The following is a 56,895-nucleotide window of genomic DNA, read 5'->3' as shown; positions in this document are numbered from 1 at the left end:
ATATAACAACAACTGCTAAAATCGATCCCAATTGGATAACAACTTCAAAAACTTTCGCTCTCTCATCGTCAAATCCAATTAAATGTCCTGTTAAAATCATATGTCCTGTTGATGATACTGGTAGAAACTCTGTTAACCCTTCAACAGCACCCATGATTAAACCAATTAACCAATCAGCCACAAGTAGTGCCTCCTTAATAACAAATAATATGTAATTTTTTCACACCTTATCATAATACCTTATCCCTTTTCAAAGTGCATCCTTTTTTTTATTGGTTTCATATGTTGTAGGCGCGTATTTCTTTTCTAATCTTTGATTAAATTGTATGATAGTAAGAGTTTGTTTTTTTATACGGAAAGGGGATTTTATGAAAGAAACTACTTCATTCTCACAAAAGTTAAAGCAATTTGTATTACTATTTTTTCCGATTTTCGTAACGCAAATGTCATTATTTGCGATGAGCTTTTTCGATACAACAATGTCAGGACATGCAAGCCCAACTGATTTAGCAGGTGTCGCAATTGGAACAAGTATATGGATTCCAGTTAGTACTGGGTTAACAGGGATTTTAATGGCCACGACTCCCATTGTTGCCCAGCTCGTTGGGTCCAAGAAAAAAGAGGACGTTCCTCACGTTGTCATACAAGCAGTTTATTTAGCAATTTGTGCTAGCTTCGTTGTTATCCTCATCGGTTTCTTCGTCGTTTCACCTATTTTAAACGGCATGCGCTTAGAAGAACCTGTGGAACGTATTGCAGCTCAATTTTTAAGTATTATCGCAATAGGAATTATACCTTTATTCACTTACACGGTTTTACGTGGATTTATTGATGCATTAGGAAAAACTCGAACAACGATGATTATTACATTACTATCATTACCAATTAACGTAATATTAAATTACTTATTAATCTTTGGTAACTTCGGTTTCCCAAAGCTTGGTGGTGTCGGAGCGGCAATTGCTTCCACTGCAACATATTGGTGCATTTTAATTATTACAGTCATTATTATTCAGACGAAAGAGCCTTTTGCCTCTTTCAACATTTTCAAACAATTATACCGCCCTTCTCTTTCGAGTTGGACAGCATTCTTAAAGCTTGGCGTCCCTATCGGATTTGCTATCTTTTTTGAAACGAGTATTTTCGCTGCGGTAACGCTTATGATGAGTAATTTTAGTACGACAACTATTGCAGCTCACCAAGCAGCTATGAACTTTGCTTCCTTGTTATATATGACTCCGCTAAGTTTAGCAATGGCAATGACTATTGCGGTCGGATTCGAAGTTGGTGCAAAACGTTTCGATAATGCAAAACAATACGGACTGATTGGAATTGGATTAGCCCTTGCCTTTGCTTTATTATATTCGATTCTTCTCTACTTCTTTGATGATCAAATTGCTTCTATTTATACGACAGATGCAAAAGTTCATCATTTAGCAAAAGAATTTCTTATCTTTGCGATTTTATTTCAAATTTCAGATGCAATTGCAACTCCTGTACAAGGAGCTCTGCGTGGTTATAAAGATGTAAATGTCGCTCTAATTATGACTTTAATTGCTTATTGGATAATAGGTCTACCACTAGGTTATATATTAGCAACGTATACAGAATGGGCCGCAAAAGGCTATTGGATCGGTCTTATTATCGGTCTAGCATTTGGCGCTGCCTTCCTACTTATCCGTCTCTTTCAAGTACAACGAAAATATACAACACAAAACAGCCGCTAATAATAAAGCGGCTGTTTTCTTTATGCATATTTTTTCTTGTAACGTATAATATAATGAAAAAGAAAGGTGGGTACATATGGACGACAAAGAAAAAAAGCAATCATTCGATGAAGAATTTGCCCCTGAAATTTCACCTGGATATCGGCAAGATGTACATAAGCCACCTAAATATAAAAACACTTCGTTTTTAATGGGCATTACCATTTTCGCTGCTGTATTACTCATACTTATCATTTTCGTTTATTTTTGATGAAAGGTGGCCTATTATATGAAGAAACAAGATTCCAATCGTTCAAAAAGAACTGTTAAAACACAAAAAGGATATGCAGGAGATTCTGTTCATACCCTTAAACAAGTGGAGCAAGGAAATTTATATATTGCTCAAAAAGAACTTGGTCAACAAAATGAAAATCTTTAAAGGCCCTTTATTCCTTGAGGGCCTTTTTATTCCGCATTAAGTAGTACACCCCCAAAATGTTCTATTGAGCAATGAATTTCCTTTATTGTACGCGCTGCTTTTGTTCTAGCACCATAAATATATTATTAACCTTTACAATTTTCACTTCATAATTCAATTTCATTTCACTTCTCTTACCATTTTCAGTACCCGCAACGTACGCTACAGCTTGATAAAGAAAACTCTCATCGGTCTCTTCACGTACCTCCTCGTTTGTAAATTTATACTCTAAATCTCGAAAACGATTTGGATAATAATTTCCCATTAATTGTTCATACCCTCTATTTAAAAATAGTTCTTCACCTTTTCGTTTCACATCTTCTTTATTAGTAGACCCAAACACTGATAGTTGCTCGGTCACAAAATGCTCTCCTACCTTTCTCATTTCATTATGAGTTAAATTTTCTATACTTTTGTTCTTTAACTCCTTATTTAACTCGTACTGATCAATCGGTTTAAAGGTAGCAAAAACCTCCTCTTTATATGACCAAAACAATACAAAAGCGATACATAGAGAACTGATTAACAGTCTTTTTTTCGTAATACTCCCGTCCTTCTTCATAATGATAGCTATATTTTAACATACAGAAAGAAAATTCTGATATCATAAAGTGGAATAACTTAACTTAGAAACGAGGAACAATTATGGACTCTTACAAACATTATATAAAAGAAGCTTTGCCTAATCTTTCTATACATTCATATAAACAAAATGAAGAAGGATGGGATAATGTAGCAGTTATAGTAAATGATGAGCTATTGCTTCGTTTCCCACGAAAACAGGAATATGCGATGCGAATTCCGTTAGAAAAAGAACTATTCGCAATTCTCACTCAATCACTACAAGAAATCGAAGTTCCACAATATCACCTAATTTATAAAAATGAATCTGATGAGGTTCCTCTTTGTAGTTACTATACTCTCATTCATGGTGAACCATTAAAAACAGACACAGTTGCCACGCTGGAGGATCCAGAGCTGAAAGCAATTATTACACAATTAGCTACTTTCCTTGCGGTACTACATAGCATTCCTTTACACCAAGTTACAACGCTATGTTTCCCTATTGAAAAAACATGTACCTACTGGAAAGAGCTACAAACAAAATTAAACCAATATCTCACTACTAGCCTTACTTCATTACAGAAACTAGCCTTAAATCGCTTATTTGAAAATTTCTTTGCATGTTTAGCTACATCCACTTTTCAAAATACAATCATTCACGCTGATTTTACTCATCATCACATTTTATTTAACAAGCATAACAAAAGCATTTCAGGTGTTATCGATTTTGGTGATGCGCAAATTGGCGATCCTGCTTTTGATTTTGCAGGACTATATTATGATTTCGGACATGAGTTTACTACATCTGTATATGAACAGTACAGTACACTTATTTCTCATCATGATCCATTACTCATTCATCGCATTACTATCTTTTATCAATACAGTCTTTTACTACATAATATTATTTATAACTTTGAGTCAGAGAATAAACTCGAATTCATTACAGGCACAGAACAGCTAAAAACGATATTACAGGGATGAGATTACATTCTCTCCCTATATACTCTCTCCTCATACAACATTAACTTTTTATCCATTTCAACAATGACTTTATACAATTGAAATGCCTGTAAAATTTGCAGTTGAATTTCAAAAGGAGCATTCTGTTCTTTTAACCATTGAAATACTTTCGTTTCATCTTTCATTGATTATTCCTCCCTTTATTAAAATCTGCTACAAATATACGGTAAATGATGAAAAGCTTTTCATGTCAATAACAAAAAAGGATGCAAAATTGCATCCTTTAATGAACTATATTTTTCTTCTGCTCCGCTTCTTTCTTTACTTCTTCCCCTTGGCATTCACTACGAAACGCACAACTTATACACTCAGAACGAAAATGACGCTCTGTATAATGCTCAGGTTGTTGCAACATTTCTTTCATTCTAGATAAATCAGCCATTCCAGTTATAATATCTTCCTGTTTCGGAATGTACTCATACTTAGTTCCTTCTATTAAATTAATAACTTCAATCTTTCCTGGAAGAACGCCGAAAGCTTTATAACTGAATACTGTCATTAGCTTCTGACAAAGAGCAAGCATTTCCTCATCTGCATCGACAACATACTTTTTAATTACAAACGACTCAGCACTCCACTCACCAACTTCAAATGTCAATGACATGTGGACACCTAACTCTTCCATATATGTTTGAAACTTCTCGTATAAAAACAATGGTGGTGTCTGACTATCATCCTTTTCAACAAACTGTAATAAGTGATCCGTTAGCTTCGCTAATACAATATAGTACTCCGTCTTCGAAGCAAACATATTAATCCTTACTTTTTTCCAATACTTTTCTATTAATATTAAAAGTACAATTTTCGTTTGTTGACCCGCAGGTAGCATGTAATACTCGTTAATAATTTGATTGACAATCATTTGTGCTATTTGTTGCCATTCAAATGAAGAAGGTTCTCTTCTTTTTATATGACGAAAATAAAATTTATGCGGACAACGCATAAAATCATACAAATGATAATCTGTCATCGTTTTGATTGAGATTTTCTCATGCACTTGCTCTTCATCTCCCTTCTGCCATTAAGAAAGGTATTTTACAAATTCAGCTCCAAACTGTATACATTTTTCTACATCTTCATCTTCTGGCGTTAATTCTACTTTTAGTCCTTCTAACACAATTGCTGCCCCGCGCTCTTGTAGCTTTTCTATTAAAATGTCAACTGCCACTCCGTATTTCGGATAAGCCGAATCACATGATCCGAATACTGCCGCTTTTTTCCCAGTTAAATCAATAGAATCCATTGCATCATAAAAATCTAAGAAATCATCAGGAAGATCACCATCTCCCCAAGTGTATGCACCTAAAATAATTCCATCATACTGTTCTAATATAGAAGCTTCTGGTGAATCCATAATATCAATAACTTCAATTTCATTTTCTGTTTCACGAATTACGCCGGCAATGTGGTCAGCCATTTCCTCGGTATTTCCACTCATACTTGCAAAAATCATTACTAACTTACTCAACTGAACCTCTCCCTTTACTTTGTATCTCTTTTTCTGTTTGAATGCTCTTCTTCTCATCTACATATTCAGACCGAATTACATTTCTTTGCCATTCCATATGCTGATCAACATCTTTATCTTTATTTTTATCTTTTAATCCCCTCCGCAGAAGGTGAAAATTTTTTCTCATTAACATGTCGCATCCATCCTATTGATAATAATTATCAATTTCAACTACATTTAGATTAATTGACATTGATTATCAATGTCAACAACTATTTTTAAAAAAATGATTAAAATGTACAAGCTTGTCCGTTAGCTATTCATATACTATGAATGAGCATAGTTCTTTCTCAGCCCTCTCTGACGGAAAGAAATAAAAGCAACTGCAATAGAGTGCAGTTGCCTTTTTTTGTTTTTCTATGATTTTAGTAATCTTATAGTCGTCTCTAAAAATAACTCCACTCCACAAATTAATGCTGATTCATCCACGTCAAATTTCGGATGATGATGTGGATAACAAGTATATATATTTTCATTACCTGTTCCTAATTTAATGAAACAACCGGGTGCTTTTCTTAAATATGCTGAAAAATCTTCCCCACCCATAGAAGGTTCAAGCTTCACAACACGCTCATTCCCAAACAAATGTAGTGCACTTTCTTCTACTATTTTCGTAATATATTCATCATTAATAACCGGATCATATCCATATCGATACGTATATGTATACGATCCTCCATGTGCTTCTGTAATTCCTTTCACAATTTTCTCGATTTTCCCTTCTGCTTCCACCCTCAATGCTTGATTAAATGAACGAACGGTTCCCATTAAAGTTGCTGTACTAGGAATAATATTGTCAGCCGTTCCCCCATGAAATTGTGTAACTGAAATAACCCTTTGCATAAAAGCACTCGTATTTCTTGATACGATATGTTGTAAATTTGTAATAATCTGTGCTCCGATAGCAATAGGGTCTATCGTTTCTTCTGGCCGCGCCGCATGTCCTCCTTTGCCTTGAATTTCAACTGTAAATACGTCTGGTGCCGCCATCATCGGCCCATACGCAATTCCTATCTTTCCGCTTTCTAATCCAGACATAACATGTAAACCTATTACATAATCAACACCGTCCATTACACCTGCCTCAACCATTTCTTGTCCCCCGCCAGGATACACCTCTTCTGCGTGCTGAAAGAATAGACGAATCTCACCTGCAAAATCTTCCTTTATATTTGATAGCACCTCTGCTGTGCTTAATAAAATAGCTGCGTGAGCATCGTGCCCACATGCATGCATCATTCCTTTATTCACAGATGTATAAGATTTACTTGTCTCCTCTTGAATTGGCAAAGCATCTATATCAGCTCGAATCGCAATTACTTTCCCTTGCTTCACACCTCTTTTAATTGCTAGTACACTATACTTCGTCGGTCTCGTTACTTCAAAAGAAGAAAATGAGCATAATGTATCATATATAAATTGCGAAGTTTCTTTTTCATGAAATGATAATTCCGGATACTTATGGAAGTGCCTTCTCCATTTCACGATATTTTCTTCCGAAATTAGATTCTTCCACACTCTATTCATGATAATTTCCTCCTTTTCAAAAGAACTAGAAATTTAAAAGTTTACTCCGTCTTGAATGATTAATAAAAACAAATACTGTATTTTTACGTATTCTTATAGTCCACTTTTATGTATTCACACAATCCACTTTCTATTTACATGTCAAACCCATTACAAATTCATGCTGAATGTAATATAATTGCTAAGTTAGGGATTTTCTTTTTTAGTATTTAGTGCTAATATCAAAAAAGAGCCTTTTGACTTATTTTTACCTAAAATGTGGGATTTTGTTTTTTTCACAATAATGTAGGACATGATACCTACAAAGAGCTATTATTTCATTAAGAGAGGGAAAGACATGGAAAGATTAAAAGAGATATGGTCTCGACCACTCACACAATGGGTTGCAAAGACGGTTTATTATCTTGCAATTTTATTTGCATTACTTTGGTTGTATGGATTCCATGATACAAACACAAGTACATTTATTTACAATGAATTCTAGGGTGGGAACGTTATGAAGTTATTAGAACAAATTGAAAAGTGGGCTGCAGAAACGCCTGATCAAACCGCTTTTGTTTGGCGAGATGCGAAAATTACGTACAAACAATTAAAGGAAGATTCTGATGCGTTAGCACATTGGATTTCTTCTGAGTATCCAGACGATCGTTCACCAATTATGGTGTATGGCCATATGCAACCTGAAATGATTATTAACTTTTTAGGATGTGTAAAAGCTGGACATGCTTACATTCCTGTAGATTTATCTATCCCAGCTGATCGTGTACAACGTATTGCTGAAAATTCTGGTGCGAAATTACTTTTATCGGCAACAGCAGTAACTGTAACTGATTTACCAGTTCGCATCGTAAGTGAAGACAACTTAAAAGATATTTTCTTTACTCATAAAGGGAACACTCCAAATCCTGAACATGCGGTAAAAGGTGATGAGAACTTCTACATTATTTACACATCAGGAAGCACAGGTAATCCGAAAGGGGTTCAGATTACTTATAACTGCCTTGTTAGCTTTACAAAATGGGCTGTAGAAGATTTCAACTTACAAACAGGGCAAGTATTCTTAAATCAAGCACCTTTCTCATTCGATTTATCTGTAATGGATATTTACCCATCATTAGTAACAGGTGGTACACTTTGGGCAATCGATAAAGATATGATTGCGCGTCCAAAAGACTTGTTTGCTTCTTTAAAGCAATCGGATATTCAAGTATGGACTTCCACACCTTCTTTCGCTGAAATGTGTTTAATGGAAGCATCTTTCTCTGAGAGTATGCTACCGAACATGAAAACATTCTTATTCTGCGGTGAAGTGTTACCAAATGAAGTGGCTAGAAAATTAATTGAGCGTTTCCCAAAAGCAACAATTATGAATACTTACGGTCCAACAGAAGCTACTGTCGCTGTAACAGGTATTCACGTTACAGAAGAAGTGCTTGATCAATACAAATCACTTCCAGTTGGCTATTGTAAATCAGACTGTCGCCTTCTTATTATGAAAGAAGATGGTACGATTGCACCTGATGGTGAAAAAGGCGAAATCGTAATTGTCGGTCCAAGCGTAAGCGTTGGATATTTAGGAAGCCCTGAATTAACAGAAAAAGCATTTACTATGATTGACGGTGAGCGCGCCTATAAAACAGGCGATGCTGGCTATGTTGAAAATGGTCTTCTATTCTATAATGGTCGTCTTGATTTCCAAATTAAGCTGCATGGTTATCGAATGGAATTAGAAGAAATTGAGCATCACCTTCGTGCGTGTTCTTACGTAGAAGGTGCAGTTATCGTTCCAATTAAAAAAGGTGAAAAATACGATTATTTATTAGCGGTTGTTGTTCCTGGAGAACATTCATTTGAAAAAGAATTCAAATTAACATCTGCAATCAAAAAAGAACTCAATGAGCGATTACCAAACTACATGATTCCACGTAAATTCATGTATCAATCTTCTATTCCAATGACACCAAATGGAAAGGTAGATCGCAAAAAATTATTGAGTGAGGTTACAGCATGACCGCATATGGATCATTTTATTTTTTCGCTATAGTGGGCATTTTATTAATACCTACTATCATAGCTGGATTAAAAGGTAAAATGTTGCGTAAATATAATGCCGTTTTAACATTAGTCATGCTTGCTATTATCTTCTCAGATAAACCAAAGCAAGCAATGATGTTAGCCGCATTTATTATTTGGCAATATGCCCTAATTAAAGGCTATTTAATTTTAAGAAAACAAAATAATAGTACATTCACATTTTGCATAGCTGTTATTTTATCGATTTTGCCTCTTATTTTGGCAAAAATCGCACCATTTGCATCGTTACTACCTGAGTTAAAACTTGTTGTTTTTCTAGGTATATCTTACGTAACATTCAGAGCAGTTCAAATGGTATTTGAAGTTCGTGATGGTTTAATTAAAGAGCTTTCTTTCTTTAACTTCTGGGAATTCGTTTTATTTTTCCCTGCGATTTCAACAGGACCTATCGATCGTTACCGTAGATTCCAAAAAGATATTCAAAAGCCACCTAGCGCTGAAGAATATCAAAATTTACTATATACAGGACTAAATCGTATTTTCCAAGGTTTCTTGTATAAATTTATTATTGCTTACTTAATAAAGCAATATTGTATGGATCCAGCATTCGCTCAACACGGTACAATCTTTTCAAATATGATTTACATGTATAGCTATAGCTTATATCTATTCTTTGATTTTGCTGGTTATAGCTCTTTTGTAATTGGTGTAAGTTATATGATGGGAATTAAAACGCCAGAAAACTTTAATAAGCCATTCCTTAGTCGTAATATTAAAGACTTCTGGAACCGCTGGCACATGAGTTTATCATTCTGGTTCCGTGATTTCATCTACATGCGTTTCGTATTTTTTGCAACGAAGAAAAAGTTAATTAAGAACCGTTACACAATTTCGTATATCGGTGCATTTTTAAACTTCTTCATTATGGGAATTTGGCATATCCAAGGAAGCGCTGTTGCGCAGTATATTATTTATGGTCTCTATCATGCCGCACTGTTCATTTTATTCGATATTTTCGAACGAAAAAACAAAAAGCATAAATTTTGGCCAAACAATAAATTCACACGCATCCTTGCGATTGTAATTACGTTCCACATTGTATGTTTCGGTTTCCTAATCTTCTCTGGACACCTTAACAGATACTTTTAATGCACCCTTCTTATTCCATTAAGAAGTTGCACATATAATATATTTCGGATATAAAGGAGATTTTAAAAATGGCAGAATTCAAAGAGCAAGTATTAGATATTTTAGAAGAAGTATGTGAAAACGACATTGTGAAAGAAAACTTAGATGTTCAATTATTTGAGGAAGGTATCCTTGATTCTTTCGCTGTAGTATCTTTATTAGTTGAATTCCAAGAGCGTTTAGATATTGAAGTTTCTATTTCTGATTTTGACCGTGACGAGTGGGCTACACCAAACATGGTTATTAAAAAGTTGGAAGAAATCCGATGAACAAAGCAAAATTTGGTCCGATGCTTTTAGCATTGGCCCTTTTTGCTGTATTCTTACTTATTCCAACGCGCTTCCTACTTCCACTTTTAAGTGATGAAAAAGTAGAACAAGCTGCTACTTCTTTAAAAGAAGAAAAAATTCAAAGTATGATTTTACAGCAAAAGATGTTAGCAGATCCAAAATATCTTCCGATGTACGGTTCATCGGAATTCGCACGTATGGATGCTTTCCATCCATCTAATTATTTTAAAGTAAAGCCTGAAGGATTTACGCCATTCCTTCTTGGACGCGGCGGAACACAAGACCTTGTACATGTGTTAAACTTCGCATCTACAATGGATCAATTGAAAGATAAGAAAATGGTATTCGTTCTTTCTCCGCAATGGTTTGTACCACAAGGTATTGACGAGACGCACTTTGCACCTAACTTTTCAAAACAACAAGGTTACCACTTCATTTTCAACAATGATTTAAAACCTGAAATGAAAAAACAAATTGCAAAGCGTTTATTAAACTTTGAGATTGTAAAAAAAGAAACTTTATTAAAAATCTCGCTTGAAGGTATCGCTTATGATGATACGAAGTATAAAGTAAAAGCACTTGCTGCTAAACCTTTCGCTTATATTTACCGTAACATTTTAGATCGTAAAGATTTATTTACAGCTATGTTTAATATTAAACCGCACAAAGAGAAGCTTGACCCTTCATTAAAACAAATGAACTGGGAAGAGGCTCGTAAACATGCGGATCAAACAGGTGCAGCAGAATCTGGATCTAATGAATATGGTATCGAAGATGGTTACTTCAATAGCAAAATTAAGAAAAAATTAAAGCAACGTGAAGGTTACTTAAAAAATGATGCTTATGACCAATCGCCAGAATATGAAGATTTACAAATTGTACTTGATTTATTAAAACAATCTGGTGCAAAACCACTCTTCATTTCTGTTCCTGTCAAAGGTCCTTGGTACGACTACGCTGGCTTCCCAAAAGAACGCCGCGAAGCATACTATAAGAAAGTTCATGAGCAAATTGAAAAAGCTGGTTATCCAATTGCCGACTTCTCAAATCATGAATACGATAAATACTTCTTAAAAGATCATATGCACTTAGGTTGGAAAGGCTGGGTTTACATCGACGAAGCCATCCAACAATTTTATAAAGCAAACTAATGAAAAGACCGCTTGAATTACTCAAGTGGTCTTTTTGTATATATTTTGTAATTGTTCGATTGCATTCTCTGCTTCTTTCATAACTCGCTCCACTACATGCTGAGCTGATTCGATTCGAGCTAATGATGCTGCCCAAAGTGACATATATTCTTCCTTATTCTGCTTCGCTGCCTCTTGGCGTATTTTAGAAGTTAATACGTTTTGCACTGGATACATCGGCAGCCCTTCTTCTTTTCCTTCATGTCTCTCTATAAATTCATTCCGAATACCCCGCGCATATTTCCCAGAAAACGCACGAGTTACAGTTGTGCTGGTATCTGTACTATGTAAAACCGCTTCTTTATACACATCGTGCGTAATACTCTCTTCACTTGTTAAAAAGGCCGATCCCATTTGAACACCTTCTGCTCCTAGTGCCAATGCCGCAACAAGCCCTTGTCCGTTCATTACACCACCTGCTGCGACAATTGGGATATGCGGAATAACCCCTACTAACTGAGGTATTAACGCAAAAGTACCAATCATAGCATCTCGTTCTTTCCCAATAAACGTTCCTCTATGCCCTCCTGCTTCGCTACCTTGCCCAATAATAATATCTACTCCTAGCTCAGCAAGTACTTTCGCTTCCTTCACATGGGTAGCTGTTCCGATAACTTTTATTCCACTTCTTTTTAAATCATTTATTTCTTCTTTTTCTAACGTTTGAAATGCAAAGCTAACGACCGGTACTTTTTCATCTAATAGCACTTGTAATTGTTCCTTATAGCTTTTTGGAAGCTTTAACGTTCCTTCTACTTCTATACCTAATGCTCTATTCACTCCGCTTAGTAATACTTTCGCCTCATTTACCTTCTCTGCTTCTATTTGTATCTCTTTCGTTACAAGTAAATTAACACCGAAAGGCTTACCTGTTAGTTCTCTTATTCTATAAATCGCTTCACGAATTTGTTCTGGGCTCATATAGCCCGCTCCAAGCGTCCCTAATCCTCCGCTATTACTTACTGCTGCAACAAGTTCTGGCGTCGTAATCGCGCCTGCCATACCGGCTTGAACAACGGGATACTCAATTTTTAATATGTCTGTTACTCGACTTGTAAACATCATTTCCCCTCCTATTTCCTTTATATCTTCTTTATTTGATAAGCTTTCCCCTGCTTTTGCAAGGGTTGAACTTCATATGAAGCGAATATATTGAAAGAGAAGGAGGCTGAGCTTAATGATTTATCCAAATGCATTAAAACAAGGTGATACAGTAATGATCATTGCACCATCTGGTCCACCTACAATCGAAAATGTATTAAAAGGTGTGAATATATTACAAGAGATGGGGTTATCCGTAATAATCGGGAAGAGTGTTTACGAGAAATATGGATTTTTAGCCGGAAGTGATCAAGTTCGGCTTGACGATATACATGAAGCATTTATAAATAATGAAGTGAAGGCCGTTTTCTGTGCACGAGGTGGTTACGGAAGTGCTCGTCTCCTCCCTCACATTCAATATGAAATCATTCGGCAAAACCCTAAAATCTTTTGGGGATATAGCGATATTACAGCTTTACATACTGCTGTTTCACGTTATGCAAAGCTTGTGACATTTCATGGCCCAATGGTTGAAGAATTAGGGAAAGGTGTAGATTCTCTTTCTTTATCTTCTTTCAATCAGCTATTCCATCCGTATTCAACCATTTTATCTGCATCAGAATGTATCGTACCTAGCTCTCACAGTACAGTTACAGGTACGTTAGTTGGAGGAAATTTAGCTGTGTTAACAAGTATAATTGGCTCGCCCTACGAGATAAATACGGACAATACACTTTTATTACTTGAAGACATTGGTGAAGAACCGTACCGCATTGACCGTATGTTAAATCAGCTACTTTTATCTGGAAAGTTTAATGAATGTAGGGGCGTTATTTTCACAAGTTGTCACGACTGCACTCCTTCAAAGCCATCTCAATCATTGCAAACAATATTATATGAATATTTCGCACCATATCATATACCGGTCCTATTCGGTTTACCAATTGGACATATAAATCCAAACATCGGTATTCCACTTGGAGCTACAGCGACAATAAACACGAATAATAAAACAGTCTCTATTTCTTCCGGTATAGCCACTCCATATTCAAATTAAAAAGGAAAAGCGATTACGCTTTTCCTTTTACTTATAATAATTAAAAATTCGTCCAGATGCGATATCTGCAATTTCTTCTGGAATAAATGTTTTACTTATATCAGTACCAACATTTAATACAGCTGTAGCATCTTTCTCAATGCTACCAAATAACTCTTTCCCACGTATCGTAATAAGGGGCGTTCCTTCTGGCAACACATCTTTTACAAATTCCATTTGTGTAAAGAACGGAACGATCCATCTACCTTCTCCTTGGAAATGACGCAAACGAAGTATTCCCTCTGTTGCCCCGTCCTCTGCTTCTAGTGAACCAGCAACATAAAACTCAGTAGATAAGAGCAATTCATAAAATTCCTTTTGCTTCTGTTTATCATCCCCTGCTACAACAAGTACCTCTTCTAATTTCTTTACTGAAATTTGCTCCATATGATGCCACCCCTATTTTCAAAATGATTGTACTTAGATTATACGAAATATTCTTATTTTTTTCTACATAATTTGTAATTATTTTCTTAAAATAATTTTAATACTTCTTTTGTCGTCACAATCGTAGCAAACTCTTCATGTAAATTTACAAGTGTCATACTGTGAATATCTTCTGCACTATACTCCTTACCATCTAAACCTTTACGGTTAAAAGTAGCCGTTGCATCACTCACTAAATATGTTGTAAATCCTAAATTCCCTGCCATTCGTGTCGTAGTTTCCACACAGTGATTTGTCGTTAATCCTACAACCACTACTGCATTACATTTGTTCTCTCTTAATTGCTCTTCTAAATTTGTCCCAATGAACGCGCTATTAACGAATTTATGAATAACCACTTCCCCAGGTAGTGGTTGCACTTCTTCTTTAAAGTTTACCGTTTCCGCTCTCTCATAAAACATTGACTGCGCATTTTCTTTATTTACATGTTGAATATGAAAAACTGGTCGTTTCCTTTTTCTCCATTCTGCTAACAAAATTCTCATGTTTTCTTCAGCAAAAATATTATTTCTCTCGCTCCAATCTGGTAATTGAAATGCCTTTTGTACATCGATTATGATAAGTGCTATTTGATTTGTCATCATTTCCCCCTTAATTTGGCTGTAATTGAAATAGAAAACCAAGTTGTTGTGACGCAGTAATAAAGCAAACATAGGCGCAAAGCTCTACAATTTCTTTTTCTGTCCAATATTGTTTTAATACGTGAAACATAGTATCATCTATTGCTTTTCGGTCATGAACAAATGTATGCGCAAAAATAACAGCTACACCAATCTCCTCTGCCTTTTGCACATCATCAGGTCTTCCTTTTGCCATACAGTACGGACATTCATTCCCATACGCTAATGTTCTTCTCACTTGCTCCTTCAACTCTGCTGAAAGAGTTCCTTTATTGTACAGTGTATCTTCTAACGTAATCCACGAATGTAATATATCCGAATTATGCCCTAATAACTTTTGAAACTTTGTATCTCCTACATTTGATAATGAAATTCTCTCCATTATTTCCCCTCCTATTTCCTTCTGTTTTATTGTAAAATAAATAACGTTCACTTTACATTTCATATGAATCTTAATTTATATTTTTCCTTTACAAAAATCATTATTTTACTGGAGGTATATTTACAAATGCAACTAGACCGTGTTGATCGAAAAATTTTAAATGAATTATATAATGATAGTCGCCTTTCTATGCGTGAATTGGCGAAACGAGTAAACTTATCTGCTCCGTCTACTTCAGAACGTGTTCGTAAGCTCGAAAGCGAAGGTGTTATTCAAAAATACACAATCGATATTGATTATAAAAAAGCAGGACTCGTTTTAGATTGTATTTTAGAAATCACTTTAAAAAATGGTGATACAACACGTATGCAACAGTTTATTCAGTCTTATCCATCTGCAAGTTTTTGTTACCGAGTAACAGGAAGCTTATGCTACATTGTAAAAATTTCTGTTCCTTCACTTGTTGAACTTGAAGAATTTATCAATGATGTTTCTTCATATGCAACGACAGTTTCTCATATCGTATTATCAGAAGTATCTCTTACTCCTGATATTGAACATATCTTCCCAGAAGATTAATTTATTTTTATTCATAAAATATCGAAAAACCCCTTACAATAAGAATAAAAATAATATATTATGTATTAAAATACATAAGGTTCGAGAAAGGGGCTTTACATTGAAAATCTGGTTTTATGAAAAAACGGCACAATTAGATGACTTGCTTGGTATTTGGGACAATGTTCCAACCATCCCACGAATTGGTGAAAAAGTTGAGATTTTAAAAACATTCCGCACTGTTACAGATATTAAATATGTAAAGAACGGTAATAATTTTCGTGTGGAAATTATTACAAATTAAAAAGTAGCTCTTAAGGAGCTACTTTTTAATTATCTATTATGTGCTTTCTTTATAACAATTTTATCTTCTTCTACAGATACTGTTACATAATCATTTTCTTCTAACCGAAGCTTATTTACAGCCACATCTGGTAACTCTATGGCCATCAATCTATCGGTTACGATCACTTGACTATACACTTCATTTTCTTGTGATGAACTCACTACTTTTTGCTCATTTATAAAACGTACTGGTGGCACGCCAACTTCTTTTACTGTACGCCATTGTTTCCAAACATAAGGAATTAACCAAAGTAATCCAACAACTGTAAGACCGATACCAATCCATAAATTACTTTGCGCTTGTAATTCAGTAATTGAGATTGTACCACTTTCTTCTCCACCAAAAAATTGCATACTTGTTGCAATCAAATTATTTAGAGCGTGCACAGCTATATTCGTCCATATATTTTTTGTCTTTATATATAAAAGACACATAACGACACCAAACATGAACGCACCAATAACATCAAAATGTCCTAAGCCAAAAATAATTGAAGATATAATTACAGCTTTTTTAATTCCCCATTTATAAGCCATTCGCTGTAAGAAAAATCCCCTAAAAATAACCTCTTCCATAATAGGTGCTAACACACATGCTGAAATGAAAGTAAATATCGTCATATATACGTTACTCGTATTAATAACATTTCCGTCTTCTAGCATAGTAACTAAGAAATTCGGTAACGTATGTGCTAATATGTAAAATTGAATCTGAGATATGCCAACTGAAAAAATCATTCCCATTATCGTTGCTAATACAATTAATCCCCAAGGTAAATGTCCTGGCTTATAAAAAAAACTGTTAAATACAATATTATTTTTATTTGTTTTTACGTATAGCCAAAGTAACGGAAATACAAAAAATACAGTTATTTGTGAAATAACCTCCATCGTATTCTCAGAAACATTTGCTAGACCTAATGGGATGATTATAAGGAGCACCCCTATAATCATCCATCCAAAAAAGCTACGTAGCCTTATACGTGAAAATGCATAGTGCATATAGAACACCCCCAAAGATAGTAAAAATACAATAAAACTTTAATCAATACTTTATAGGCAATCCTTTCCCTATAAATAGCAGGATAACTAAATTATAATATGAATATAGTTGAAATTCTTCCTATTTTTCTCAAATCATTTCAAACAGCATATCTCTTAAAATAACATATCGCTGTTCTTCAGGTTGCAATCTAAGAGAAATTTATGTAATAAAAATCCCCGTTTTTACAAGCGGGGATTTCTTTTATTATAATACGTCACGTTTTTGGAATAATGCACTTGATGCTACAAGTAACACAACAAAGTATGCAGCTACAAGTAATAATGAAGTTGTAAACGTAAATTCTGTAAATGTTGGTTCCATTCCACCATTGATTAATTTATTACTATCGTAAGCTCTTAAATCCAAATGGTTGAATACTACAAACTTCGCTACACCTTTTGCAAACATTATTAATACCATATTAATTGCACCTTGTAAGAAGAATAGGAACATCGTAATAATTAATGGTAATACAGATTTTCTAAAGACATTTGCTAGGAAAAATGCAAGTGTTGCAAAAAAGAACGGTGAAAGTAGTTGATATAAAGTGGACTTCATTACGATTCCTAATGTTAATTCTGTTTTACTACCATCCATTACAATACCGCCAATAATCATTGCAATTAGCATACCAGCTAATACGATAAATAACATTGCTAATAACACTGTAATATATTTAGAAAATAAAACTGCAAGTCTTTTTCTTGGACGGATTAACAATTGTTTAATTGTACCTTTTTGGAACTCATCAGTAAGAGTACGGGCAGCAAGTGTAATCCCAAAAATCGTTGTAAATAAAACAATTAAGCCAATCTCTGAGTTTGCATAATCTAAATATGACCCCTTAAACTCATCACCTTTTCCCCACTTCAACATTGCTAAAGTACCTAAAATTTCGAGTGCCGCAATGACACCAATTAAAATATACATACCTTTTTTCGCATGCAACTTTAAAAATTCATTTTGAATTAATTTAAACATTACGCTTTCACTCCCCCAGTAATCGCTAAGAACTCATCCTCTAACGTTTTATTTTGAACAGTAACGCCATATACAAGCACATCAGCATGAACAAGTTTTTTTACAAGTTGTGGAATGTTGTCTTTTGTTACAGATGCTACAATTACATTCCCTTTTGCTTTGCCTTTAATGATTTCATTTGCTTTCTGAACTTCATCTACTTCAAACGCTACAACGACTGCCTCATCATGTTTCACTTTTTCATGTAAGTTGTACTCTTGTACAAACTCACCTTGTTTAATAATAACAACGCGATCACACATTAATTCAATTTCACTCAATAAGTGACTTGATACGATTACAGCAATATTCTCTTCTTTCGCTAAACGTTGTAAATAATCACGAATTTGGCGAATACCAGCTGGATCTAATCCATTTGTCGGCTCATCTAAAATTAAGATTTTCGGCTGATGAAGTAATGCCTGTGCAATTCCTAAACGTTGTTTCATGCCAAGTGAATATGTTTTCACCTTTTTATGAATCGCATGCTCTAACTCAACAAGCTTTATAATCTCAGCAATGCGCTCTTTACTAATTGGTGTAATGGCCATATTCGCAAAATGCTTTAAGTTTTGCATTCCTGTCATATAATCATATAGTTCAGGATTTTCTACAATCGCTCCAATTTGCTCTAGTGCCTTTTCACGCTCCGAGCGAATACTATGTCCACAAATTGTAATATCGCCCTCTGTCATTGAAATAAGACCTGTCATCATACGGATCGTCGTCGTCTTACCGCTACCGTTCGGCCCAAGGAATCCGTATACTTCTCCTTCACGAACCTCAAATGATAAACCACGAATAATTTCCGTTCCACCAATCTTTTTTCGAACATTCTCTAACTTTACTACTACGTTTCCCAATGCTGATTCCTCCTTTAGACTTCTAGTTTTTTATCGATAATATAAGCAATTACATATATTATTAGAGCACTAACCATTACCATGAAACTTATATTAAAAATGTTAAATCCATTTTCTTGAAACATATTAATAAATAGACTCTTGCTTTCACTATGATATTCTACTCTTCGCAATACTTGGAAAGCTGGAGCTAATTTTCCTAGCAAGGTTGTCGCTAAAGTAATCGCTATATTTATTACTAGAAAAATAATAACAATTAGTATATTTTGCGCCTTTTTCTTTTTCGTAAGTAACTTAACTAGAGTAATTACTAATATGATTTGTAACACACTAAACAAAAACTCAAATAAATCACTTATCATATATATTAAATTATTAATTATGCCTACTTGCATAATCTCTTTTGCCTCTACATATACAGAAGTCTTAGGAAAAGCTAATACATAACTTACGTAGAAAAGAATTCCACATATCCCATACCATATAGCCATTGCAATAAATGAGAAAATAAGCATAGAAATTACATATTGTTTCCCAGATATTGCTGTAAGTCGTAACATTGGATTAGTCAGTAAGCGTGAATATGATTTCATTGTTTGTATAAACATATAAACAATATAAAAGAAAAATATAATCATAATGATTCCAAATATACCCTCTTGTCTACTGATAGCCGCATCACTTTTTCTTACAATCATTTGTGAAAATAACACAGCTTCAATTAGCACAAAGAGTAAAAAAGTAACAATATATCTTTTCTTATTTACATTCCATAAATAGGAAAGTACTGACTTCACTTACTAAACACCTCCTTAAACAATTCATGAACTGCTTTTCCTCTCTGAAAACGAATTTCTTCTACATTTTCATATAGAACCATTTCTCCATCTTTTAAAAAGATCACTTCATCAAAAATATTTTCAATTTCATTTATTAAGTGAGTGGAAATTAATATCGTACAATCTTCCCTATAGAACTGTAGAATTAGATCCAATACATGTTCTCTAGAAAGAGGATCTATCCCGCCCAACGGCTCATCCAGTACGTATAGCTTCACTTTTCGAGAAAACGTTAAAATAATCTGCAGCTTCTCAACCATACCTTTTGACAATGCTGTAATTTTTTCTTCTAACGGTATTTTAAATTCTGCAATCGTATCTACCGCTTTTTGAATATCGAAGTCTTTATAAAAATCTCGGTAAAAAAATAAAGCATCTTTTACAGTCATCCAATCATCAAAGACTGGCTTATCGGACATAAATGAAACGATTTCTTTCGTCTGTAATCCTACCTTTTTGCCGTCTATTGTAATACTACCTTCAGAAGGGTGTTGCAAGCCTGCAATCATTTTCAATAACGTCGTTTTCCCGCTCCCGTTATCTCCAACAAGCCCAACGATTTTCCCTTCCGTAATCTCTATGTTTAATTCACGGATCACTGCTTTTAATCCGTATCTCTTCCATAAGTTTTCTATTTTCAATAGCTCTGTCATTGGCTCTCCTCCCTCTTATCATGTAATGAAGAACGAAGAATTGTAAGAATTTCTTCTTCTGAAAAACCTAAATTGTCCATTCCATCTATAAAAGAATGAAGTAATTCTTTCGCCATCTCTTTTCGCAGCTCCATAATTTTCTCCCCTTCATTCGTTACATACCGTCCCATTCCTCTACGTGTGACAACAACTCCATCCCGTTCTAGCTCTTGAAATGTACGCTGAATCGTATTTGGATTCACTTGTAATTCACTCGCTAATTCACGGACAGAGGGAATTTTATCACCAGGCAATAAATGTCCTGTTACGATCTCTTTTTTTATGTATTCCATTACCTGAATGTAAATTGGTGTATTTGGAGAAAACTCTATTTTCATTTCTTCCCTCCTTTTGTATCGGTGTACTAGTTAAATAATACACTGATACAAAAGGTTTGTAAATACCCATTTAATTACAAAAAAGTTCTATCCGTTAAACGAATAGAACTTCCCAAATATAAATCGCTATACAAAAATAATAGTGTTATGTAAACAAAATTATAAAGAAAAGCTGTCTTATTAATCAATAAGACAGCTTTTCCTTATAATCCTATATTAAAAGTTAAACACGAAGTCATCGTCAGCTAACTTTTCAACGTTCGTTGCTTTTACGTAACCATTTCCTTTTACAGAGAAGAAATCATGGTTTTTCGTATCTGTACGTAAACCATTTAAAACGATTGGGTTAATTTCTTCTTCTTCAAACTTCGGCTCAAGTCCTAAGTTCATAAGCCCTTTATTTGCATTGTAACGAACGAAACGATTTACATCTTCTACAAGACCGATAGAAGTGTAAATTTCTTCTGTATAGGCCATTTCAATTTCATATAGTTCCATTAATAACTCTTGTGTTTCTTTTTGCACTTCTTGTTGCTCTTCTACAGAAAGTTCTGCGAAGATTTGTTGTGCTAAAATACCGACGAATACGCCGTGAATTGACTCATCCTTTACCTTCACATAAGTTCGCTACTCCTATGCCGTTTATACAGCTTACAGTTTCCTGTAAGAAGAGACTATATCATCTACCTTCTCAGGTAGCCCTCCATTTCGATTTAAGGGATTCTCACCCACCGCTTGGCCCTACTCCTCTTGCGGAATTTCACCGCCATTGGGATAGTCGTTGAACGTTCCTTTATCTACGTATCGCACCCACCACTGTTTATACAGTTTTCGATGTCTGATACGGCTTCCTGTGCCGCTCGATAACCCATGTTTTCTTTCAATGGATGCATTAGATTCACCGGCTTGTAGCATCTGAACGATATCCAAAAACATTTCAAGAGTCACACGTCCCCTTGTTTTCAGTTGGTGTTCAGATTTAACCGGCATATAATTTTGCACTTTTCCCCAAAGATATTTATAACGTTTCTTATGTCGAATTAAAGATACATAATTAGGATGAAGATTATACATATCAGCAATTTCTGGATTTGTCTTTCCGCACTTTAGTAGTTCTACAATCTCAAAAAATTGTGCATCTGTAATTTTTGATTGTGGATTTTTTTCACCTATAACACGTTGCCTTTTCTTCTCTAATTGTTCTTCAGTGAATTTAATTCCACCCAATCCTTCTCCGCCTAACGTCAAGTTATAGCCATTATTATAAGAATCATACAGCCAAATATACTGTTGCTCAATCTCACTCAATTCTTCCAATGAACATTCTACTTCCTCTAGAATTCCATATTCTAAAGTGGATTCATATTTACAGTATACTGCTTGTAAATACCTATTATAATGTGTACCACTCTTTAACATCCACATATGTTCCCTAATTCGTTTTAAATTTGAAACGTTCACATCTTTACCAATATAATACTTCCCATTGATTTTTAAATAGTAAATTCCGTACATGTTATCGCTAGATAAAGGCTTCGCTGCTGATTGCCCTATCAGCTATTCTCCTTTCCATCTATTGATAGTTAGAGAATAACCTGAATGCATATATTCATCAATAATAATACAGATAAATTTACAATAGGGGGTCCCAGCAATTAAAAGGGTTTTTCAATTGGTATCTCTACCAAAAGCCGCCATAAGTTAACGGATAATAAGGTTAATAATTTCACCACTTGCCGTCAGTTTACCTTGACCAGCTAAGTAAAGTGGATAGAAAAATCCACTATAGAATAAGTAACTTTCTAAGAACACACTTGCTACCATTGCCATGTATAACTCTTTTTTCGTTACTTCAGGCTTTAATAAACGACGATAGTAACTAGTAATAATACCAGCTTTTTTCTCAAGTAACGGATGATTGTCTACCCAGTCAAAAATATCATCAATTTCTTCTTCTGTAGCTAATGTTGTGAAAATGTGACTATAACTTTTCGCATGTACTTCTTCCATAGCTCCCATGAAAGCTAATACACTTTTCGCTTGTAAATTTTCAAGATGAACAAGTACAAGTGGCATTCCTTCGCCACCTTGTTTCGTATCTAAAAGTGTTAAACCACCTAATACACGCTTATAAGCAATTTGCTCTTCTTTCGATAATTGCACCCAAGTATTTTTGTCAGACGAAACCGCGATTTCTTCTTCTGTCCAAAACTGAGCGATGTTTTGCTTCCAAAACATTAAACTGAAATCATCTTCCTTTTTATTCCAGTTAACAGCGCGCATTGAATCACCCCTATATCTATTATTGTTCTACTGAACGGTTAAATTTCCATCTAACAATGAAAAGCTAACCGTTTAGTAGAACAAACCAAGTATGAGCAGGGTTCATAACCCTGCTCATACTATTGGGTTATTCATTTAGTATGGCAATATGCCATTAAACGGTACAAGCCACACACTCTTCCACGCTTAATTTACGTGTTCTCGTATAATACAGACTCTTTAAGCCTTTTTTATGTGCATAGATGTAGTAACGTGCTAATTCACGTGTTGAAATATCACTATTAACGTAAAGAATTGTACTAATTCCTTGGTCAATATGTTCTTGAATTTCTGCGATTAAATCAATTAATTTAAACTGATTCATATCGTAAGAAGATTTATAGTACCAGAACGTATCTTTTGATAAATACGGCATTGGATAATATGTTGTCGCATTCGCATATGTTCTTGATTCGATTTGACTTACGATCGGCATTACGCTTGAAGTTGCATTTTGAACGTAACTGATTGATTGTGTTGGAGCAATGGCAAGACGATATGAGTTGTATAAACCATTCTTCTGCACTTGCTCTTTTAAACTTGTCCAATCTTCTTTTGTCGGAATATGAATTCCTTCAAATAGTTGCTGAACTTTTTCAGTTACAGGACTGTAATCTGTCGTTTCATACTTTTCAAAGTATGTGCCATTCGCATAATCAGATTTATCGAAGTCTTTAAATGTCTCGCCTTTTTCTGTAGCGATTTCCATACTTTTCTCAATAGAATAGTAATTTAACATCATAAAGAATGTACGAGCGAATTCTTTCGCTTCTGCACTTTCATAAGCGATTTTATTTTTTGCTAAATATCCGTGTAAGTTCATTGCTCCAAGTCCAACTGAATGAAGCTCGTCATTTGCTTTTTTCACAGTTGGTGCATTCGGAATAATCGTCATATCAGAAACAGCTGTTAAAGCTTCCATTCCCGCATGAACTGCTTCACGAATTTCTTTATTTTCCATTACGTTTACGATATTTAACGATCCTAAGTTACAGTTAATATCACGACGGATAATGTCATCTGTACCGTAATCATTTATTTCTGAAGTTTCTTGAAGCTGGAAGATTTCTGTACATAAGTTCGACATCTTCACAGTTCCAATATCCTTCAATGGATGTTGATTATTTGCATTTGATTTAAACATTAAGTATGGGTAACCAGACTCAAGCTGAATCATAGCGATTTTAATAAGCATATCACGTGCACTAATATCTAGTGGCTTCTTCTTCACTTTCGGATTGCTCATTAATTCATCGTACATTTCATCAATGTCAATATCATCTAAATGCTTGCCATATTCTTTATAAACCGTATAAGGCGCGAAAACATGGAAAGGTTCGTTTTTCTCAGCAAGCTCAAAGAACTTACTTGGAACGATAATTCCGATTGATAGAGACTGAATACGGCTCTTCTCATCGGCATTTATTTTTTTTGTATCAAGGAATTCAATAATATCCCAATGGAAAATGTTTAAATATACTGCGCCGGCACCTTTTCGTTGGCCAAGCTGATTCGCATATGAAAACGAATCTTCAAGCAATTTCATAACAGGTACTACACCACTTGCAGCGTTGTCGATACCTTTAATTTGCTCACCACGTGCGCGTAGCTTAGATAAGTTTAAAGCTACTCCACCGCCGATTTTCGATAATTGCATTGCTGTATTAATGTTAAAGCCGATTGAATTTAAGCTATCGTCCATCTCTAACAAGAAACAAGACACCATTTCTCCTCTTCTGCTTCTTCCTGCATTTAAAAAGGTTGGTGTCGCTGGTTGGTAGTTTTGTTTTACAATCATGCTTGCGAATTGTTTTGCCTTCGAAACATCACCGCGTCCTAAGTATAATGACACAATTGCTACACGATCTTCATAGCTTTCTAAGTATTGTTTTTGATCATTCGTTTTTAACGCATAATCTTTGTAGAACTTAGATGCTGCCATATAAGATTGGAACTCGAAGTTTTCACCATAAGCGATGTTATATACTTCCTCTACTTCCTCCAAGCTATACTCGTCCAGAACGTTGTAATAGTAATCATGTTCTTTCATATACTCCATTCGCTCTGCCACGCTATTAAAAGGAACGGTATTCTCTCTAGCTTCTTCCATAAAGACTTCTAATGCCTCTTTATCTTTATGAAGCTGATAAAAACCGTCCTGCATTTGCGTGATTTCATTATTCAGTTCAATGTGTCGCAATCTCCCGCACCCTTTCCTTAAAATATTTTACATCGTTATTTGTTCCAGACAACTCAAATTTTGATACAATAGGCACTTCATATTTAGTAGAAATCTTGTCAGCACTTGCACCGAACATGTCTCCCCAGTTACGATTGCCGCTTGCAGATACGCCTTTTAATTTTTCATTATTGCGCTCTAAAAAGTCTAAAACACGTTCTGGTACATTTCCAAAACCTGTTGTATACGTAATAAGAATAAAGTCTTCATCTATTACTAGATCTTCATCAATTTGAACGGCCGGCATATTTAATTTGTGAATGAAACGCTTCACGTTTCCTGTCATAGAATCATATGCAACTAACATTTCCGACCCTCCCTCTCAAATCTATATTCTCTATATGTCGTTCTTGATTTCTCTATATATTGTATTACGTTTCAAAATAAGACACAAGATATATGTATAAATTCTTTCTTTTTTTAACTTTTACTTTTCGACATGATAGCCGTTTTTTTTCAATACAATGACTATGAAACAACATTCTAAAACTCATGTCAATAAAGTGCTTTTCAAAAAAGTTGTCAACGAATTTAACCTTATTTTTAAAAAAGTTAATAATATATTTTGTCATAAAACGGTAGATGCTGAAGAAATATATTTCTCCAGCATCACGCAAAAAAGAACAGATATGAAACGATAATCTGCTCTAAAAAACGATTACATTTATCAAATTTACCTTATTAAATATATTATACATATACTTTCGTTTTTCGTTACATACTAAAAGATAACTATTATAGAAAAAGATTATTATTATGGAACTTCAATTTATTTATGAAAAGTTTATTCAGAGTACTCAATGCGCAAAATATCTTTTACAAATATATGATGTGGATTTTCATCTTTATCAATCATTGTACATACAGGAGCCTCTTCATCAAAGTATACAATCAGTCCTTCTACGTACTGATATGTATGTTGAACTTGTACAGTTACTTTAATTTCTATTGCTTCTTCATATGCTCTTTTTATTTTCTGAAGCATTTTTGCTGAACATTTTCGTTTCTCTGGATACATAACCATTCCCATAAATCGATTGCCGGCTCTATCTTTCCACATATAATCCCAATGTGGTAAAATGCCTTGTTTAAAATCGCCCATAATTCCCCTCTCCTTTATCTTTTATTTATCCCGCATGAAACGTCCGTTTGGTGAAGGCTACTAATCAGTGAGAGATGCCCTGCTGATCAAAATTCCCCCTTATGAACGTGGCGTTTCTGAATATGTATAAATCACTTGCCCGCCTCGCTGTGCGTTACCAATGAAATGCTTAAAGTCTTCTCTATTTACAACAACTTCTCTGAACGTATAAAATACATCTTTCGTAACAACATACTCCTTTATTTCACCATTTTTTAGCTGATCTAAAATTGTATTTGCTAATTCTTTATCCATGTATTTCACCTCTCTGCAATATTTTATTTTATCTTATATTCTATAGGTCAACAACTGTAAATTTATCCCGCTATTTGCAGGTAGTCCGATTGGTGTTGACTACTAATCAGTCGTGGAATGAACAAAAAATCTTACTGATTAACGTTTCACTTTATCTCGTTGTTATGCCATGATTTTATTTTCGTTATTTCGCAAACAATATTGTTTTACTATATGTCCACTAAATATCATATACTAACATAGCTACTTCTCTATATCAAACATTTCGGCATTCAATTATGCAAAGTTCCATACCACTATGCTACAATATACAAATAGAACTAGGAGGGATACTATGATTCGGAAAGCAAAAAAGACAGATGCAATGGCAATAGCTCCTTTATTGTATAATGCTCTGCATGAAATTGCTGAAAAAATCACAGGTAGCACAGTTGAAGCAGAAGTATTACTAGGACTTGAGACATGGTTCTCAAAAGAAAATAACCGTCTGAGCTACGAAAACTGTTTTGTCTATGAACAAGACGAGAGTGCAGTTGGAATTATTGTCGCTTATCACGGTAGTGAAGCAACACAGCTTGACGCACCAATTGTACATCACTTAAGAGCATTACATAAAGATGAATCAATTACGTTAGAAAAAGAAGCTGAGCTTGATGAGTATTACATTGATACATTATCAGTTTCAAGTGCACACGGCGGAAAAGGTATAGGTTCTAAATTAATTGAAGCTGCCGAAATCTATGCAACTGAAAAAGGGCATAAAAAAATCGCTTTACTTGTTAATTTAGAAAACAAACGCGCCTATTCACTATACGAAAAGTTAGGTTATAAAAAAGATGAAATTGTTATGCTAGTAGGGGAACCTTATGCTCATCTCGTAAAACCATTAAACGTCAAAATTTCTATATCTTAAAAAGAAAGCACACGATTTATATAAATCGTGTGCTTTTATGTTAAATTTGTATTTAATATATTTCCATCCATCGCCTCGTGAAACGTATATGTTGTACATCCCCATGGCTCTCTGTGCAAAATAGGAGAACCAGACCATCCCATCGCTCTCAGTTCGGCACCAATCATTACATTCACATAATTATGACCTACAAGAGCTATACTTCCATGTACGAGAGCATAACGATGTAACAGGTAAGCCGCTTGCCTTACCCTCTCTCTTACTTCCTTATAAGACTCAACATCTTTATGGTAGCCAAGTATCCATAATGTTCGTCCAATGAACATCCATACCTTAATTGTGCATTTCAACCACTTCGGAGCAAAAAAGCATGAAGGAACTTCAGCTTCTCTAAAAAGAGAATTTTGCATAAAAGATAAAGAATCCGTCAATTCAGCTGCTGATTGTACAGCACGCCTTTGATCACTTGTTAAGACAAATTTCGCTGCTTCAATTGCCTCTATTGTTTCTATCGGTATTTTAGCTTTTTGTATCATTGACTCGGAATCATACTGTTTCATCCATTCGTGAAATGAATTAATTGTCATCGGTTCTCTTATACGACTTAAACAACCATGACGAATAAAAGAAATCTTCATTCTTTTCACTCTCCATTCATCACTTATGAACTCTATTATGCACTAGTTCTAAACATCATACCACGCAAAAAAATAAAGTTATATACCTTTACATCTCCCCACCACTATCATGTGTTATCGAAGCATGGATACCATCCATCCCATCAAAATATGTACTCGTATCATATTGACGAATCTTTTTTAAATGCATATAAGAAAATAAAAATAAAACTAAAGCTATAACACTCCCCACAAATTCAAACATCATTTTACCGCCTCTAATTTCTCCCACTTCAGCAGGTTATTCTACTTTTTCATTATACCTCGATATAAAGATTCTCGCATTTTTGCTATTTTTTCTAAAAAACATGGATTTTCTACATATTTTCTTACAAAAAGTGAATATTTTTCGAATTTTTACTTTGGAAACATTTACAAAGTAGGAAATATGGTTCAAAATAGGAGGAAATAAAAAAACCCAAATTTATTCTTTTTTTGGGAAAACTGTAACAAGGAGAGTTGCTTATGCAGATCGCAGAAACTGGAGATATCATCGAATTTAAAGGTGGAATGCAAGGCCGTGTTCAAAAAGTAAATCAAAACTCTGTTATTGTTGATATAACAATTATGAAGAATTTTAGAGAACTAGATATGGAACCTCTTACAGTTGTAAGTCATAAAAACTATACTGTCATTAATCAAAATGCATAATATAATAGAAAGAAAGGGCCTATATAGTATACAGGCCCTTTCTTTCTATTAACGATTATCAATTGTTTCCGGATATAGATCGTGGTTCATCATGCGGTAGTCAGCCATTTGTTCATACTTCGTACCTGGGCGACCGTAGTTGCAGTATGGATCAATTGAAATGCCACCACGTGGTGTGAATTTCCCCCATACCTCAATATAACGCGGATCCATTAATTTAATTAAATCGTTCATAATAACGTTCATGCAATCTTCGTGGAAATCACCATGATTGCGGAAACTAAATAAATACAACTTTAAAGATTTACTCTCTACCATTTTTTGCTCTGGAATATAGCTAATATAAATTGTTGCAAAATCTGGTTGTCCTGTTTTCGGGCATAAACTTGTAAATTCAGGACAATTGAACTTTACAAAATAATCACGGTTTGGATGATTATTATCAAATACCTCTAATATTTCTGGGCTATATTCAAATAAATATTTTGTATTTTGATTTCCTAATAATGTTACATCTTTCAAATCTTCATCTAATCTTCCTGTCATTTTAAACATCCCTTCTCATTATACGCCGCGTTTATTTCCCCATACTAACGCATGAAGCTGAGGCAATACTTTTGCATCATTCATCTCTTTACAATTTACAGCTTTATCAATCAACCACTCATACTTATCTAATAATTTTTTAATAAGCATCGCATCATCCACTGTTTTTGTATCATCGTTTCCTACTTGTAAGAAAAATGGTACCTTTGGATAACGTTCGTGCATCTTAACTGCATATTCAAAATCATGATCATCGAATACTACTACTTTTAAACTAATATCTTTTCCTGCTAGTTTCTGAATGATAGCATCTAACTTATGAAAATCTGTTTTCATCGTTGAACTTGGTGGTTTTGGAGAAATTGTTACCTCATCAATTTGAAGTAACCAATCTTGCCATTTACTCCCTTGCGTTTCAATTGCCGTTCGCATTCCATTTTCTTTTAATATAGAAAGAAGAAACTCAATATTTTTCAGTAATGCCGGATTTCCACCTGAAATCGTAACATGAGAAAAATTTTTTCCTCCAATTGCAACAAGCTCATCCCAAATATCTTCTGGTGTCATCTGTCTAATTTGATCTTTAGCTGATCCATCCCACGTAAAAGCAGAATCACACCAAGCACAGCTATAATCACAACCAGCTGTACGGATAAACATTGTTTTTTGCCCTACAACCATTCCTTCACCTTGAATAGTCGGACCGAATATTTCTAAGACAGGGATTTTACTCATCGAGCATCCACTCCCGTCTTACTTCCGCATAACTAGTCGGCGTCTCAAATAGACGAACAAATTCAACGCGAGCTCCTTTATATTCGTTCACTCGATTCTCTTTTGTTAGTGCTTCTGCCATCTTTTCATAAATCCAAACGACCATATTTTCAGCAGTCGTATTCATTGCAGGTAACGTTTCGTTTAAATAACGATGATCTAGATAAATTTCGATTTCATTTTTCCAAATTTCTTTTATATCTCCAAAGTCAATTGCAAGACCTATTTCATTTACATATCCACTAATTCCAAATACAACTTTATATGTGTGACCGTGTAAGTTTTTACATTTCCCTTCATAACAGTGTAAATGGTGTGCTGCATCAAATGTAAATTCCTTGCTGACCATTACTCTTTTATTATGGTATTTGAGTTGTTTACGCTGAATATCCTTGTCCATTTTTTGCAAATTCTCTACGATGCGAAATCCAAAAAAGTTATCCATTAGTTATTCGCTCCTTCGCGTTCTTGTAGGTACGTATCTAATCCTGCTTTACGAAGTTGACATGCTGGACATTCACCGCAACCATCACCAATGATTCCGTTATAACATGTTAATGTTTTTTCTCGAACAAACTCAAATGCTCCAAGTTTATCTGATAATTTCCATGTTTCAGCTTTATCAATCCACATAAGTGGCGTGTGAATAACAAACGGGTAATCCATAGATAAATTTAAAGTAACGTTTAACGATTTCACAAACACGTCACGGCAGTCTGGATAACCACTGAAATCAGTTTCACATACACCCGTTACAATATGACGTGCTCCAACTTGTTTTGCTAATACAGCAGCAAATGATAAGAAGAGTAAATTTCGTCCATCTACAAATGTCGATGGCAATTCACCTTCTTCATGTGTAATCTCCATATCCGTTCTCGTTAACGCATTTGGAGCAAGTTGATTTAATAGACTCATATCTAGTACCGTATGCTTTATTCCTAGCTCTTTTGCAATTTCCACTGCACAATCAATTTCTAGCTTATGACGTTGATTGTAATTAAACGTTACAGCTTCTACCTCTGCAAACTGCTCTATTGCCCAAAATAAACATGTCGTACTATCTTGTCCTCCACTAAAAACAACAACTGCTTTTTCTTTTTTCATTTCACTCATTCTCCTTCTCTACTATAAATAAGAAGAAAGAACGTTCTTGAACTGTCACAATAAAAAAACAAAACAATACCTAAGGATATTGTTGTTTCCATAGTTTTTTATAGAGGGAGTTCGCGAACCTCTCCCGCGCGGTGCACGGAATTTCTTCTTTCATTGACACAGCTTATTGTAACATATTGTATACTAGCGTAAAAATTTCTGATTTTTCTGCTATTTATCATTTCATTTCTTTCATTTTATAGTATGATTAATTTAATCTAAGAAGAGAGGAGGCATCCCACTGAAATCCTTTATTATTTATCTCTTTTTAAATATATTATTCATCCTGATTACAATGCTCGTATATCATTTATTTTGGAATCAAAAAGGGAAACGCTCTCCTAAATTAAATTCAGCTATATTCATTGTACTCTGTTGCCTCGCTACCGTACTCTGTATTACATTTGCAGCAAAAACAAATAATGGTTTTCAATTTGATATGCGCCATATTGTATTAATTGTCGGTACATTAACGGGAGGGCCTATTGCTGGTGGTTCTATCTTAGTTGTATTAAACATATATCGCTTATTATTAGGGGGGGTAGGTGTTTTCCCATCTCTTATCGGTTCTGTTCTTCTATTTATTGTTCTACTATTAACATATAAATTTTTTAATCGAACTTCTAATCGTATAAAAATAACACTTGCTATTATCTACAGTCTCACATACGGATTTATTTGGATACCCTTCTTCCTTTCAAAGGTTACAAATAAGACTGATTATATACCGCATATTATTGTGTATGAGTTATGTTCAATGCTTGGTACGATTCTAATTCTATATTTACTACACATATTACAAACTCAAGTTCGTCTCCAAAACGAACTTATAAATGCTGAAAAGTTTCATTTAATTGGTGAAATGGCAGCGTCTATCTCTCATGAAATTCGCAATCCATTAACTTCAACGAAAGGGTTTTTACAACTGTTACAATCAGATACCTGTACTGAGCAGGAACGAAAATTATATATCGACATTGCCATTAACGGCATCGAACAAGCAAATCATGTTCTTACAGATTATTTAACCTTTGCTAAACCAAGCATTGAAAAAGAACAAACATTACAGTTAGAAGAAGAATTACTACATGCATTGTCGTTAATTACACCGCTTGCTAATTTAACAAATGTACGTACTCATTATATAAAGCAAAGCACTTCTTTTTTTATCGCTGGTGAAAAGCAAAAACTAAATCAATGTTTATTAAATATTTTAAAAAATTGCATTGAGGCTATGCCAAAAGGCGGTGACCTTTATTTCACATTAGTTCCTGATCATAAGCATATTCAGTTATATATAAAAGATACAGGAGTCGGTATGGATTCAGAACAAGTAAAACGTCTTGGCTCTCCTTTTTATTCAACGAAAGAAAAAGGTACTGGACTTGGAATGATGGTCGTATTCAGTGTTGTTCAAGCTATGAATGGAAAAATTGATATTATAAGTGAAAAAGGAATCGGTACAACCTTTTTATTAACTTTTCCACTCATACAAAAAACGTGATGAAATAATCATCACGTTTTTTCTGTTCCTTCAACTAATTCAGCAAAAGCTTTCACTTTTCCGTGCGGTTGTTGATTTTCTTTACGTGCTTTCCAGGCGCGCTCTTCTTCTCGCTTCTTTTTAGACATGTTTTTTCAGCTCCTTCTTTTCTTTCTCCATGTAGTATTCCAAAATAAGAAAGAAAACTATGCACGTATCAAAAAAGAAGTGGTTTCCCACTTCTTCCACTTTAGCGTTGCAAAATTGCATGTTTCGCCTCTTTTAACTGCGTAAGATGTCTTTGTTCATGCAAATCAAGAAATTGAACCCATTGATACAAATTCAGATCATTAAAAACAGGATGCTTTAATCCATTTTCAAATAAATCTTTTTCATCTATAACACTATGAAGCGCGTGTAATAGTTCTTGGCGTGAATGTTCTAGCAATTGAATTCCTTGCTGTTTTTTCATTAAAGTTTCTGTTGGTTGCATTTGCTGAGGAGCTTCTCGTTTATGTGTGCGATCAAGCGTAAGTTGGAGGTCTTTAAATGGAGTCATGTTTCTTTCCTTTTTTTGTAAAGCATATACAAGGGCAGACGTGACAGATTGTTCAACTAAATGCAAGTGGTGTAAAATTTGAATAATGCTCCATTTATCACGGCGTGGCTTTACATTCACTTCTGTGTCATTTAACATTTCAATTTCTGATAATAGCGTGCTTCGAGTAGACTGTAATGAGTTTACTAAACTTTCTAAACTTACATCCATATTAGATTGAAGCATACTTGTTCCCCCCTTTTGTTTGTGAAAAGAGGTGCTCCTTATTAGAAACACCTCTTTAGTATTCTGAATTTTCTTTTATTATCTCATCATTTTCCCATTATGTCGATGTTAAACATGTGAAAAAAAGCGCATGTTTTTTACAATTTTGTGTCGTCAATCGCATGTAACCATGCTTCAATTTCTGTAATAACACTTTTCACACAGCCTTCAGCAAATGGTGATGTTAAATTTGCAACTTCTACTAATTCTAAGAACGATTTACTTCCACCTTGTTGGCACAGATTCACATAATCTTCCCAAGCCTCTTGTCTATTATCTCTTGCACGTTTCCAAAATTGTAGCGCACAAATTTGAGCAAGCGTGTAATCAATATAATAGAACGGCGAACTATAAATATGTCCTTGACGTTGCCAAAAACCACCGCGCTCTAAATAATCATTATCCTCATAATCACGATGCGGTAAATATTTCTTCTCTATGTTACGCCATGCTGTCTTACGCTCTTCCGGTGATGCTTCAGGATTTTCATATACATAATGTTGATATTCGTCAACAGATACACCATAAGGTAAAAACAGGAGTGCTGAACTTAAGTGAGAGAAGTAATATTTATCTGCATCTTCTTCAAAGAATAGCTTCATCCATGGCCATGTAAAGAATTCCATACTCATAGAGTGGATTTCACATGCCTCATATGTTGGCCAATTATATTCTGGAATTTCAAATTTACGACTTTCATATACTTGGAAAGCATGACCTGCTTCATGTGTTAATACATCAATGTCACCAGATGTTCCATTGAAGTTTGAGAAAATAAATGGCGCTTTATAATTCTCAATATATGTACAATATCCGCCGCCAGCTTTTCCTTTTTTCGCAACTAAATCTAATAAATCATTATCTAGCATGAAATTGAAAAATTCATCTGTTTCAGCCGATAACTCTTTATACATCGTCTTTCCATGATCAACAATCCAATCCGCATCTCCTTTTGGAGTTGGATTACCTGTAGCAAACTCAAAATTTTCGTCGTAATAAGCTAACTTCTCTACACCGATACGTGCTTGTTGTCGCTTTCTTAATTCCGTTGTAACAGGAACGATATAATCCAGCACTTGCTGACGGTAATTAGCCACCATCTCCGCATTATAATCTGTACGGTACATTCTTGCATATCCAAGTTCAACAAAGTTTTTGAAACCTAAAGATTTTGCGATTTTCGTTCTCACTTTAACAAGCTCATCATAAATACGATCTAGTTCTTCCTCATTTCCAGCTAAAAATCCGTAGTATGCTTCACTTGCTGCTTTACGTTCGCTTCTTTCTTTTCCTTGCATAAACGGAATCAGTTGCGATAACGTTCTTTCTTCTCCAGCAAAGTCAATTTTTGCAGATGCTAATAACTGTGTATATTGCGATGATAATTTATTTTCTAATTGTAAATCTTTCACGACTTCATCTGAATATGTTTTTAAATCACATTCTGCTAGAGCAAATAATTGTTTTCCATAATACGCCTCTAATTCTTCACGAAATGGAGAATTAATGAGTGCCTTATAATATTTTGTACCATATCCTTGTACAACTGGAGAGAATTCATCAAAGAAATCCTGCTCCTCCTTATAAAAAGTATCCGTCGTATCAACAGAATGGCGAATGTAACAAAGGTTTCCCATTGTACCAAAATCGTTGCGAATCTCATTAATTGAATGAATGACTTGTTTTTGTTCTTCTACAGTTTTTGCGTTATCAAACTTCTCTAAAGCAACAGTAAATTTCTCTTTTAACTCTTCAATATTTGGGCGTTTATATTCATAGTCTTTAAATGACATGAACGAGCCTCCTCTCCATTACATACCTTTATTATAATTCAATACGTATTCTCGAATCCCCTCTTAATTTTCAACAAATTTCGGCAGTGACTGCCCTGAGTTCATTACAAATAAAAAAGCCTTGGATTTATTTATCCAAAGCTCCTTTGGAACATATTATTTTTCATACTTCCCAATTTTTTTTAATAAATCAAGTAATTCATCTTTTTCATCTTTCGTTAACATTTCAAAAGACTGATGTATAACTTTCTCATGCCCCGGAAAAATAGAAGCAATAAAGTTCTCGCCAGACTCAGTTAATTGCGCGTAAATAACACGTCTGTCATTCGGACATGGGATTCTCTTTACTAATCCCTTTTTCTCCAACTTATCTACAACATATGTAATGCTGCCACTAGCTATTAAAATGCGCTCACCAATTTGCTGGAGTGGTTGACCGCCTTTATGATATAGCAGTTCTAATACAGCAAATTCAGTTGGATTTAACCCGTTACTTTGTATAGATTTATTTGTAGTATCCATAACAGAACGATGTACACGAGATAATGCAATAAATACTTTTAAAGATTGAGAAATATCTTCTCGTTCATTATTTGATGTCATACAACTTTCAACCCTTCACTTAAATTCTCAGCAATAAAAAGAAAATACCACTTCATACTTCATGTGAATTCCGAATGAGCATTCACTCATCCATTTCTTCTCCCCTAATATATTAAAAATCATTCTTGAATAAAAACATGACAATTTTAACATAGTTTATATATAATGATAATAAAAAAAGAAGGAGTACCACATTTGAAAGTCAAATTCCAAAGCATAATTATATATATATTGCTTGTTATCCTACCGACAATAGGGATTGGTGCTACATTTTATTCGTATCATACATATAAAATGAAACAGGAAAACAAATTATCTGCTCATACAGTTCTCTTTTTATATAGAGATTATTTGGATCATCATCTTGGTGAAGCAATTTCTGCTTTAGACATGCTTGCAAAAGTTGTAGGCACCGAGACTGGTAATATAAATGGCATTAAACAAATTGTACATGATACAGATGGAAACGATGCACGCTTTTCTGGTCTATATTACGCTACACCAGAAGGAGTCATTACAATCGCATCTGAAGATGAATCAAAGCCTATAGATGTTTCAGACCGTAAATATATTCAAGACGCGCTCCAAACTAAAAAAACCACTGTATCATCAGTCATTACTGATCGCGTTCTTGGACATAAAGCTATTATGATTGCTGCCCCCATATTTAATAAACAGAAGGAGCTCTCAGGATTATTATTAGCTAGTTTACGCTTTGATTACATTTCCTCTTCTTTAAATGCCATTAAACCACAATACCATTTTGAGGTAACTGATAAACATGATGTAGTTTTTCTAACCGATGATAATAACGACACAAGTGATACGCATTCTAATATGCTTACTACCCCACTCCAAAGATTGAATTGGAAGGTCTCTGTTTCTCCATTACCCATTCATCAAAAAACCTTATACCAGTGGGTTGCAATAGAGTGTATAGCTACTTTATTTTTAATGTCTATTTTATTTTTGCTTGCTCAATATATGTTGTTAAAACGTCAAACAAAACTTGAAAGACAACAAAATGAGCTACAGAAAATTGAATTAGTTGGAACTTTTGCAGCGAGTACAGCACACGAAATCCGTAATCCTCTTACTGGAATTAAAGGACTCGTCGCTCTATTAAAAGAGAAATATAAAGATGAACAAGATCAGTTCTACTTTTCCGTAATTGAACAAGAAATAGAGCGAATCAATGAAATTGTAAGTGAATTTCTTATTCTAGGAAAGCCAACCGCCATCATCGAACAAACATATGATGTAAGAACAATTCTAAATGAGGTAGCATTAATTATTCAATCTGAGGCGAATTTACATAACATTGTATTCCATTTACATTTGCCAGACCATCCTGTTCATATCCGTTGTTCGAAAGACCATATGAAACAAGTGGTTTTAAACATTACCAAAAATGCAATTGAGGCCATGACTTCTAATGATACACTAACCATTGTAGTAAAAAACAATGAAACACACGCACAACTGCATATTACAGATACTGGAAAAGGGATTCCGCAACATATTCAAAAACACCTCTTTCATCCGTTCTTTACTAATAAAGATACTGGAACAGGTCTTGGACTTGTCATATGTAAACGAATTGTAGAGATGTATAATGGGCATATTTTTATCGACAGTACAGAAAACGAAGGAACGACAGTTCATATCGAAATTCCGTTACACATAGTATAATTATCCTTATCCTATAAGGGTAATTATACTTATTTCATAAAACCAGCCACAAGCATTCGCCAAAAATTATTTGATTTTCCTTCATACCCGATTTGGAAAATAGGTATTTTTATAATTGAAAACCATTTCGGTGTTTGTTTTTCTTTATAACATTGATATTGTAAAATAAGCTTGTCCAATTCTTGACTAACTTGAATTGTCTCCCTACTATTTAGCCCACTTGTTAATCCTAGTTGAATCATTTCTTCACGTTTCATATGAATATCACGTGAAAGCTTTTCTAATGTGTACTTCCTTTTTACAGTAAACATCCATATCCCCCTTATTATACTTCCATGCTCTTAACTTCACTTCTCCATTGACTTTTTTTAACTACTTAATCATATGCAAATTTGAAGAATCAGAAAATTTAACATTTTCTCCCTGTAATTTACAAATCTTTACCCTCACTTTGAGAATTATTACAAATTATTCTATCTTTGTAAATACATTCGCAATAATAGACATTTTTTTCATCTTCTTTTTTTATAAATTCTACGTAAACCGGGGATTCTTAATTTTCCACCTACTTTTCTTCGACATTTTTTGTTTAATTTATATAAAAAAGCAAAACATAATGATGATTGATAAAGTGAAACTTTAATCAGTGTTTTTTTGTTCAGCCCCCACTGATAATTAGCATTCACCAATCGGGTAGGCAGTGAATCTCCCACCTATCCAGCCCAATGTTGAGGTGGGAGTCTTACTACCCACAAATAGCAGGATAACAATAGAAAGGAAATATTTATATGCGAAAATATACGATTGCATTATTCATCATTGTTTTGTTTTTACCGTCTTTCTTATTTCCTATTCAAGCAAATGCTCATACGAATAAAGTTGCTATTGTCATTGATGATTTCGGTAATAATATGAAGGGGACTAATCAAATGTTATCACTTCCCATTCCACTCACTGTTGCTGTTATGCCTTTTCTTCCTTCCACAAAAGAAGACGCAATAGCTGCCCATAAGAAAGGACATGAAGTTATTATACATATGCCAATGGAACCTATAAAAGGTAAAAAAGAATGGCTTGGGCCGAAAGCAATTACAACTGATTTAAGCGATGAAGAAATAAACAACCGACTTGAACAAGCGATTCAAGAAGTACCGCATGCAATTGGAATGAACAATCATATGGGGTCAAAAGTAACAGCGGATGAAAGAATTGTTCGCCTTATACTTGCTGCTTGTAAAAAACACGGTTTATTTTACTTAGATAGTAAAACGAATCCTAATAGTGTCGTCCCAAAAATCGGAAAAGAATTAGGAGTTCCTATTATTGAAAACCAACTATTTTTTGATGATGTATATACAGCAGGGCATATTTCAAAACAAGCCCAATTACTCATCAAAAAAATTCAAGAAAAACCTATTATGGTAGCTATCGGGCATGTGGGCCCCCCAGGTGAAATTACATCACGCGTTATTGAAACTTCTATCCCTAAAATTCGTGAGCATGCAGACTTTATTTTCTTATCTGATCTAGCATTATCCCCGCCTCCTGTTTCAAAATAAAGTTCATTACTCACATATAATCAGCCCTCACCAATTGGGCTTTTACGGGCAGTCCGCCCCCACTTAACTTCTTTGCTTGCGCTGAATTTTGAGGCGAAGATCTTACTGCCCACAAATAGCGGGACAAAAAAGTACCTATCTATATATAACAGATAGGTACTTTTCTTTTTAACTTAAATATAATCTACATGACTCACTCTGAATCCTTTTTTCTCTATTTTTCCGATTAATTGCTTTAATTTTGTTTCATCTAACTCATCTGATATATTTACAATAACGCGGCGGATATATTGATCACCGTTATCTAGCGTAAATAGGCCACCGATATTATATGCTTTTAACAATGTCCCAAGCTCTTTAATCGTTCCCTTACAATCTTGTGTTGCAATTGTTAATATATAACCACCTGTTCGCATACCAAATGAATCTTCAATAACATCAAATATATTCGAATGCGTTAACATACCGACAAATTCATTATAATCATTTAGCACGGCTAAAAACGGAAGCCGACGAATTACATAAAAAGCTCTGAAGAAGGAATCCTTTTCAAAAATAAATGCATTAGAATCATCGAGCATATCTCCTGCACTTACATGCTCTAATCCGCTATTGCATTTTTTTTCTAATAAATCTACTTTATAAATAATCCCTGTGAATTTCTTCTCATCTTCTGCTAATACCGGGATGGCTCGAAATCCCGTTTCGTTCATCATTTGCAGTGCCTCTTCACCAGAATCATTTATTTTGCAAAATGTTACTTGCTGCTTTGGCAGAAAATGATATTTAACTCGCAAAATATGTTCCTCCTTACATGTCAACATGTAATCTATATATAATAAGGAGACCTATATTTTATGAGTGAAATTATTTTTAAAACGCTTTCATTTGTTTATTAACTTGTAGCTATATCACATCCATTTTTATATAACAGAGCTCCTTGCCCCCTTAATCATTAATAACTTTACATGATAGTTCATTAAATATTCTATACCCTCTAGCCATTTTTTCGCCTCTTCTGGCGTTTTTCCCCACACAATCATGCCGTAATTATGAACAAGAACTACTCCTCCACCTTCAATGAAATTCGGAACATTCCTTTCTAATAAATCAGCGAATTTTTTTTCATCTTCTACAATTGGAATTGTCATTTCTGTTATACCTTCTTTTCCGAAAACACGCTCCACACTGCGTTTATCGAACGTTACTTCTCCTTCTTCCCCATATAACTCTGATATTAAATGACTATCTACAGTCTGCACTTGTAAAATACATCCTGCACTACTTTTTTTATAAATATCCGCATGCATAAATGACTCTGCAGCTGGTTTTTCTTCATTTTCAAATACTGACTCGCACATGCAATTTACGACAATAAAATCTTCTTCCGAAAATAGCCCTTTATCTCTTCCCTCAACATTTACTAAGAATGTTAACGGCTCTTTTGACGTACATAGCGATAAGCTAATTTTGGTACCATAAAACCAATCACGAAGTGCCAATTCAGATTTCACATCTTTTAATTCATTCCATTTCTTCAGAAAAAATAACATTTCGTCACCCCCGGCATAATATTCATATAAGGTTCGAATCCTTTCTATGTAAAAGGAATATTTTTTGATTATTCTAAAAATTAATTGAATTATCACATGAGAACGCTTTTTTGTCAATATAGTTTCGTGGTTCTTCTTTAAAATAGGCTATTCATATGTCTATACTCCTATCTATTTCCTATTTCATTTTGTACATAAAAAATACGCTACTCTTTAATTAAAGAATAGCGTATTTTCCTCATTTTTTATTCCGCATTAACGGGCAGCCCGATTAGTGAGGGCTAATAATCAGTGGGGAATGAACAAACCCCCCACTGATTAAAGTTTCACTTTATTTCTTTATTGCATTATATAAAAACTGTGCATATTGTTCACGTGTTACGAAATTATCTCCTAAAAAATTCCCTTCCCCGTCGCCTTTTGATATTTTATTATCCACTAAAGCTTTCACATATCCTTTCGCCCAATGGCCATTTGGTATATCTTTAAAATTCTCTGCACTATTTTCATTTTCTTTTAACTGAAATACTCTTTGTAATACTACTGACATTTCATATCGAGTTAATACTCCATCTGGACGGAACATACCATTTCCATAGCCTGTCATAATTCCAGCTTGAACCACTGCATCAATAGCCGTTTCATACATATTTCCTTTCGTATCTGTAAATGCCGTTTTTGGTACTAGATTATTTTCTAATTTTAAATACCTTTGTATTAGAAGAGCTACTTGTCCACGAGTAATGTTATCACCAAATCCAAATTCACCATTTCCATAGCCTATAAATAATTTTTCTTTCGCTAAGTAATTAATTGCTTCTTCTGACCAATGTCCTTTTGGTACATCTTTAAATTCTACCACTTCTGTTTTCTCATCTTCTTTAGACGTATTACCGTCTTTACTTTCTACTACATTTTGAATAACAGACCCTGTAAAGAAAATTCCTGTATCCGCGAATGGATCTTTCACACCAAATTCATATATTTTCTCACCTGGTGTACTCCATTTCACTACGCCATTACTATACGTACCATTATCGCTCTTCAGACGGATTTTCGTAGAAACTTCACCATCTTTTTCATATATAGGTACTTTTATTTCTTTATTTACTTCTGTTTCCTCTAAAAATACTTTTTGATTTTGGACATTAATATAAGTCGTCTTACTTAGTTCTATAACTGGTCGGACATCACGAATTTCATTTGCAACAAAACTTAGAAATACTAATTTTTTCAAATTACTAACTGGTGATAAGTCTGAAATATAATTCGCTTCTAAATCAAGCTTTTGTAAGTTTACTAAACTTGATAATGGCGTAATATCCTTTAACTCATTGTTAGGTAAGTGTAATTGTTTTAACTGTGTCATCTTACTTAGAGGAGTAACATCTTTTATTTCATTTTTCCCGATCCACAATTCTTCTAATTGCTTCATTTGCTCAATGCCGGATAAATCTTTAACTTTATTACGTGTTAATACTAAGTCTGTTAAAGGTAATGAATATAACGCTTTAATATCTTCAATTTGATTACCTGCTAAAGTTAAGTATGTTACATTTTTCAAAGCGCTTAATGGAGCAACGTTCGTAATTTTATTATTTGCTAAATTCAAGTAATCTAGTTGTTCCATTTTCGCTAATGCTGTTACATCTTCTATTTGGTTGCCTGATAGAAATAAACTTTTTACATTTTTCATTTCAGTTAGTGGTGCAACGTTTGTAATTTTATTATTACTTAAATCAAGAGATTCTAAATTATCCATCTTAACAAGTGGCGTTACATCTGAAAATTCATTACCACGCAAAGCTAAATGACTTAATTGCTTTAAGTTCGCAAAGAACGACGGATCTTTTATCTTCGCATTCGCAACTGTTAAAGATTTTAAATTTGGCATATATTTTAATGCACTATAATCAAGTATCTCATTCGTATTTAAAAACAAATCCTTTACTTGTAATAACTCTTCTTTCGTAATTGGTGTATTTAAATCTTTTCTATTAAATACTTTTTTATTCACAAGTTCTCTTAATTTGTTATCTGTTATCATATTTTGATTATCAACTGGATTATCCGTTTCCGTATTGCCTGAATTAGAGTTATCATCTGGTTTCTCTGTTTCTTTGTTACCTACAGTTGGATCTTTAATTTCAAATTGAACTTGATATTTGTGATCATATCCAATAGCTGGAATAAGTATATGCATTTGCATATTGTGCTTCTTCTCAAACTCACCAATTTCAAATTGAACTACTTTCGTCCCATTCTTCCTCTTATCTTCTGACAAAACCTTCACATCATGAAATACACCAGGTCGGTTTCTATCTTCTATTCTAAGATATTGAAAATAATCACTATCTTGCATTGTTACAGTGACAATTTTTTTGCCAGCTGCAATCGTTACTTTAGGATCTTTTATATATTGAGAAACCATAGATGGCTCATCTTTTTGGTCCTTATATATTTTAATCTCAGTATCATACGTGCGATCACTCGCTGCTGCTACCGATTGATTTGCTTCAACTTTTAATGCCGCTAATGCTGGAGTAGAGTACGTAGCAAATGGAATTGCTAATGTTGTCGCTACTACTAGCGCCTTCATGTAATTTTTTTTCAAAATAATATCCCCTATCATATATAATCTTTACAATTGATAAGTATTATCAATTATCTACAAATAAATGATAATGAATATCATTATCATTGTCAATGAGAATATTACATTAAATTTATATTTTTAAAGATAAAAAAATAAAAAAGCCCTTTATTCAAAGGGCTTTTTTACCTATCGTATGAAGAATTTCACTTTTTTCCTTCTCATTGATGACACCGATTTTTTGCAAAATATTCGCGTACAATACAAGTTTATTATATATTCGTTCTGACATGTTCTCCCTTCTTTCCTTCGACCAACTTTTTTTGTATTGGTAAATTATATGAAAGAGGTGAGAAAATGTGTCCACTTTTTGCATAACTGCAAATCTTTTATTTTACGATTTACAGATAATAAAACTCCCTCCTAAAAATTAGGCGGGAGTTTATGTGCTTTCACTGTATTTAACAAACTGTCCACTGAATATTATGCTTCTTAAGTTCTTCTTCAAAGCTATATGGCATTTTTTTATCACAAATTACGTGTTGAATACGCGAAATTGCTGCTATACGATAATTCCCTTTCACTCCTACCTTCGTATGATCACATAAAATATATGTTTTCTCAGCTAATTTCATCATCGCCTCTGACAATTTCGCTTTCTCTAATTCAAAGCTGGAAACTCCAAAACTAGGTAATAACCCATCAATCGAAACGAACGCTTTATGAAAATGAAATTGCTGTATGACTTGCTGAGAAATAGACCCTGATACACGCGAATGCTTTGGAGATACTTTTCCACCTATAAATAAAACTTCACCGTGAAACATCTTTTTATTAATAGAAGAAATTAATTGTGTTGCGACTGGAAATGAACTTGTTACAATCGTTAAGTTTTTACGATGAACAAGGTATGGAACCATTTGAAGCGGTGTACTTCCATCATCAATTGCAATGACATCACCGTCTTCTACAAATGTCGCTGCTTTATAACCAATTCTTTTCTTCTCTTCTATATGTAGCATTTCTCTTTCTAACATTGGTGCCTCTACTCCAGCGCCTGGAAGTTGAACAGCTCCACCATACACTTTTTTCAGCTTCTTTTCACGATCTAATTCTTCTAAATATCGACGAATCGTTTCTGTTGATACAGCAAATTCTCTCGCTAATTCTGAAACCTTTACTTTCCCTTTAAATTCTACCTTTTCAAGAATGGTTCGCTTTCTTTCTTCTCCTACTACAGACATAGCTTCACCTCATTTATATCTCCCTTATAAACTTCCTTACTTATACAAAGCTATAATTTTCTTTATAAGTAGAAACTTCTTCATGAATATGAATACCGCGCTTTGCTAGCTCATCAAAAATCAATTGTGGATTTTCAAAGGCTTCTTCAGGCGTAACAACACCCACCCTATTTACATTTCCATTTGCAATTAACTCTGCAGCAATCCCAAATGGAATACCGACGTTTCTCGTATACGCTCTTAATTTTTCCCATCCTACAACAGAACCATCAGATAACGGATGTGTATGATATAACACATGTCTTTGCTTCTCATTATTTTTCATACCTATTACTTCTACATGAAGTGCATAACCATAAAGCTCTGTTTCTTGCCCTTCTTTCGATTGCAATAAATACTGTGAAATACAATCCATAATGCCTATTTCTTTCCCGTTTATTTCAATCTGATCATTACGCAATATGCCGTAATCATATAAAGCACGTACAAGTTGCATATTTTGCTGTGGCCAAGTTCCTCTCGTCTCTATCAGTTTGACACCTTTATTTTCTAATGCCTTTGCTAGCGTAATCGTTTCAGAATGCGGAATGATATACTGCGTTGCCTTACCATAAGGCTCTGGCAATTCTATTTCTCTCGGACGCGCAAACGGAGGTACTTGCTTAAATTCACCATCTTCATACACTGTACGCGATGGTAAATATGGATCATATTCATATGTCGTTGTCTCTGTAATTGATGCAGAAAAAGCAATCGGACGATACGAACCGTGACTTACATGGACAGACTCTACAGTATCCAATTGATTTGCTGCATGCATTGCCATCATTTGCGTTACACCTGGCGTCATGCCAAATCCAGGTAAACATATCTTTTCATTTTCAACAAATATAGCATGCGATTCATTTTCTTCACCAAATCCATTTAAGTTCACACCGTGACAGCCTGCTTCTGCAATACAGCGGGTCGACAATCTGTTTAACTTTATCGTCGTACCGTCCATTACAATGTCATAACCAATCATTTTTGCAACCGTATCCTCGTGATTCTTTACATCTACTTTTACAAAATCAACACGAGGGTCGTTGAGCCATTCTACTACTTTACGGCCCTCTACCTCGTTAAAATCAGCTACTGTAATTGTCTCAAAAGATGAAAATTGAACTAAATCCAAAATAGCTTCGCGACAAATTTTACCTGCTCCACCTAAGCAAAATACTTTCACCCAATAACTGCTGTAACTGCTGAAACAATTACGCTATTTTTAAATGCTTCAAGTCCATCTCCTGTTAAACTCGAAAAATTAAAATGCTCAAATGTAAAACTCATATTATATGGCCATACTTTCACACTTGCAGCAATACCAACTGCCACAAATAACAAAATGATCATAAATGTAATCACACTACAGTATATGAATGAGATGACATCTCTTTTCTTATTAGCTATTATTCTGTATGGTACTGCTTTTGAAGATAAGAAATTCGCCTGCTTTCTTTGCGTAATACGATCAACTGCAAATGCGAATATAGCTGGGATTAATAAAATCATTCCAACTGTTGCACCCATCGACATATTTTGCTGTCCAATTACTTGTTTGTATACGTCAGTAGCAAGCACATTATATTGTCCACCAACAATTTTTGGTGCCCCAAAATCAGTGAAACTAAGTGTAAACACAACAAACATTGCACTAATTAATCCGTACTTTACACTAGGTAAAGTAACCGTGAAAAATTGTTTTGTTTTACTCGCCCCTAGCATATTAGAAGCTTCATATAAACGATAATCGGATCCTTGAAAGGCAATTAGTAATATGAGAAAGGCTTGCGGAAATGTATACATAACTTCAGCTATTACAATTCCTACTGGTCCATATAAAGGGATTTGTATACCTTCAAATAACCCAAACATTCCTTTCGTTACTAGCCCTTGATTACCAAATAAATATGTAAGTGCTATACCGTGCATCATCGTTGGTGCAAACAATGGTAATAACGCTACATACTGAAATACACGCTTTCCAAAAACATTCGTACGGGCAATCGCATATGCGTAAACGAATGCAATTGAAACTGAAATAATTGTTGTTGCGCCCGAAATCCATACCGTATTTTGTAAAGACTGAACTAAAGTCGGTGTTGTGAAATATTTACTGAAATTCGCTAAACCAATGAAAACTCCATCTTTATTATAAAAAGCTTGTGTAAATAGTTGTAATAGTGGTAATACAAGTATGATAAGGAAGGAAAGAATCATACCAATAATTACAAGCCTTTGGATCCATTCCTCTTTCCCTATACTTCTCTTAATCTTTTTTTTCGCACTTTCTACCTTGTAGTTTTCTAACATCTCCATCTATACAATGACCTTCTTTCCATATGACAACATATGATTTTCTGAGAAAGAGATTTGAATCGGCTTTCCTTTTCTAATATCAGCTACTTCTACTTCTGATGCTAATATATCCACTACAATTTTCTCATTATAAAGGTATGTGTTTTCTTCTACGACTCGCACTTCCGTCCGATATACAGATCCACGAAACTCCATACTTTCCACAACTGTTTTAATACCGTCCTTTTGTACAATTGTTACATGTTCAGGACGAATTGCATGCTCTTCGTTATTTTTCGAAAAGAAATTAATAGAACCAATAAAATCTGCCACAAACGGATTGGCTGGTCTTTGATAAATCTCCTCTGGTGTTCCAATCTGCATAATTTCCGCATGATTCATTACAACAATTTTATCAGCCATCGTTAATGCCTCTTCTTGATCATGCGTGACCATAATAGTTGTTACTCCTACTTTCTCTTGCAAATCACGCATTTCTCTACGTAACTTTTCACGTACTTTCGCATCTAAAGCAGATAACGGCTCATCAAGTAACAAAATATCTGGAGACAGAGCGAGCGCACGTGCAAGTGCCACTCGCTGCTGTTGTCCACCAGACATTTGAGCAGGATATTTATCTTTTACATTCAGTAAATCTACAAGTTTTAACGCCTCTAGCGCTTTCTCTTTTACTTCTGCTTTTCCATATTTTTTTGTCTTTAAGCCGTATTCAATATTTTCAAGTGCTGTTAAATTCGGAAATAATGCATACGATTGAAACACCATTCCGAAGTTTCTCTTTCCAGGAGGTAATGCTGTAATATCTTTTCCATTCACAGCTATACTACCTGTTGTTGCCTCTTCTAGACCTGCTAAAATTCGAAGCAATGTCGTTTTCCCACAACCACTTGGGCCTAATAAACATACAAACTCATTTTTGTTCACAGTAAAAGAAATATCTTTTAACGCTGTAAATGCATCAAACTGTTTTTGAATGTGTTGAATTGATAAATATTCGCTCATTTTTTCTCTCTCCCACTCACTTACTTTTTCGGTTCTGCTTTTTGGCCAAACTCTTTTTCCCATTTTTCTAAAATTTTGTCACGATTTTCTGCTGCCCACTTAAAGTCATTCTTTTTGTATAACTTTTCTGTTACATCTTTAGGGAATCCATCTGGAAGTTTATAATCATTTTTAATTGTCGCAAATCCATTTTTCTCGAAGTATAACTTCATTACATCATCAGTAATCGCCCAATCTAAAAATGCTTGCGCTAATTTTTCATTTTTTGCATTATCTTTTTTAATAAGTGCGTTCGCTTCTACTTCCCAACCTAATCCTTCTTTCGGCAATACAACTTCAACTGGTGCACCTTTTTGTTTCTCTTTCAAAGCACTATAAACCATTGATACGCCAACTGGATATTCACCCGCTCCTGCTAATTTCGCTGGTTTTGATCCTGAATGCGTATAACTTGCCATATTATCATGAAGTTTCTTCATGTAATCCCAGCCTTTATCTTCACCCATGATTTGTAGCCATGCAGAAACTGTTAAAAATCCTGTTCCAGATGATGCTGGATGTGGCATAACAAGTGTTCCTTTATACTCTGGTTTCGTTAAATCTTCATATGATTCTGGCATCGGTAAATTTTTCTTCTTTAACTCTTCTTTATTTACAGCAATCCCCGTCATAAATGCAGTATTTCCTACCCATTTTTCAGGTTGCTTATCATCTTTAAATTGTGGAAGAACACGATCTGCTCCTTTTGGAGAGTATCCTTTTAACATATCTTTTTTATCTAAAGCTAATAGACTTGATGCCGCAGTTCCCCATACAACATCTGCTTGTGTATTTTTCCCTTCAGCTAGCAATTTCGCAGTAATAACTCCTGTTGAATCACGTACAATGTTCAATTTCACATCAGGATATTTCTTTTTAAAGGAATCAAGATAAATTGGTACAAGTTCTTCTTCAATTGCTGTGTAAACAGTTAATGATCCAGATAATTTGTCATCTTTCACTTTCGCTCCAGCACTTTCTTCCTTCTTTACACCACACCCCATTAATAACGAAAATACCATTCCAGTCGCTACAGCTTTAAAGATTGTTTTTTTCACTGTTTCTCTCTCCTTTTACAAATCTTATGTACAACTCAAATATAAACAACTAGTGTAAAAGCAGTATTAAACCAACATTAATCTTTTGTTTGTTGTTTGTTTTTGTGTAATACGTTGCTACTTCTATGTTTTTTCGCATTTTTCCGCTAATAGAAAACACTAAATTTACAAATAATTAAAAAAACCTTTATAATCCCACAAAAAAATGAGGCGTTTGTAAAAAACGCCTCATTTTTGTTTCCCTTTTTTTGAATTACGATTCGCATACTTTGCGCTATTTTCTCCTTCATACTCTAATGCAAATTCTGCATCTGGTAAGCTTTCTTTCGGAGTTTTATTATTATTGATTGCCGCATTTTGTTTCACTTTTCTTTTTACCAATACATTCACCTGCTCTCAAGAAATCACTTTCTACTCTAGTTTGAAACAACTTAAAATAATTATTACTGGCAAGTGTTAACAAGTACATAAGAGGCGTTAGATGGAAATACTACATATGAAGAAATCATTATAAAAAGGAGCGATAATTTTGAAGAAAAAAGAAAAGATTCAATCACCCATTTTAGACGAAACGCTCCCGCATCAAATGAATTTTCCATCTTTTAAAGGAACAGGAAAAACGATGCAACAACCTTTTGTGAATCAATATAATGTTGTAATTGGAGACAGTAAATATAATTCCGAGAACAGTCCGCTTAACAATTGGAGTGATGAAGTAGATCCTGCCATTATGGCTGGCGATGAGTGGATCCATCCGACAAATGATATTGGGTGGATTTCAGAAGAAAATCAAGAGTTACTAAAAAACGAAGTGGATAATAAAAATGAAGCTTTTATGCATCCACAATTTGGCATTAACGACTAAAAAACCATTCTACCTAACGTAGGTAGAATGGTTTCATACTATCCAATAATAATCCGCTCTTTCGGGTATTTATAGCGAGGTGGTTGTTCCCTTCCACCACTAGCTAAAATAAATGTTAAAATACCAACGCGTCCGATAAACATAAGCACAATAAGTACAAGTTTCCCAACAGTTGTTAAATCAGGCGTAACACCTGTTGATAGTCCCGTCGTTCCGAAAGCAGAACAAACTTCAACAATTAAGCTCATAAGCGGTACATTTTCCGTAATAGATAAAATGAATAGCGCAGTAGCACATAACAAAATCCCCATCGTCATAACGACAGATGCTTTCAGTACATCCTCTTCATGTAGCTGACGTTTGAAGACTCTAACTGTTCTACCGCCCCTTGCAAAGGTGTATAGTGACAATATACTAACAGCAAATGTAGTTGTACGTATTCCGCCCCCAACCGAACTTGGAGATGCCCCTATAAACATTAATATACTCATAAATAAAAGCGTCGGTTGTGATAATTCACGTATATCCATTGTTGCAAGTCCACCACTTCGCGTCGTCACAGATTGAAATAATGTATAAAATACAGTTTCATGCCATGATTTTCCTACTAAAAAATGATTTCTCTCCAGTAAAAAAATCATAATTGTACCCACAACAACGAGTGCGAAAAATGTTGTTGTCGTCAATTTTGTAAATAATGAAAAACGGAATAATTGTTGTCGCCTTTTACTAAGAAATTGCTTTACTTCCATTAGCACAGGGAAACCAATCGCTCCTAAAATAATTAGTAACATATGAATCATTTGAACAATATAATCTTTTTTATACGGAATTAATGACTGTCCTGTTAAATCAAATCCGCCGTTCGTAGTCGCACTAACAGCTGCAAAGAAACCGTGAAAATAAGCTTCTTGCCAAGTCGGAAAGTAAAGTAAAAATCTTGTACCTAATAAGATTGCTCCAATAAGTTCTATCGAAATAATTACAATTAAAATAGAACGCATCAATTCTACGAGACCCGATAAATTTCCTTGATTATGATCTGCCATAATTAATCTTCTTCTTTGCAAACCAATCTTTTTCCCCGTAATGATCCAAACAAATGTACCAAGCGCCATAATTCCTAAGCCGCCTAATTGTAAAATAAGAGCTAAAACAATAATTCCTGCCGTAGTAAACGTATCTGGAATCGTAATAACAGACAGCCCCGTAACACTTACCGCACTAACCGATGTAAAAAGAGCATCTATAAATGTCCATTTCACACCGGGCTTCGTAACAAACGGGAAACTAAGCAATATCACCGATACAACTACCGCTAATAAATAAAACAAAACGATGAGTTGTACAGGACGTAATTTTTGTAAAAACTTTTTTATATCTCTCATTCCATCACTTCGCTACCTTTTTTCTATCGATTAAATAAAGAAAAATCTTTACTTTCTTTATTTGTAAATAACTGCTCAAATAATTTGGCAAAGACCATTCCATATACAGTTCCATTACCTCCATACGGCAATGCGTAAAATAAATTATGTATCTTTTCATCTTCTTTTAAAATGGGAAGACCATCATGAGTACCACCAAATACAGCTGCCCAATAGTAGTCTGCCTGTATATTTTTATACTGCGGGAACATCTCTTTTACAATATTAATAAGGATATCACGCTTATGCAATAATTTCGTATCACCGATTGTTTGAATTTGCATCGCTTCATCTAATCCGCCTACAATAATGCGGTTTTGATACGTTCGAAAATATAAGTAGGGCCGTGCCGTTTCCCAAATTAACGATCGCTCATGCCAGCCTTCAAACTGATCTATTTCATTTGTTACAATTGCATAAGAGGTGTCTACTGTTGTATTTTTTTCTTTCTTTCCAAAAAGCGCTTCATAACCTGTCGCCATAATAATATTCTTTGCTACAATTTGATTCCCTGTTTTCGTGTAACAAATTAAATCATTTTTGCGTTTTTTTATATGTATTGCCTCTGTATGTTCATATATATTAGCTCCCATTTGGTTTGCTTTATGCAAAAGACTATGTGCTAATAAATACGGATTTACCTCAGCATCACCGTGTGTATATAATGCCGCTTGTTTTATAAAAGGATAACGCTCCTTAATATCAGATGCTGTAAAATACTCAACAGGAAATCCATAATTCTGTAACGTATTGTACTCCTCTTGTAAAAATGAGACATCCTCACTTTTACTTGCATAATATAAACTATTTCGCAGAATAAAATGGGGATTAATATCAAGAGTCGGTATTACCGCTTCCATTGTTCTTAGCGCTTCATAACAAAGCTTATATGCTCGCACCCCTTTTTCTTTACCAAATGTATGGATAAGAGAGGTTAACGATTTATCATGAAGAAATTGTAGTAAACCTGTATTAGCAGCTGTGCTACCACATGCAATGGCTCTTTTTTCAATAAGTGTAACACTCATGCCAATTTTCGCTAACGAATGCGCTATATGAGCACCGGCTTCGCCGCTTCCGACTACGAGCACATCACATATCATATCATTTTCTAACAGTGGATAACAAGGTACAGAAACTCCTGTATTCCAAAACAACTTACCCATCATAAGTTTCATAATTATACTCCTAAAATATAAATTTCTCCTTTCTATGTTTTGTTATTTTTCATAAAAAAATCCAACTAACATAGGCTAGTTGGATTTTTTATCTTTAATTAGAACGCTCTTCAAGCCAATTTCCAATCGTCGGATATGTTTGTTTTACAGCTGTTCCACCGTAAACGATAGACATATGTCCTGTCGGTAAACATACATATTGTTTATCATTGCTAGAAATATGATCTAGCAATGCTTCTACTTGACATGGCAAAGCGATATGATCACGTTTCCCAGAAATATTTAAGACATTCGCCTTAATATTTGCAAGGTCTACCTTTTGTCCGCGAATAACGAGTTCACCCTTAACCAATTTATTATTTTGATAAAAATCACGAATCCACTGTCTGTATGATTCACCTGGGAACGGAATACCATCACCAACCCACTTTTGAACCAATCTCCAGCTTTCGACGAAGCGTTCATTCTCTGAACGATCTACTAAAGCAACATATGGACCAACAAAGTTCGTAATTGGCTTTAACATTTTGTTTCCGAAATCAATCATTTCTGGCGGAATATTTCCAAATGTATCAACCGCTTTATCTAAATTGAAGTATTTCTCATCTAATAAAGGACCATACAATCCTGTTTCAGAGAAGTCAAAAGGACTTGTCATAAAGATTAGGTTACGAATTGGCATGTGCGGATGAAGCGCTGCATAAATAGAAGTTAGCGTTCCACCCATGCAATAACCAAGTAAAGAAATCTCGTCCGATTTCGCAGTTCGCATTACTTTTTTTACGGCTTTTGCAATATAATCAAACACGAAATCATCAAATTTCAAATGACTATCTTCTAAACCAAATGTGCCCCAATCAAGCATATACACATCAAAACCACGATCCACTAGATATTCCACTAAACTATTTCCAGGAGTTAAATCCATAATATATGGTTTATTAATAAGAGCATATATTAACAGAATTGGAACTCTTTGTGTTTTTTCTTGTTTTGGAATGTAGCGATAAAGCTTCGTCTTATTCTTCGTCCAAATAACCTCTTTCGGCGTTAATCCTACTTGCGGCTCTGGTTCACGTAATAAAATTTCACTCGCCCTTTTCACTCGGCGGTATGCTTTTCGGTACTCTTCTGGGTATAGCTCTAATTGCTTTTCCCATTCTGTTGCGAATGTAGTCATTTTTCTATCTCCTTTTTGGTCGATTTCCTTCTAAAAAAAAGAAGTGCATTCCTGCTATGGATATGCACTTTTTTCTTGCTTCATTACATATATAATCCGCCGTTAATGTTTAATTGTTGACCTGTGATATACGCACCGTCACGGCATAGGTATACTACACCTTTTGCAATTTCATCAGCTTGACCAAAACGTTTTTTCGGGATTTTTGCAACGATTTTTTGACGTACTTCTTCTGGTACTTCTGCTACCATTTCAGTATCAATAAATCCTGGGCAAATAGCGTTTACAGTGACATTTGTTTTTGCAAGTTCTAACGCTAACGATTTTGTAAATCCTAGCATACCTGCTTTTGCTGCTGAGTAGTTTGTTTGGCCAAATCCACCTGCTTGACCAATAATAGAAGAAATGCTAATAATTCTTCCTTCTTCCGCTTCTGTTATGTATGGAAGAACAGCGCTTGTCGTATTAAATACGCTACTTAAATTCACGTCAATTACGCGCTCCCAATCTTCACGATTTAACTTTTTGAATGTACGATCTCTTGTAATACCAGCATTATTAACAAGAATATCAACTTTACCAAAATGATTCACAGCTTCTTCTACAAGTCGGTTTGCATCTTCTACTTTAGAAACATCCGCTTGCACTGCATAAACATCATGTCCGTCTTTTCCTAATTCATTTACTAAATTTTCAGCTGCTTCTTTACTGCTATTATAGTTAATAACTACTTTCGCTCCCTCTTGTGCTAATGCTACTGTAATTGCTTTTCCAATTCCTTTTGCTCCACCTGTTACGATTGCTACTTTTCCATTTAATTGAACCATTTCTTTTCCCCCTTAAATGAATTTGTGAACGATTGTTATGAATCATTTTGGTACTCATACTATAGAGTCCATATATAATTATGTTTCGCTGTTTATACGTGAAAAGAGATTCTCCCTCTCTCTTTTATCTGTTATAAACAAGCGCTTTTATCATTTTTTATTTTCTGGCTTATTCGTAGGCTTTACCTCTTCTTTTACAGGTACTTGTAGTTTAGCTAGTACTGCATTTTGCTTTTCTAGCAATTCTAAAATTTGATCTACTTTTGTTTCAAGCGTACGAATATCTTGTTTCACTTTCGTCACATCACGCTTTAATGTAGGAGCTTGTCCTAAAGAATCGACTTTCTCCTCTAGAAACTCCTCAATGTTATCTACTTTATTTTCTAAGTTAATAACAAGCGTAGCCACTCTTGCGATATCCTCTTTCGTCGGCACATTTACTTGTTCTAAATAGTTTTTTGTCGTATCATTTAATGCTTTTTGATAAAACAAATTCAAATCTAGAACGCTGCCCATCCAAGCAGAATATTCTTCTGTTTTAATTGTTTCATTGAGCGCTTTTCCCCAAAATGTTTCGGTTTGTTCATAAGCATTTTTCCATGCTTGTAGTGGATCGAATTTTTGATCAATCACTTTACCTACACTCCTTTTTTCGTTTTTGAAACAATTCAACCTATTCACTATTTTCTAATATTCTGAATAAAACTTCAAGTCTATATTTTATTTTTTTCTATTTTCTAACAAATGTGTTGACTTTAAAAACAGATAGGTGTAAATTGCACTTATAAGCAAAAAATTCCATCTAACTGATTCATGAGGTGATGCACAATCATGCTACAAAATGAACCAGAACAACGCGAAAGTTTGGAGAGCAACCAAGCGAAACAACCAAACTCCATGCCAAAAAACTTCTTAGTTCCCTTCTTACTTCTATGTCTAAAAGACTGGAGTCTTCATGGTTACAAACTTATTCAAATGCTAATGGATATCGGCTTTTCTTCTGTTGACCAAGGTAATGTTTATAGAACACTACGCAAATTAGAAAAAGAAAACCTTATTTCTTCTACTTGGGATACAAGCGATGGAGGGCCGGCAAAAAGAATTTATTCTTTAACTGAATATGGAGAGCAATATTTAACAACATGTGCGACTTCTTTTGAACATTATCAAAATATGTTGCGAACGTTTTTCACGTTATACACCAATGCATTCTTTCCATTTTCTACTTCTCCAGAAAAGGATGAAAAGGATTCTTCATCTTCACCTGGTGGTACAGCAGAGTAATCTGCGTTCACAATATGCAAAAAAACATTTGGGGGTCAAATAATGGAAACTAAACCATACGAATTAGTCGATGCATTTTGGAAAAGCTGGTCTCAATCACTTTCCCTTTTCTCTTCAGCTGGGAAACAATTAGAGCAGCTTACTTTAGAAACATTAAAACAACAACAAGACGCTTTGCATAAATTAACATCAGGAGTAGATGAACTAGAAAAAGAACTACAACAACTCACTGCTCAGTTCAACAACCAATATACAGATTACGTGAAACAATTAACTGGAAACTCCTTAAATGATCAAATTAACGAGTGGCAGGACAAATGGAAGGAACTTTCTGCTCATATGCATCAACTTACTGTTTCTCCTACAAAAACATCTTTGTCAATTCTTACACAAACAAGCGGTCAATTTGAAGAAACAACAAAACAATTTATTGAGCAACAACAATTACAACGTGAAGAGGCTCAAAAACAGTTAGAAGGTTTTTTGGAAGAGTTCAAGTCAAAACAGTTGGAACTCGCAAAAAAGTTCGAGGAAAACTCAAAAAATCTATTTACTTCCATCAAGTAAGAAAAATGTGGGAGCTAACTGCAGCACAAACAAAACTCTTTCTTCCTCCTACTACATCAAGATGGCTGGCATTTTTCGATATGGAAAAGAAGGAGGACAAAATGAATCCATTTCAAGAAGCACAAACCGTCCCGGAGCTTCGTTATGATGAGATTCAAGTCGGTGATCAAGCATCCCTTACAAAAACAATTACAGATGAAGATGTTATCAATTTTGCAAAATTGACTGGGGATGTGAATCCTATTCACATTTTAGACTCTTTTGCAAAAACGACAATGTTTAAAGAACGCATTGCCCA

The 56,895-nt window shown here is 34.5% G+C and carries 67 protein-coding genes, 3 pseudogenes and 1 riboswitch (2 of these 71 running past the window's edge); of the genes and pseudogenes, 21 read left to right on the top strand and 49 right to left on the bottom strand.

All coding sequences use genetic code 11. The features are described from left to right. A protein-coding gene (uppP, locus tag MHB52_RS07555; protein WP_000796256.1) for a bacitracin resistance undecaprenyl-diphosphatase crosses the window boundary here: on the bottom strand, positions 1-181 show its beginning. Its footprint begins 611 nt before the window's first position; only the first 181 of its 792 coding nucleotides appear in the window; its start codon is at positions 179-181; its stop codon lies off the left edge, out of view. Between the two features lie 187 nt (positions 182-368). Between uppP and MHB52_RS07550 the strand changes: the two genes are divergently transcribed. The 3 genes from MHB52_RS07550 (at position 369) to MHB52_RS07540 (ending at position 2,145) form a co-directional block, all read left to right on the top strand. Further along, the gene (locus tag MHB52_RS07550) at positions 369-1,727 is read left to right on the top strand and encodes an MATE family efflux transporter (protein ID WP_000665550.1); all 1,359 of its coding nucleotides are present in this window, start codon (positions 369-371) and stop codon (positions 1,725-1,727) included. A gap of 76 nt (positions 1,728-1,803) precedes the next feature. Beyond that, complete coding sequence (locus MHB52_RS07545; protein WP_000341062.1) at positions 1,804-1,977, top strand: hypothetical protein; 174 nt, start codon at positions 1,804-1,806, stop codon at positions 1,975-1,977. 18 nt (positions 1,978-1,995) lie between these two features. Continuing rightward, positions 1,996-2,145, top strand: a complete 150-nt coding sequence (locus tag MHB52_RS07540) for a hypothetical protein (RefSeq protein WP_000743742.1) — start codon at positions 1,996-1,998, stop codon at positions 2,143-2,145. A gap of 82 nt (positions 2,146-2,227) precedes the next feature. On the opposite strand, the gene MHB52_RS07535 is transcribed toward MHB52_RS07540, so the two are convergent. Continuing rightward, the gene (locus tag MHB52_RS07535; RefSeq protein WP_061662881.1) at positions 2,228-2,746 is read right to left on the bottom strand and encodes a hypothetical protein; all 519 of its coding nucleotides are present in this window, start codon (positions 2,744-2,746) and stop codon (positions 2,228-2,230) included. Positions 2,747-2,829: 83 nt separating this feature from the next. On the opposite strand from MHB52_RS07535, the gene MHB52_RS07530 reads away from it, so the two are divergent. Then, entirely contained in the window at positions 2,830-3,732 is a 903-nt protein-coding gene (locus MHB52_RS07530) for an aminoglycoside phosphotransferase family protein (RefSeq protein ID WP_061662880.1), read from the top strand. A 2-nt stretch (positions 3,733-3,734) separates the two neighbouring features. Here MHB52_RS07530 and MHB52_RS07525 read toward each other — a convergent pair whose 3' ends face one another. The 5 genes from MHB52_RS07525 to amaA all read right to left on the bottom strand — a co-directional run bounded on the left by MHB52_RS07525 (position 3,735) and on the right by amaA (position 6,808). Next, positions 3,735-3,896: a hypothetical protein gene (locus tag MHB52_RS07525; RefSeq protein ID WP_000651084.1), complete on the bottom strand. Its 162-nt coding sequence runs from the start codon at positions 3,894-3,896 to the stop codon at positions 3,735-3,737. A gap of 98 nt (positions 3,897-3,994) precedes the next feature. Then, entirely contained in the window at positions 3,995-4,768 is a 774-nt protein-coding gene (locus tag MHB52_RS07520; protein ID WP_016117463.1) for a hypothetical protein, read from the bottom strand. A 24-nt stretch (positions 4,769-4,792) separates the two neighbouring features. After that, positions 4,793-5,239, bottom strand: coding sequence for a flavodoxin (locus MHB52_RS07515; RefSeq protein WP_000041152.1), 447 nt, complete (start codon positions 5,237-5,239; stop codon positions 4,793-4,795). Next, entirely contained in the window at positions 5,232-5,414 is a 183-nt protein-coding gene (locus tag MHB52_RS07510) for a hypothetical protein (protein ID WP_000929021.1), read from the bottom strand. Before MHB52_RS07510 ends, MHB52_RS07515 begins: the two co-directional genes overlap by 8 nt. A 224-nt stretch (positions 5,415-5,638) precedes the next feature. Next, positions 5,639-6,808 (bottom strand): N-acyl-aliphatic-L-amino acid amidohydrolase, encoded by a 1,170-nt coding sequence (amaA, locus tag MHB52_RS07505; RefSeq protein ID WP_016117462.1) that lies wholly within the window; start codon positions 6,806-6,808, stop codon positions 5,639-5,641. Positions 6,809-7,145: 337 nt separating this feature from the next. On the opposite strand from amaA, the gene MHB52_RS07500 reads away from it, so the two are divergent. The 5 genes from MHB52_RS07500 to dltD all read left to right on the top strand — a co-directional run bounded on the left by MHB52_RS07500 (position 7,146) and on the right by dltD (position 11,471). Beyond that, complete coding sequence (locus MHB52_RS07500) at positions 7,146-7,292, top strand: teichoic acid D-Ala incorporation-associated protein DltX (protein WP_000440293.1); 147 nt, start codon at positions 7,146-7,148, stop codon at positions 7,290-7,292. A 12-nt stretch (positions 7,293-7,304) separates the two neighbouring features. Beyond that, complete coding sequence (gene dltA, locus MHB52_RS07495; protein WP_000770508.1) at positions 7,305-8,819, top strand: D-alanine--poly(phosphoribitol) ligase subunit DltA; 1,515 nt, start codon at positions 7,305-7,307, stop codon at positions 8,817-8,819. Beyond that, complete coding sequence (gene dltB, locus MHB52_RS07490) at positions 8,816-9,991, top strand: D-alanyl-lipoteichoic acid biosynthesis protein DltB (RefSeq protein WP_061662879.1); 1,176 nt, start codon at positions 8,816-8,818, stop codon at positions 9,989-9,991. Before dltA ends, dltB begins: the two co-directional genes overlap by 4 nt. 68 nt (positions 9,992-10,059) lie before the next feature. Continuing rightward, on the top strand, positions 10,060-10,299 hold the full coding sequence (dltC, locus tag MHB52_RS07485) for a D-alanine--poly(phosphoribitol) ligase subunit DltC (RefSeq protein WP_000807310.1): 240 nt from the start codon (positions 10,060-10,062) through the stop codon (positions 10,297-10,299). Further along, positions 10,296-11,471, top strand: coding sequence for a D-alanyl-lipoteichoic acid biosynthesis protein DltD (dltD, locus tag MHB52_RS07480; RefSeq protein WP_001030268.1), 1,176 nt, complete (start codon positions 10,296-10,298; stop codon positions 11,469-11,471). Before dltC ends, dltD begins: the two co-directional genes overlap by 4 nt. Before the next feature lie 21 nt (positions 11,472-11,492). On the opposite strand, the gene MHB52_RS07475 is transcribed toward dltD, so the two are convergent. Next, positions 11,493-12,572, bottom strand: a complete 1,080-nt coding sequence (locus MHB52_RS07475) for an NAD(P)H-dependent flavin oxidoreductase (RefSeq protein ID WP_061662878.1) — start codon at positions 12,570-12,572, stop codon at positions 11,493-11,495. Positions 12,573-12,687: 115 nt separating this feature from the next. Here MHB52_RS07475 and MHB52_RS07470 point away from each other — a divergent pair, with 115 nt between their 5' ends. Continuing rightward, positions 12,688-13,608, top strand: coding sequence for a S66 peptidase family protein (locus MHB52_RS07470; protein WP_044795441.1), 921 nt, complete (start codon positions 12,688-12,690; stop codon positions 13,606-13,608). Positions 13,609-13,635: 27 nt separating this feature from the next. On the opposite strand, the gene MHB52_RS07465 is transcribed toward MHB52_RS07470, so the two are convergent. From MHB52_RS07465 to MHB52_RS07455, 3 genes are all read right to left on the bottom strand, one after another. After that, a complete protein-coding gene (locus tag MHB52_RS07465) occupies positions 13,636-14,034 on the bottom strand; it encodes an SseB family protein (RefSeq protein ID WP_000435265.1) in 399 nt (132 codons plus the stop codon). 86 nt (positions 14,035-14,120) lie between these two features. Next, on the bottom strand, positions 14,121-14,675 hold the full coding sequence (locus MHB52_RS07460; RefSeq protein ID WP_016117458.1) for a cysteine hydrolase family protein: 555 nt from the start codon (positions 14,673-14,675) through the stop codon (positions 14,121-14,123). Positions 14,676-14,685: 10 nt separating this feature from the next. Beyond that, a complete protein-coding gene (locus MHB52_RS07455; RefSeq protein ID WP_016117457.1) occupies positions 14,686-15,096 on the bottom strand; it encodes a carboxymuconolactone decarboxylase family protein in 411 nt (136 codons plus the stop codon). A gap of 126 nt (positions 15,097-15,222) precedes the next feature. On the opposite strand from MHB52_RS07455, the gene MHB52_RS07450 reads away from it, so the two are divergent. Both MHB52_RS07450 and MHB52_RS07445 read left to right on the top strand, forming a co-directional pair. Then, positions 15,223-15,675 (top strand): Lrp/AsnC family transcriptional regulator, encoded by a 453-nt coding sequence (locus tag MHB52_RS07450; protein ID WP_001175505.1) that lies wholly within the window; start codon positions 15,223-15,225, stop codon positions 15,673-15,675. 100 nt (positions 15,676-15,775) lie between these two features. Continuing rightward, positions 15,776-15,958 (top strand): DUF3913 family protein, encoded by a 183-nt coding sequence (locus MHB52_RS07445; RefSeq protein ID WP_061662877.1) that lies wholly within the window; start codon positions 15,776-15,778, stop codon positions 15,956-15,958. 29 nt (positions 15,959-15,987) lie between these two features. Here MHB52_RS07445 and MHB52_RS07440 read toward each other — a convergent pair whose 3' ends face one another. The 13 genes and pseudogenes from MHB52_RS07440 to MHB52_RS07380 form a co-directional block, all read right to left on the bottom strand. Next, positions 15,988-17,001, bottom strand: a complete 1,014-nt coding sequence (locus tag MHB52_RS07440; RefSeq protein WP_061662876.1) for a type II CAAX endopeptidase family protein — start codon at positions 16,999-17,001, stop codon at positions 15,988-15,990. Positions 17,002-17,248: 247 nt separating this feature from the next. Then, entirely contained in the window at positions 17,249-18,025 is a 777-nt protein-coding gene (locus MHB52_RS07435) for an ABC transporter permease (RefSeq protein WP_000475427.1), read from the bottom strand. Continuing rightward, on the bottom strand, positions 18,025-18,927 hold the full coding sequence (locus tag MHB52_RS07430) for an ABC transporter ATP-binding protein (protein ID WP_000528786.1): 903 nt from the start codon (positions 18,925-18,927) through the stop codon (positions 18,025-18,027). Before MHB52_RS07430 ends, MHB52_RS07435 begins: the two co-directional genes overlap by 1 nt. Before the next feature lie 14 nt (positions 18,928-18,941). Next, a complete protein-coding gene (locus MHB52_RS07425) occupies positions 18,942-19,724 on the bottom strand; it encodes a hypothetical protein (RefSeq protein WP_016117455.1) in 783 nt (260 codons plus the stop codon). Beyond that, entirely contained in the window at positions 19,721-20,419 is a 699-nt protein-coding gene (locus tag MHB52_RS07420; RefSeq protein ID WP_061662875.1) for an ABC transporter ATP-binding protein, read from the bottom strand. Before MHB52_RS07420 ends, MHB52_RS07425 begins: the two co-directional genes overlap by 4 nt. Continuing rightward, positions 20,416-20,796 (bottom strand): GntR family transcriptional regulator, encoded by a 381-nt coding sequence (locus MHB52_RS07415; protein WP_000687512.1) that lies wholly within the window; start codon positions 20,794-20,796, stop codon positions 20,416-20,418. Before MHB52_RS07415 ends, MHB52_RS07420 begins: the two co-directional genes overlap by 4 nt. Positions 20,797-21,012: 216 nt before the next feature. Continuing rightward, positions 21,013-21,408: pseudogene (locus tag MHB52_RS07410) on the bottom strand (ribonucleotide-diphosphate reductase subunit beta); the annotation flags it as partial. Positions 21,409-21,537: 129 nt separating this feature from the next. Continuing rightward, complete coding sequence (locus MHB52_RS07405; protein ID WP_025967045.1) at positions 21,538-22,311, bottom strand: GIY-YIG nuclease family protein; 774 nt, start codon at positions 22,309-22,311, stop codon at positions 21,538-21,540. A gap of 189 nt (positions 22,312-22,500) precedes the next feature. Continuing rightward, positions 22,501-23,079 (bottom strand): annotated as a pseudogene (locus MHB52_RS07400) (ribonucleotide-diphosphate reductase subunit beta); the annotation flags it as partial. 154 nt (positions 23,080-23,233) lie between these two features. Beyond that, on the bottom strand, positions 23,234-25,318 hold the full coding sequence (gene nrdE, locus MHB52_RS07395) for a class 1b ribonucleoside-diphosphate reductase subunit alpha (RefSeq protein WP_001215835.1): 2,085 nt from the start codon (positions 25,316-25,318) through the stop codon (positions 23,234-23,236). Next, positions 25,305-25,664 (bottom strand): class Ib ribonucleoside-diphosphate reductase assembly flavoprotein NrdI, encoded by a 360-nt coding sequence (nrdI, locus tag MHB52_RS07390; RefSeq protein ID WP_000959448.1) that lies wholly within the window; start codon positions 25,662-25,664, stop codon positions 25,305-25,307. The genes nrdE and nrdI overlap by 14 nt, the downstream gene beginning before the upstream one ends. A gap of 477 nt (positions 25,665-26,141) precedes the next feature. Continuing rightward, on the bottom strand, positions 26,142-26,459 hold the full coding sequence (locus tag MHB52_RS07385) for a hypothetical protein (protein ID WP_000502196.1): 318 nt from the start codon (positions 26,457-26,459) through the stop codon (positions 26,142-26,144). 99 nt (positions 26,460-26,558) lie between these two features. After that, positions 26,559-26,753: a hypothetical protein gene (locus tag MHB52_RS07380; RefSeq protein ID WP_000356684.1), complete on the bottom strand. Its 195-nt coding sequence runs from the start codon at positions 26,751-26,753 to the stop codon at positions 26,559-26,561. A 334-nt stretch (positions 26,754-27,087) separates the two neighbouring features. On the opposite strand from MHB52_RS07380, the gene MHB52_RS07375 reads away from it, so the two are divergent. Continuing rightward, complete coding sequence (locus MHB52_RS07375) at positions 27,088-27,666, top strand: GNAT family N-acetyltransferase (protein ID WP_000619548.1); 579 nt, start codon at positions 27,088-27,090, stop codon at positions 27,664-27,666. Between the two features lie 35 nt (positions 27,667-27,701). On the opposite strand, the gene MHB52_RS07370 is transcribed toward MHB52_RS07375, so the two are convergent. Further along, positions 27,702-28,304, bottom strand: coding sequence for a phosphoglycerate mutase (locus tag MHB52_RS07370; RefSeq protein ID WP_000703097.1), 603 nt, complete (start codon positions 28,302-28,304; stop codon positions 27,702-27,704). Positions 28,305-28,392: 88 nt separating this feature from the next. After that, positions 28,393-28,551 (bottom strand): hypothetical protein, encoded by a 159-nt coding sequence (locus tag MHB52_RS07365; RefSeq protein WP_000971067.1) that lies wholly within the window; start codon positions 28,549-28,551, stop codon positions 28,393-28,395. Positions 28,552-28,808: 257 nt separating this feature from the next. On the opposite strand from MHB52_RS07365, the gene MHB52_RS07360 reads away from it, so the two are divergent. Further along, complete coding sequence (locus tag MHB52_RS07360) at positions 28,809-28,994, top strand: YkvS family protein (protein WP_001165082.1); 186 nt, start codon at positions 28,809-28,811, stop codon at positions 28,992-28,994. Between the two features lie 48 nt (positions 28,995-29,042). On the opposite strand, the gene queF is transcribed toward MHB52_RS07360, so the two are convergent. Genes queF through queC form a run of 4 tightly spaced genes read right to left on the bottom strand, consistent with a single transcriptional unit; the run spans position 29,043 to position 31,421 of the window. Then, the gene (queF, locus tag MHB52_RS07355) at positions 29,043-29,540 is read right to left on the bottom strand and encodes a preQ(1) synthase (RefSeq protein ID WP_001986050.1); all 498 of its coding nucleotides are present in this window, start codon (positions 29,538-29,540) and stop codon (positions 29,043-29,045) included. Positions 29,541-29,558: 18 nt separating this feature from the next. Further along, positions 29,559-30,275, bottom strand: coding sequence for a 7-carboxy-7-deazaguanine synthase QueE (gene queE / locus MHB52_RS07350; protein ID WP_061662874.1), 717 nt, complete (start codon positions 30,273-30,275; stop codon positions 29,559-29,561). Next, positions 30,268-30,759, bottom strand: a complete 492-nt coding sequence (gene queD / locus MHB52_RS07345; protein WP_000368414.1) for a 6-carboxytetrahydropterin synthase QueD — start codon at positions 30,757-30,759, stop codon at positions 30,268-30,270. Before queD ends, queE begins: the two co-directional genes overlap by 8 nt. Then, the gene (queC, locus tag MHB52_RS07340) at positions 30,759-31,421 is read right to left on the bottom strand and encodes a 7-cyano-7-deazaguanine synthase QueC (protein WP_000711604.1); all 663 of its coding nucleotides are present in this window, start codon (positions 31,419-31,421) and stop codon (positions 30,759-30,761) included. Before queC ends, queD begins: the two co-directional genes overlap by 1 nt. A gap of 93 nt (positions 31,422-31,514) precedes the next feature. After that, positions 31,515-31,558, bottom strand: a riboswitch (PreQ1 riboswitch). Between the two features lie 206 nt (positions 31,559-31,764). Here queC and kinB point away from each other — a divergent pair. Further along, on the top strand, positions 31,765-32,973 hold the full coding sequence (kinB, locus tag MHB52_RS07335) for a sporulation sensor histidine kinase KinB (RefSeq protein ID WP_000964153.1): 1,209 nt from the start codon (positions 31,765-31,767) through the stop codon (positions 32,971-32,973). A gap of 11 nt (positions 32,974-32,984) precedes the next feature. On the opposite strand, the gene MHB52_RS07330 is transcribed toward kinB, so the two are convergent. The 4 genes from MHB52_RS07330 to MHB52_RS07315 form a co-directional block, all read right to left on the bottom strand. After that, complete coding sequence (locus MHB52_RS07330) at positions 32,985-33,101, bottom strand: DUF6254 family protein (protein ID WP_000038355.1); 117 nt, start codon at positions 33,099-33,101, stop codon at positions 32,985-32,987. 101 nt (positions 33,102-33,202) lie between these two features. Further along, entirely contained in the window at positions 33,203-33,736 is a 534-nt protein-coding gene (locus MHB52_RS07325; protein ID WP_000941970.1) for a DinB family protein, read from the bottom strand. Positions 33,737-33,873: 137 nt separating this feature from the next. Next, positions 33,874-35,568 (bottom strand): M3 family oligoendopeptidase, encoded by a 1,695-nt coding sequence (locus MHB52_RS07320; RefSeq protein ID WP_000008576.1) that lies wholly within the window; start codon positions 35,566-35,568, stop codon positions 33,874-33,876. Between the two features lie 156 nt (positions 35,569-35,724). Next, complete coding sequence (locus MHB52_RS07315; RefSeq protein WP_000203336.1) at positions 35,725-36,171, bottom strand: MarR family winged helix-turn-helix transcriptional regulator; 447 nt, start codon at positions 36,169-36,171, stop codon at positions 35,725-35,727. A gap of 195 nt (positions 36,172-36,366) precedes the next feature. Between MHB52_RS07315 and MHB52_RS07310 the strand changes: the two genes are divergently transcribed. Further along, the gene (locus MHB52_RS07310; protein WP_000865053.1) at positions 36,367-37,863 is read left to right on the top strand and encodes a DUF3149 domain-containing protein; all 1,497 of its coding nucleotides are present in this window, start codon (positions 36,367-36,369) and stop codon (positions 37,861-37,863) included. Between the two features lie 29 nt (positions 37,864-37,892). Here MHB52_RS07310 and MHB52_RS07305 read toward each other — a convergent pair whose 3' ends face one another. After that, positions 37,893-38,174 carry an aspartyl-phosphate phosphatase Spo0E family protein gene (locus MHB52_RS07305; protein ID WP_000495536.1) on the bottom strand — a complete coding sequence of 94 codons (282 nt, stop codon included), beginning with the start codon at positions 38,172-38,174 and terminating at the stop codon, positions 37,893-37,895. Positions 38,175-38,651: 477 nt separating this feature from the next. On the opposite strand from MHB52_RS07305, the gene MHB52_RS07300 reads away from it, so the two are divergent. Then, positions 38,652-39,422 carry a divergent polysaccharide deacetylase family protein gene (locus tag MHB52_RS07300; protein WP_001234107.1) on the top strand — a complete coding sequence of 257 codons (771 nt, stop codon included), beginning with the start codon at positions 38,652-38,654 and terminating at the stop codon, positions 39,420-39,422. Between the two features lie 173 nt (positions 39,423-39,595). On the opposite strand, the gene cbpA is transcribed toward MHB52_RS07300, so the two are convergent. The 9 genes and pseudogenes from cbpA to MHB52_RS07255 all read right to left on the bottom strand — a co-directional run bounded on the left by cbpA (position 39,596) and on the right by MHB52_RS07255 (position 49,650). Beyond that, positions 39,596-40,219, bottom strand: coding sequence for a cyclic di-AMP binding protein CbpA (gene cbpA, locus MHB52_RS07295; protein WP_001264207.1), 624 nt, complete (start codon positions 40,217-40,219; stop codon positions 39,596-39,598). Positions 40,220-40,345: 126 nt separating this feature from the next. Next, a complete protein-coding gene (locus tag MHB52_RS07290; protein ID WP_000896005.1) occupies positions 40,346-40,975 on the bottom strand; it encodes a class II aldolase/adducin family protein in 630 nt (209 codons plus the stop codon). Positions 40,976-41,306: 331 nt separating this feature from the next. Then, the gene (locus MHB52_RS07285) at positions 41,307-43,607 is read right to left on the bottom strand and encodes an NEAT domain-containing leucine-rich repeat protein (RefSeq protein WP_061662873.1); all 2,301 of its coding nucleotides are present in this window, start codon (positions 43,605-43,607) and stop codon (positions 41,307-41,309) included. A gap of 422 nt (positions 43,608-44,029) precedes the next feature. Continuing rightward, the gene (locus tag MHB52_RS07280) at positions 44,030-44,812 is read right to left on the bottom strand and encodes a DeoR/GlpR family DNA-binding transcription regulator (protein WP_000117667.1); all 783 of its coding nucleotides are present in this window, start codon (positions 44,810-44,812) and stop codon (positions 44,030-44,032) included. A 40-nt stretch (positions 44,813-44,852) separates the two neighbouring features. Continuing rightward, positions 44,853-46,037: a saccharopine dehydrogenase family protein gene (locus MHB52_RS07275; RefSeq protein ID WP_061662872.1), complete on the bottom strand. Its 1,185-nt coding sequence runs from the start codon at positions 46,035-46,037 to the stop codon at positions 44,853-44,855. Continuing rightward, positions 46,037-47,170 (bottom strand): annotated as a pseudogene (locus tag MHB52_RS07270) (ABC transporter permease subunit); the annotation flags it as partial. The gene MHB52_RS07275 and the pseudogene MHB52_RS07270, both read right to left, overlap by 1 nt. Beyond that, the gene (locus tag MHB52_RS07265; protein WP_000006191.1) at positions 47,171-48,172 is read right to left on the bottom strand and encodes a putative 2-aminoethylphosphonate ABC transporter ATP-binding protein; all 1,002 of its coding nucleotides are present in this window, start codon (positions 48,170-48,172) and stop codon (positions 47,171-47,173) included. It lies immediately after the preceding pseudogene. A gap of 20 nt (positions 48,173-48,192) precedes the next feature. Then, the gene (locus MHB52_RS07260) at positions 48,193-49,269 is read right to left on the bottom strand and encodes a putative 2-aminoethylphosphonate ABC transporter substrate-binding protein (protein ID WP_061662871.1); all 1,077 of its coding nucleotides are present in this window, start codon (positions 49,267-49,269) and stop codon (positions 48,193-48,195) included. A gap of 228 nt (positions 49,270-49,497) precedes the next feature. Then, positions 49,498-49,650: a hypothetical protein gene (locus tag MHB52_RS07255; RefSeq protein WP_000240799.1), complete on the bottom strand. Its 153-nt coding sequence runs from the start codon at positions 49,648-49,650 to the stop codon at positions 49,498-49,500. A 148-nt stretch (positions 49,651-49,798) separates the two neighbouring features. Here MHB52_RS07255 and MHB52_RS07250 point away from each other — a divergent pair, with 148 nt between their 5' ends. Next, positions 49,799-50,134, top strand: a complete 336-nt coding sequence (locus MHB52_RS07250; RefSeq protein ID WP_000726028.1) for a DUF3905 domain-containing protein — start codon at positions 49,799-49,801, stop codon at positions 50,132-50,134. A gap of 38 nt (positions 50,135-50,172) precedes the next feature. On the opposite strand, the gene MHB52_RS07245 is transcribed toward MHB52_RS07250, so the two are convergent. From MHB52_RS07245 to phaR, 5 genes are all read right to left on the bottom strand, one after another. Beyond that, the gene (locus MHB52_RS07245) at positions 50,173-51,522 is read right to left on the bottom strand and encodes a TrkH family potassium uptake protein (RefSeq protein ID WP_016117448.1); all 1,350 of its coding nucleotides are present in this window, start codon (positions 51,520-51,522) and stop codon (positions 50,173-50,175) included. Positions 51,523-51,545: 23 nt separating this feature from the next. Continuing rightward, positions 51,546-52,739 (bottom strand): NAD(P)/FAD-dependent oxidoreductase, encoded by a 1,194-nt coding sequence (locus tag MHB52_RS07240; RefSeq protein ID WP_016117447.1) that lies wholly within the window; start codon positions 52,737-52,739, stop codon positions 51,546-51,548. Between the two features lie 94 nt (positions 52,740-52,833). Then, positions 52,834-53,919, bottom strand: coding sequence for a class III poly(R)-hydroxyalkanoic acid synthase subunit PhaC (phaC, locus tag MHB52_RS07235; RefSeq protein ID WP_000206333.1), 1,086 nt, complete (start codon positions 53,917-53,919; stop codon positions 52,834-52,836). 83 nt (positions 53,920-54,002) lie between these two features. After that, positions 54,003-54,746, bottom strand: coding sequence for an acetoacetyl-CoA reductase (locus tag MHB52_RS07230; RefSeq protein WP_000250407.1), 744 nt, complete (start codon positions 54,744-54,746; stop codon positions 54,003-54,005). A gap of 150 nt (positions 54,747-54,896) precedes the next feature. Then, positions 54,897-55,379 (bottom strand): polyhydroxyalkanoic acid synthase subunit PhaR, encoded by a 483-nt coding sequence (gene phaR / locus MHB52_RS07225; protein WP_061662870.1) that lies wholly within the window; start codon positions 55,377-55,379, stop codon positions 54,897-54,899. Between the two features lie 198 nt (positions 55,380-55,577). On the opposite strand from phaR, the gene phaQ reads away from it, so the two are divergent. The 3 genes from phaQ to MHB52_RS07210 all read left to right on the top strand — a co-directional run. Continuing rightward, positions 55,578-56,030, top strand: a complete 453-nt coding sequence (phaQ, locus tag MHB52_RS07220; protein WP_000939955.1) for a poly-beta-hydroxybutyrate-responsive repressor — start codon at positions 55,578-55,580, stop codon at positions 56,028-56,030. A gap of 42 nt (positions 56,031-56,072) precedes the next feature. After that, positions 56,073-56,597 (top strand): polyhydroxyalkanoic acid inclusion protein PhaP, encoded by a 525-nt coding sequence (phaP, locus tag MHB52_RS07215; RefSeq protein ID WP_061662869.1) that lies wholly within the window; start codon positions 56,073-56,075, stop codon positions 56,595-56,597. Between the two features lie 101 nt (positions 56,598-56,698). After that, positions 56,699-56,895, top strand: partial view of a MaoC family dehydratase gene (locus MHB52_RS07210; RefSeq protein ID WP_001067916.1) — the 5' end (the start) only. Its footprint extends 247 nt past the window's final position; 197 of the gene's 444 nt are visible here — the first part of the coding sequence; the start codon lies at positions 56,699-56,701; the stop codon falls past the right edge of the window.

Source organism: Bacillus sp. FSL K6-0073 (genome assembly GCF_038006085.1).
GTDB lineage: Bacteria > Bacillota > Bacilli > Bacillales > Bacillaceae_G > Bacillus_A > Bacillus_A cereus.
Note: the sequence above shows the minus strand (reverse complement) of the source record. Positions and strands in the feature narration are given on the sequence as shown.

Coding starts and splice junctions, on each gene's coding strand:
- MHB52_RS07550 (WP_000665550.1), top strand. CDS start 369: ATGAAAGAAACTACTTCATTCTCACAAAAGTTAAAGCAATTTGTATTA.
- MHB52_RS07545 (WP_000341062.1), top strand. CDS start 1,804: ATGGACGACAAAGAAAAAAAGCAATCATTCGATGAAGAATTTGCCCCT.
- MHB52_RS07540 (WP_000743742.1), top strand. CDS start 1,996: ATGAAGAAACAAGATTCCAATCGTTCAAAAAGAACTGTTAAAACACAA.
- MHB52_RS07535 (WP_061662881.1), bottom strand. CDS start 2,746: ATGAAGAAGGACGGGAGTATTACGAAAAAAAGACTGTTAATCAGTTCT.
- MHB52_RS07530 (WP_061662880.1), top strand. CDS start 2,830: ATGGACTCTTACAAACATTATATAAAAGAAGCTTTGCCTAATCTTTCT.
- MHB52_RS07525 (WP_000651084.1), bottom strand. CDS start 3,896: ATGAAAGATGAAACGAAAGTATTTCAATGGTTAAAAGAACAGAATGCT.
- MHB52_RS07510 (WP_000929021.1), bottom strand. CDS start 5,414: ATGTTAATGAGAAAAAATTTTCACCTTCTGCGGAGGGGATTAAAAGAT.
- amaA (WP_016117462.1), bottom strand. CDS start 6,808: ATGAATAGAGTGTGGAAGAATCTAATTTCGGAAGAAAATATCGTGAAA.
- MHB52_RS07500 (WP_000440293.1), top strand. CDS start 7,146: ATGGAAAGATTAAAAGAGATATGGTCTCGACCACTCACACAATGGGTT.
- dltA (WP_000770508.1), top strand. CDS start 7,305: ATGAAGTTATTAGAACAAATTGAAAAGTGGGCTGCAGAAACGCCTGAT.
- dltB (WP_061662879.1), top strand. CDS start 8,816: ATGACCGCATATGGATCATTTTATTTTTTCGCTATAGTGGGCATTTTA.
- dltC (WP_000807310.1), top strand. CDS start 10,060: ATGGCAGAATTCAAAGAGCAAGTATTAGATATTTTAGAAGAAGTATGT.
- dltD (WP_001030268.1), top strand. CDS start 10,296: ATGAACAAAGCAAAATTTGGTCCGATGCTTTTAGCATTGGCCCTTTTT.
- MHB52_RS07475 (WP_061662878.1), bottom strand. CDS start 12,572: ATGTTTACAAGTCGAGTAACAGACATATTAAAAATTGAGTATCCCGTT.
- MHB52_RS07470 (WP_044795441.1), top strand. CDS start 12,688: ATGATTTATCCAAATGCATTAAAACAAGGTGATACAGTAATGATCATT.
- MHB52_RS07465 (WP_000435265.1), bottom strand. CDS start 14,034: ATGGAGCAAATTTCAGTAAAGAAATTAGAAGAGGTACTTGTTGTAGCA.
- MHB52_RS07460 (WP_016117458.1), bottom strand. CDS start 14,675: ATGACAAATCAAATAGCACTTATCATAATCGATGTACAAAAGGCATTT.
- MHB52_RS07455 (WP_016117457.1), bottom strand. CDS start 15,096: ATGGAGAGAATTTCATTATCAAATGTAGGAGATACAAAGTTTCAAAAG.
- MHB52_RS07450 (WP_001175505.1), top strand. CDS start 15,223: ATGCAACTAGACCGTGTTGATCGAAAAATTTTAAATGAATTATATAAT.
- MHB52_RS07440 (WP_061662876.1), bottom strand. CDS start 17,001: ATGCACTATGCATTTTCACGTATAAGGCTACGTAGCTTTTTTGGATGG.
- MHB52_RS07435 (WP_000475427.1), bottom strand. CDS start 18,025: ATGTTTAAATTAATTCAAAATGAATTTTTAAAGTTGCATGCGAAAAAA.
- MHB52_RS07420 (WP_061662875.1), bottom strand. CDS start 20,419: ATGACAGAGCTATTGAAAATAGAAAACTTATGGAAGAGATACGGATTA.
- MHB52_RS07415 (WP_000687512.1), bottom strand. CDS start 20,796: ATGAAAATAGAGTTTTCTCCAAATACACCAATTTACATTCAGGTAATG.
- MHB52_RS07405 (WP_025967045.1), bottom strand. CDS start 22,311: ATGTACGGAATTTACTATTTAAAAATCAATGGGAAGTATTATATTGGT.
- nrdI (WP_000959448.1), bottom strand. CDS start 25,664: ATGTTAGTTGCATATGATTCTATGACAGGAAACGTGAAGCGTTTCATT.
- MHB52_RS07385 (WP_000502196.1), bottom strand. CDS start 26,459: ATGGGCGATTTTAAACAAGGCATTTTACCACATTGGGATTATATGTGG.
- MHB52_RS07380 (WP_000356684.1), bottom strand. CDS start 26,753: ATGGATAAAGAATTAGCAAATACAATTTTAGATCAGCTAAAAAATGGT.
- MHB52_RS07375 (WP_000619548.1), top strand. CDS start 27,088: ATGATTCGGAAAGCAAAAAAGACAGATGCAATGGCAATAGCTCCTTTA.
- MHB52_RS07370 (WP_000703097.1), bottom strand. CDS start 28,304: ATGAAGATTTCTTTTATTCGTCATGGTTGTTTAAGTCGTATAAGAGAA.
- MHB52_RS07365 (WP_000971067.1), bottom strand. CDS start 28,551: ATGATGTTTGAATTTGTGGGGAGTGTTATAGCTTTAGTTTTATTTTTA.
- MHB52_RS07360 (WP_001165082.1), top strand. CDS start 28,809: ATGCAGATCGCAGAAACTGGAGATATCATCGAATTTAAAGGTGGAATG.
- queF (WP_001986050.1), bottom strand. CDS start 29,540: ATGACAGGAAGATTAGATGAAGATTTGAAAGATGTAACATTATTAGGA.
- queE (WP_061662874.1), bottom strand. CDS start 30,275: ATGAGTAAAATCCCTGTCTTAGAAATATTCGGTCCGACTATTCAAGGT.
- queD (WP_000368414.1), bottom strand. CDS start 30,759: ATGGATAACTTTTTTGGATTTCGCATCGTAGAGAATTTGCAAAAAATG.
- queC (WP_000711604.1), bottom strand. CDS start 31,421: ATGAAAAAAGAAAAAGCAGTTGTTGTTTTTAGTGGAGGACAAGATAGT.
- kinB (WP_000964153.1), top strand. CDS start 31,765: ATGCTCGTATATCATTTATTTTGGAATCAAAAAGGGAAACGCTCTCCT.
- MHB52_RS07330 (WP_000038355.1), bottom strand. CDS start 33,101: ATGTCTAAAAAGAAGCGAGAAGAAGAGCGCGCCTGGAAAGCACGTAAA.
- MHB52_RS07325 (WP_000941970.1), bottom strand. CDS start 33,736: ATGCTTCAATCTAATATGGATGTAAGTTTAGAAAGTTTAGTAAACTCA.
- MHB52_RS07320 (WP_000008576.1), bottom strand. CDS start 35,568: ATGTCATTTAAAGACTATGAATATAAACGCCCAAATATTGAAGAGTTA.
- MHB52_RS07315 (WP_000203336.1), bottom strand. CDS start 36,171: ATGACATCAAATAATGAACGAGAAGATATTTCTCAATCTTTAAAAGTA.
- MHB52_RS07305 (WP_000495536.1), bottom strand. CDS start 38,174: ATGTTTACTGTAAAAAGGAAGTACACATTAGAAAAGCTTTCACGTGAT.
- MHB52_RS07300 (WP_001234107.1), top strand. CDS start 38,652: ATGCGAAAATATACGATTGCATTATTCATCATTGTTTTGTTTTTACCG.
- MHB52_RS07290 (WP_000896005.1), bottom strand. CDS start 40,975: ATGTTATTTTTTCTGAAGAAATGGAATGAATTAAAAGATGTGAAATCT.
- MHB52_RS07285 (WP_061662873.1), bottom strand. CDS start 43,607: ATGATAGGGGATATTATTTTGAAAAAAAATTACATGAAGGCGCTAGTA.
- MHB52_RS07280 (WP_000117667.1), bottom strand. CDS start 44,812: ATGTCTGTAGTAGGAGAAGAAAGAAAGCGAACCATTCTTGAAAAGGTA.
- MHB52_RS07265 (WP_000006191.1), bottom strand. CDS start 48,172: ATGAGCGAATATTTATCAATTCAACACATTCAAAAACAGTTTGATGCA.
- MHB52_RS07245 (WP_016117448.1), bottom strand. CDS start 51,522: ATGAGAGATATAAAAAAGTTTTTACAAAAATTACGTCCTGTACAACTC.
- MHB52_RS07240 (WP_016117447.1), bottom strand. CDS start 52,739: ATGAAACTTATGATGGGTAAGTTGTTTTGGAATACAGGAGTTTCTGTA.
- phaC (WP_000206333.1), bottom strand. CDS start 53,919: ATGACTACATTCGCAACAGAATGGGAAAAGCAATTAGAGCTATACCCA.
- MHB52_RS07230 (WP_000250407.1), bottom strand. CDS start 54,746: ATGGTTCAATTAAATGGAAAAGTAGCAATCGTAACAGGTGGAGCAAAA.
- phaQ (WP_000939955.1), top strand. CDS start 55,578: ATGCTACAAAATGAACCAGAACAACGCGAAAGTTTGGAGAGCAACCAA.
- phaP (WP_061662869.1), top strand. CDS start 56,073: ATGGAAACTAAACCATACGAATTAGTCGATGCATTTTGGAAAAGCTGG.